Below are 57671 nucleotides of genomic sequence, written 5' to 3' on the forward strand. Positions count from 1 at the left end.
CCGCCGGGACCCCCTCCGCAGGCATCCCCGCGGATGCCATACCCGCCCAACCAGGGGCCGCCGGCGCAACGACCTCAACCCCGGTATCAGGTGCCGCCCGCACCACCTCGACAGCCACCGCAGCCGAGTCGGCCACCGCAGACAGCCCCACCGCCAACACCGGCACAGCGCCCGCCGGTCGACCCGAACCGCTACCTGCTCCGGCCGGACCAGCAGGCCGGTGGACATCGACGGCAACAGCGGACACCGGACCACCGGCGCACGATCATCATCGCCGGACTGACAGCCGTCGCCGTCTTCGGCATGGGTATCGGTATCTGGCAGTTCGGATTCGACCGCGCTCCGGTGATCAAGGTCGAAACGGCCGAGGCGGGGGTACGCGCCATCCTGTCGGACCCGATCAACGGATACGGCGCCAACTCCATCAGCGCACTGCGGTGCAACGGCGGCAAGAATCCGTCGGCCGCCAAGGGCGACAGCTTCACCTGTGACGTCGAGATCGACGGTGCCATCCGGCAGGTGTATGCCGAGTTCACCGACGACCACGGCACGTTCGCCGTGGACGGGCCGCGGTGATCAGGTACCGGGACGTTTGTGCTGCTGGCCGTGCACGCCTTCGGCATACGCCGTTTCTGCGTGCTGGGTGAAGTCGATGCCGGAAAGCTCGTCCTCGCGGGTGACCCGGAACCCCATGGTCGCGTCGATCACCTTGCCCAGCAGGAACGACACCGTGAACGCGAACGCGGCGACCACGACGATGCCCAAGGTCTGCTTGCCCAACTGAGTGATCCCGCCACCGTAGAAGAGGCCTTCGGGACCGCCCGACACAGCCTCGGCGGCCAGCAGACCGATCAGGAAGGTACCGACCACCCCGCCGACGAAATGCACTCCCACCACGTCGAGCGAATCATCGTATCCGGCAGCGAATTTCCACCCGATCGCATACGAGCACACCACGCCTGCCACCAGACCGACCAACACGGCGCCCAGCGGTGAGACGAACCCGCACGAGGGCGTGATGGCGACCAGGCCGGCAACGACGCCGGAAGCTGCGCCGAAGGTGGTCGGGTGTCCGTCACGGAAGCGCTCGACTGCGAGCCAGCCCAGCATGCCGAGGCACCCGGCGACAAGAGTGTTCAGGAAGATCACCGCGGCCTTGCCATCCACGGCGAAGGCGGAGCCCGCATTGAATCCGAACCAGCCGAACCACAACAGCCCGACGCCGAGCAGGACGAACGGAAGATTATGTGGGCGCATGGCCTCGGATTTGAACCCGATGCGCGGGCCGAGGACCAGCGCGAGCGCCAAAGCCGATGCTCCCGAGACGATCTCGACAACCAGTCCACCCGCGAAGTCGAGCGCGCCGAAGACCGAAAGCCACCCGCCCGGCCCCCAAACCCAGTGGGCGACCGGCGAATACACCGCCAATGTCCACAGCGCGACGAACAGCGTCCACGCCGAGAATTTCGCGCGGTCGGCGATCGCGCCGCTGACCAGAGCCGCGGTGAGAATGGCGAACGCCAACTGGAAGGTCACGAACAGCAACTCGGGCACATTGGAGCGCACCGCGGACACATCGATACCGGACAGCCCGAGGTGGCCGAGCCCGCCGATGAGTCCACCCCCGGCGTCGGTGCCGAAGGCCAGGCTGTAGCCGGCCACGATCCAGGTGACCGTCACAACCGGGATGGCGATGAAGCTCATCATGATCATGTTCAGCACGCCGGTGGAGCGGACCATACCGCCGTAGAAGATCGCCAGACCCGGGGTCATCAACAACACCATCGCGGTGCTGACGAGCAACCAGGCGGTGGCGGCGGGGTCGATCTGCACGCGGGCTCCTTCGTCGGGGCAAAACGCCCGGACGACTATGACACAGCGTGCGCGCCCGTGATCTCCCGATCGGCCTATTTCAGCTACTTGACAGCGACGACGGCAACCGAACGCTGCGGGGGGCTCCCGCGGGCGCCGCCCCGACTGCCGGAACACCCAGGAGCCGGCGCACGGACTTAGCCAGCGATGCAATTGTGGGCGGCAAACCTAGGTCATTCGCCGACCGCTTTCCTGCGGACGATTTGCCATAGCTGCAACTACCCGTAAAAACCGTCATTGACCAGCGGATTTAACTCAGTATTGCGTATTCTTCGGTTCGCTCAGCAATTTTTACGAGAGCGTCAAGCCAGGATCGGGGAGCAATTGATGACGGTGGACGGGACACGGGAAGCACATCCGGACTGCACGGGTGAACGCCGAGCCCAGCAAGCACGACTGTGGCTCGGCGCGGGGGCGATGACCCTCGGCATGGGGGCAGTGATGCTCGGCGGCGCGGCCATCGCCGCCGCCGACTCGGATGCACCCTCGGGTCCCACCCGCACCGGGTCGTCCGACAGTTCGGATTCGTCGTCCTCCGACGCGGGGGCGTCTTCCGCAGGACCGGTGAAAAGCAGCGGTGGATCGTCGCGCGAGACTGTCGCCTCCTCGTCGGACGATTCCGAGGACAGCGTCGGTTCGCGCGGCAAGGACGACTCCGACGAAGCCGGCGACTCCGACGACAGCTGGGGCGCGGCATCCCCCACCCGCGGCTCCGGTCTCGACGACGATGATGCAGCCTCCGAAAAGACCACGGAGACCAACGGAGGCGCCGAGGAGGCGGTCTCCGAAGAGGTCATCACCGAGGAAGTCGTCGAAGAAGTCAAGACCGTCGACGAGGGCGGCACGCTGGGTACCGGCGGCGCGCACGAGTCCACAAACACTCCGCAAGCACCCGCCACCAGTTCCCCGGTGATCTCGGACGGTTCGTCGACGTCCACGTCACCGGACCCCGACAGCACTGCCCTGGCCACTCCGGCGGTCACCGACAGCGGGTTGAGCACCATCTCCGGATCATCCGGCGCCAGTTTCTACACGCTGGCCTCCACCTCGAGCGCCGTGGGTCGCGTGGCGGCGCTCTCCCCGGCCGTCACTCCTGCCGCTGCGGTAGCGCAGGCGAGCAACCCGTTCGGCCTGCCCACTCCCGAAGAATTGCTGCGCGGGCTGCAGGAACTCGGCACCAACCTGTACTTCGCCGTGATGAACCAGCTCTACGGGTTCCAGCGCAGCCTGACGGCGCTGCGCGACGATGTGATCGGCATCCTCGGGTTCACCCAGGAGGTGATCACCCGGTCGCTGCCGTTCGGTAACCCGACAGGCAATGCGCAGTACTTCGTGCAATCCGGCGACTTCCTTTCAGCCGGACTGGCGACCGTGGCCATGGCCTACGCGCAGTTGACCCACGGCGCGGTGGACCTTCCGGGCTTCCTGGCCGCGGCGGCGAAGACCGCAAGCCTGGTCAAACCCGGCACGATGGTCTATCTCGGTCCCGACATGCGGATCGTCTATTGGACGGACAGCTATGAAGTGCTGCAGGACAAGGATGTTCGCATCATCCTGCGCAACTACGGCACCGACCAGGCGAGCAAGGCATTCAACGACCTCACCAACGGCCTGGCAGACCCGACCAAGGCCATGATCGTCCCGATCACCGGCCCGATATCAGGTGGCGCGGGCGTGCGAGAGAAGATCGTTGTCGTCATCGGTGTCGACAACGTCAACGGAACGGTCACCATCAACGACCCCACCCGGGACGACGGGCAGGGTCTGGTGCTGAGTTACGACGACTTCATGGATGCCTGGGGGTCGAAGAAGTACGAGTTGATCACCACCCAGCTCACCAGCTCACCGAACGTGGCACCGGACGCATCCGAGACCAGATGGGTCTGGTCCTTACCCTCGATTCAGCAGATCGGTTCGCGGGTCGCCGCCGCGTTCGTGCACCAGGTCCAGGTCTTCCAGGAGAACATCACCGACCTCAGCGACGATCTATCTCGCACCTTCGGCATCGCACAGCCGGAGCCCATTGGCCCGCCATCGTCCGGTGATACCGAGTACGGGAACTACCTTGCCAACTACCAATACTGGAAGTACCAGGGCAGTTTCGGCACATGTGCGCTGATGGCCACCGCGGCCGTGATCGCCCAGTTGACCGCAAACGGTATGCCGGTCGACATGGATGCGATCGCCGCCGAGGTGCAGCAGTTGGCAGAGACGCTGCCCAGCGGCATCAAGGTGGGTGAGCCGATCTATACCGAGGGAAACGGGGGAACATTCCGGGAGGACGTCATCACCCTGCTGAACAGATTCGGCATCAATGCCGACTACACCACGTATCTGAAGAACGAGGGATCGCTGGCGCTGGACAATATGACTGCCGCGCTGGACCAGGGCCAGTCGGTGATCGTCAGCGTCAACAACAAAGTGATCTACGACGCGTGGAACAAGCAGTTCTTGGGTGATCGCTTTGCGCGGTACTGGGACGGGCTGGACGTGTCCAATCACGCCGTCACCGTCCTGAGCGTCAACATGACCAAGGGCGTCGTCTACCTCAACGACAGCGCACCGGTTCACGGCCAAGGACTCGCCGTGCCACTCGATCAGTTCATGAAAGCCTGGCAGACGAGCCTTTTCGCCCTCACCACCGCCGAACGCGACAGTAGCGCCGCCGGCTGAGGCCGAGTATTTCGCAGGCGGGTGATGGGGCGGTTCACGCCGCATCACCCGCCTGATCTCGCAGCCACCCGCGCACTGCACCCCGGTCGCCCCCACTCCAGGCAAGGATCCTCATGTCTTCCCGCACAGTCCGGCTCACCGCAGCCGCCGCCATCACCGCAACCGCAACCCTTTTCGCCGTTCCGGCCGTCGCGGTGGCCGACCCGTACGACGATGACGACGGCACCGTGCAGGTCGACTCGCCACCCGCGGAGGAGCCTGCAGAAGAACCACAGCCAGAGCCGGAACAGCAACCCGAGCCCGAGCCCCAGCCCGAGCCGGAGCCCGCTCCGGAACCGGAGCCACAACCCGCACCGGAGCCCGAACCCGAACCTGCGCTGGGCTCAGCGCCGGATACCGAGCCAGACCAGGCCGGTGAGACCGGCGCCCAGCAGGACGATCCGGGCGCTCCCTCCGACGCCCCCGGCGCAGACCCCGACACCCAGCCAGGCGCCGATGATCCGGCGCCCTCCGAGCAGTCGCCCGACGCTGACACCAACCCCGATGACACCAACCCCGACATCGCCTCCCCCGATATCGCCGACATCGATGCCGGCGACCTGGAGACGGCAACACGTGCGGAGCCCGAATTCAGCGAGGCCACAGAAGCATCGGTGACGCAGATCGAGCAGCTGGAAAGCCTCGTCGAGTCGCAATACCTTTCGGAATCCAGTTCGGTCGTCACTCAATGGGACTCGTCCTGGGTTCAGTACACCCAGTGGTATCAGCCGATGCTGATCAGTCCGTACCGCACCCCGGTGACGATCGCCTACGTCGCGGACGGGCGACCCTACATCACCGAGCTCGCGCCGCTGCGGCCGACGGTGCTCACCGTGCCGCAGGCGGGGGTGCACAGCTTCACCGCGGTGGTCAACGATCCGGCCGGCCGGGTGACAAACGTGTCGGTGGGCAGCTTCTCCGGTGGCGGCTATGTCCCCGCGCCCGGTCAACCCCCGCCCGCCAAGCCCGCCGTGCCGACAACGTATGAAAACGTGTTGGTGTCTTTCAAACTCGGCGACGCGTCGTACAAGCCTGTGGTCGTCAAGAAGGTGGTCGACCTCGGTGACGATCCGGCTCGGTCACTGACCAAGGTGCTGCTCGACGAGGAGACACCGGCGTGGGGCACCTGGGGCCCCACCGACTCCGGACGGCGCAGCTTCACCGTCTCGCTCACCGATCGGCTTCCCGGACTGAGTACACCGGGAACCGACCTGCCCCCCGGCTACCGCCTGCAGGCCGAGGAGCGCAGCACCGCGGAGAAGGCCGACTCGTCGACGCCGGTGCTCGCCTGGGTCGCCGCGGGTCTCGGCGGCATCGCCGTGCTGGCCGTGATCGGCGCCGTGGTGAGCGCTCGGCGACGACGCCAGGGGTGATCGGACTACGCGCGAGTCCGATTCGCCCGCGGCGAAAAGCAATCCGCCTCGGGTAGGGCGATCCAGGACGTTGACATGCAAGTGGCTGCTTGCATAACATCTTGTGGGTGGGTGATGTCTTCAAGGCACTGGCAGATCCCACACGCCGCACGATCCTCGACGAGTTGACCGAGCGCGACGGGCAGACCCTGTTCGAGATCTGCGCGCGTCTGGCGTCCAAGCATGGACTCGGGTCCTCACGACAGGCGATCTCGCAGCATCTCGATGTCCTGGAGGACGCCGGCCTGGTGAAGACCAGACGTGCAGGCCGTTACAAACTTCATGACATCGACACCACACCGCTCAGACCGATCGTCGAGCGATGGCTCGACAAGCCCGCCACCGGTTCGACACCAGCGAAAGGATCATCGTGAGAATCACATTGGCCAGCGTCTTTGTCGACGATCAGGACAAGGCGCTGCGCTTCTACACCGAAGTCCTCGGTTTCCGACTGAAACACGATGTACCGATGGGTGACCACCGATGGATCACCGTGGTGTCGCCGGAGGATCAGGACGGCACCGAACTCGTCCTCGAACCCGACGAACACCCTGCGGTTCGGCCGTTCAAGCAGGCCCTGGCCGCCGACGGCATTCCGTTTACCGCGTTCTCCGTCGACGACGTCCATGCCGAGCATCGACGCCTGAGCGAGATCGGCGTGTTGTTCACCCAAGATCCGGTGACCATGGGACCGGTCACCACCGCCGTGCTCGATGACACCTGCGGCAACCTCATCCAGATCCAACAGACCGCCTGAACCCGTCACGGGCACACCCCTCAGTCGGGGAAATCGGCGCTACGAGAAAGTGTTTCGTTTCTGCGCAGCTCTGCCAAGGTCTGCTCCAGCTCATCGATCACCGCCTCATATCCACCGTTGCCCAGCACCAGACGCCGAGGCGGCGGGTCCTGAGCCATTGCGGCGATCACCGCACGGGCACCGCGATGTGGATCACCTGGCTGAACACCGTCCATCTCGACGAAGGTTGCACGGACCTGCTCGAGCATGTCGTGATACTCCGAAATCGGCTCGGCGACCGGCTCGTTGGCGAATCCGGAGTAGGCGTTCGTGCGAAAGGCGCCCGGTTCCACCGCCAACACCGAGATGCCCTGCCCGGCGACCTCGACACGCAGCGCATCGGTGACGGCTTCGACGGCGAACTTCGTCGCGCTGTAGTAGCCGAAACCGGGTGCCGACACCAGCCCTGCCACCGAGGAGACATTGACGATCCAGCCGTTTCCGCGGGCACGCATCCCGGGCAACACCGCGCGCGTCACGGACAGCACGGCGAAGAAGTTCAGTTCGAACATGGCCCGCAACGCCGAATCGTCCATGCCCTCGATCGATCCGTACCAGCCGCGGCCGGCATTGTTGACCAGTACGTCGATACCGCCGAACCGCTCCTCGGCGGTCAGTACCGCCCGCCGCACCTGGGCGGCATCGGTGAGTTCCAGCGGCACCACGAGAACCCGATCGCCGTACTGATCGGCCCATTCCGCCAGCTCTTGCGGGCGCCGGGAGGTGATCGTCACGCGGTCCCCCGCCTCCAGGGCCGCATCGGCGAACGCCATCCCGAAGTTGCCGGGCGTCCCGCCGGTGATGAACCATCGCCTGCTCATGCCTCACACACCAATCGGCTGATCGACGCGCCGTCCAAGGTGAAGCGGAAGTGCAGGTCGACTACCCCGCCGGGGAAGTCGCCCGCCAGATGCTGAGTCACGTCAACACCGTTGTCGGTCCTGGTCGCCCCGACGAACTCCGAGGTGTAGGTGAACTCACCGGCCGACGCGGCCAGCCAGGCACCGATCTCATCGCGGCCCGTGTAGTCGCGGCCCTCGTCGGTCACCACGGCGTCGGCGGTGAAGGTGGCGACCGCTCGGCCGTCCTCCGGGGTGGCGTGTGTGGTCATGAATGTCTTTACGGGGTCTGGGAGAGCATCCCATTCGGTTGTGGTCATGGCGCCACCGTCGGGCTTCCCCTAAGGGGAAAGTCAACACCCCGGTCGGCATCGCGCCGCGCTCTTGACCTTCCCCTAGGGGCAACCTTCAAGATGGCCTTGTCCACGACGGGGACGGCCGACGATAGTGGACGGCCAACGATAGAGGAGGACACTGTGGGCGCACAGGTCTCGATCGGTGACTTCGCGGTGATGACCAGTCTGAGCAGAAAGGCGTTACGTCACTATCACGACATCGGCATCCTCGAACCGGCCCACATCGACCCCTACACCGGCTACCGCTTCTACGACACCAGCCAGGTCGATCACGCGCACATCATCCGCCGATTCCGTTCCATGGGAATGTCTATTCCCGATATCAAGGCGCTGCTGAGCACCGAGGACGCGATCGCCCGCACCGAGATCATCACCACTCACCTCGAGCAGATGGAGGCGCAACTGCAGCAGACCCGGGACACCGTCGGTGCGCTGCGTGAGTTGCTCTCCCCCGTCAAGCCTCCGGCCGAGGTCGCTGTCCGCCAGGAGTCATCGCTCGCCGTATGGTCCGTCGGCGGCATCATCGATGTGTCCGATATCGACGATTGGTTCTCTGCAACACTGCAGAAACTGAGAACCGCCGTCGCCGCTGCCGTGGGCGCGCCGGTCGCGGTGACCCCGGGCGGGCTCTATGAACGCGCGTTGTTCCTCGAACAGCGTGGCAGCGCAACGATGTTCGTGCCCGCACCGACATCGGCAGAACCTCCCGACGGAATCGATGCCACCACCCTGGCCAGGTCGGAGTTCGCAGTGCTCACCCATCCGGGCGGTCACGACGGCATCGACCGCAGTTACGCCGCGCTGGGAATCTATGTCAACGAGCACCTGATCAGCGGCCAGGGACCGATCCGAGAGCACTACATCGGAAGCACCCTGGCAGAACCGACAGCGTTCACGGCCACCGAGATATGTTGGCCGATCTTCAGCACCACGGCGGCGGACTGACGGCAGTCACCGCAAGCCGGGCATTTCACTTCTGTGGTGCGCGAGGGGGGACTCGAACCCCCACGTCCGAAGACAATGGCACCTAAAGCCATCACGTATGCCAATTTCGTCACTCGCGCTCTGACGGTCAGACTACCGCCTCCCGTCAGAACGATGTTGTCAGAGGCCTGCCCTAGCGTCGGTGTCAACGAGGGGGGTCTCGACGATGCACACGCAGGACGACTTCACACGAGTCAGACGGCTCATCGATGCGGGCTTGAACGACTGTGCGATCTCCAGACAGACCGGCATCCCCCGTCGCACCGTATGCGACTGGCGCCGCGGCAAGAGCGCGGTGATGCCGCGGTCGACGTGCCGCTACCACGACTACAGCGTGCTTCCGTCCGATGCGTACAGCTATCTGTTGGGGTTGTATCTGGGCGACGGCTACATCAACCGTTCCCGTTACCTGTTCCGGCTGCGGGTGACCCTCGACAAAAAGTATCCGGGGATCATCGAGGGTTGCCGGGACGCGATAGACAAGATCATGCTCGGCCAGCATGCGACGGTGTTTCCTCGGGTCACCGGCTGCGTCGATGTATCGCTGTACTCGAAGCACTGGCCGTGCATCTTCCCGCAGCACGGACCCGGGCCAAAGCACCTTCGTCCGATCGTCCTGGAGCCGTGGCAACAGGCCCATGTCGACGCCGCCACCGAGGAGTTCGTCCGTGGCCTCATCCACAGCGACGGGTGTCGGGTGGTCGCCAATGATCGCGGGGTCGCCAGCATCCGCTATCACTTCACCAACCACTCGACCGATATCCGTAACCTCTTCTGCGCGGCCCTCGATCGGCTCGGCATCCCATGGACCCAGAACAGTCGCTACGTCATCGCCGTCTATCGCAAGGCGGCGACCGCACGACTCGACCAGTTCATCGGGCCAAAGACCTGAAATCTACGGGCGGTAAAGTCGACCTATGTCCACTACACGACGTAGGAGACCGGCGCTCATCGCGCTGGCCACCGTCGGCGCCACCGGCTGCATGCTGCTGGCCTGGTGGCAGTGGACCCGCTACGAATCGAACTCGGGCACTTTCCTGAATCTGGGGTACGCCCTGCAGTGGCCGATGTTCGCCGCCTTCTGCGTATACGCGTACTACAAGTTCGTCAGGCTGGAGGACGCGCCACCGACCTACGAGGAGCCCGCGGACACCAACCGCGCCACCGAGATCCCCGCCGGCCTGCTCCCCGAGCGTCCGGCCGCCGCGTCGACCGTCGATGACGACCCCACCCTGCGCGAATACAACGCCTACCTGGCCGAGTTGGCCAAAGCGGACACCCCCGAGGACAGGAACACCAGATGAGCACCCCCGAAAGCCAGGAAACCGCGACCCCCGCCGTTCCGCTGCCCTCCATCCAGAAGGCGCTGGCGAGCTACCGGGTACTGGCGTGGACGACCGGCCTGTGGCTGATCGCGTTGTGCTACGAGATGGTCATGAAGTACGGCTTCAACGACGACTCGCTGAGCTGGATCGCGGTCGTGCACGGCTGGGTGTACTTCGCCTACCTGATCGCCACGGCGAACCTGGCCGTCAAGGTGCGCTGGCCGTTGGGCCGCACGCTGGGCACCCTGATCTCCGGCACCGTGCCGGTGTTGGGCCTCATCGTCGAGCACTTCCAGACCCAAGACGTGAAGAAGCGGTTCGCTCTGTAGCCACCGTCGGGCGCACCGCGGGTATCAGCAACGCGCCGACTGCCGACACGGCCGAGACCGCGGCGGCGACGATCAGCGCAGCCCGGAAGCCGTCGAGGGTCGGCACTTCGTGACCGCCGGCCGTCATCGTCATCCCCGCCAGGATCGCCCCGATCACCGCGCTGGAGATCGAGGTACCCAACGACCGCGCCAGCGCGTTGAGACCGTTGGCGGCGGCGGTCTCCGAAAGCGGCACCGCGGCGTTGATCAAAGCGGGCATCGACGCGTAGGCGAAGCCCACCCCGATGCTCACCAGGACGTTGAGCACCAGTACTTGCGGACCGCCGCCCAGCAGCCACAACCCGGCCAGATACGAACCGGCGATCACCACGCACCCGACGCACAGCGTGAACCTCGGCCCCCGAGCACCGGCCACCCGCGCCGCGAACGGCGCCACGAGCATCATGGCGATCCCACCCGGGGCCATCCAGAGCCCGGCCTCGAGCATCGACATGCCCAGCCCGTAACCGGTCTCGGCGGGAAGTTCGAGCACCTGCGGTGCGATCAGTGAGAGCGCGAACATCGCGAAGCCGACCCCCACCGAGGCGATATTGGTGATCAGCACCGGCGGGCGCACCGAGGTGCGCAGGTCCACGACCGGCGAATCGAACCGCAGCTGCCAGGCCACGAAGATCGCGCACACCACGAGCGAGGTGCCGAACATCCCGATCGTCAACCCGGACGTCCAGCCCCAGTCGCGCCCCTTGGTGATGCCCAGCAGCAGGGTCACCAGTGCCGCCGCAAGCAAAAGCGCGCCCAGCGGGTCGAGGCGGTCGGTCGAACTGGCAGGCACCGCAGGCACCAGCGTGGCGAAGAGCACCAGCAGCACGACACCGATGGCCGCGGCGAACCAGAACAGCGCATGCCAGGAGAGGTGTTGGGCAATGGCCGCCGACAGCGGCAGCCCGAGTGCGCCGCCCACCCCCAGCGACGAACTCATCAACCCCATGGCGCTGCCGACCCGCTCGGCGGGCACAGAGGCCCGCAGGACGCTGATGCCCAGCGGGATGATGGGGATACCCAGGCCCTGCATACCGCGACCGATCACGAACGGGATGAGGGTGCTGCTCGACGCGGCGATCACCGAGCCCGCGATCAACACCATCGCGCAGGCGATCAGAATGCGCTTCGGACCGTACAGATCCCCGAGCCTGCCGAACACCGGGGTGGCCACCGCCGCGGTGAGCAGGGTGGACGTGATCGCCCATGAGGCGTCAGAAGCACTGGTGCCGAGCAGCTTTGGCAGTTCGGGTATCAACGGGATGAGCAGTGTCTGCATCAACGAGACGCTGATGCCGGCGGCACACAGCACCGCGACCAGCACACCGGGATGGGCCGCCGAGACTCTCCGGAAAGGCCGCGGCCGATCGACTGACACCACGCCCGGGAGCATTACACGTTAGCTGCGCTATACAAAATCCCGATGGTGGTCCGGCTCGGAACCGCCGGTACTCAGGCCAGCGCGCGCAACTGCGGGAGCAATAACGTCAGCGCCCGGCCACGATGGGACGCGGCATCCTTCTCGGCGGCCGACAGCTGCGCCGCCGACCGCGAGGATTCTGCGGGCACGAAGATCGGGTCATATCCGAAGCCGCCGTCACCACGCGGCTCCCGGGCGATGGTGCCCACCCATTCACCGCGCACCACGGTCTCCCCTGCCTCGGACACGAGCGCACAGGCCGAGACGAAGGCGGCCCCGCGCCGGTCGTCGGGCACATCGCGCAGCTGTCCCAGCAGCAGCTCGAGGTTGGCACGGTCATCACCGTGTGCACCGGCCCACCGCGCCGACAACACCCCGGGCATACCGTTGAGTGCCTCGACGGCCAGCCCGGAATCGTCGGCGACCGAGGGCAACCCGGTCGCGGCAAACGCATCGCGGGCCTTGGCCAGCGCGTTGTCCTCGAAGGTGGCACCGGTCTCGGGTGCCTCGTCGAACTCGGGGACCTCGGACAGCGACACCAACTCCACGCCGTCGATCCCGGCCGTGTCGAGGACCCGGCGCAGCTCGGCCAGTTTCTTGGCGTTGCGCGAGGCAACCAGTAACCGGGTCAGCTTCCGAACACCTTCTTGGACGGACCGCTGGGCTCGGGCAGCACGCCGGGATAGGGCAACTCCAGTGCCGCCCGCTGGATGGCGAACAGCTCCTCGCAACCGGCGAGCGCCACATCCAGCATCTTGTCCAGCGTCGAGCGCGGGAAGGTGGCCCCCTCACCGGTGCCCTGGATCTCCACCAGGGTGCCGGTGTCGGTGGCGACGACGTTCATGTCGACCTCGGCGCGGGAATCCTCGGTGTAGGGCAGGTCCAACCGGACCCGGCCGTCGACGACACCGACCGACACCGCGGCGATGGCACAGGACAGTGGGCGCGGATCCGACAACTTGTCGGCCGCGGCCAGGTAGGTCACGGCATCGGAGAGCGCGACATAGGCGCCGGTGATCGCGGCGGTGCGGGTACCACCGTCGGCCTGCAGCACATCGCAGTCGATGGCGATGGTGTTCTCACCGAGCGCGCCGAGGTCGATACACGCCCGCAGCGACCGGCCGACGAGCCTGCTGATCTCCTGCGTGCGACCGCCGACCTTGCCCTTGACCGACTCGCGGCCCGAGCGCTCATGGGTGGCCGCCGGCAGCATCGCGTACTCCGCGGTCAGCCAGCCCTGCCCGGAGCCCTTGCGCCAGCGCGGGACTCCCTCGGTCACCGAGGCCGTGCACATGACGCGGGTCTGGCCGAATTCGACCAATACCGAGCCCGCCGGATGGGAGGTGAAACCGCGGGTGATGACCACTGGCCTCAGCTCGTCGTCAAGCCGGCCGTCTTCTCGTCTGGACACCGTGCAACCCTAACGCGGCAGCCCGACGGGGAGCGACGGGGAGCTCAGTGGCGGGTCACGTCGATGACTTCGCCGCACACCACCGCATGGACCGGGCCGTCGAACTCGGCCTTGGCCTCGCTGATGACATCCTCGCGAGACGTCCAGGGCGGGATGTGGGTCAGCAGCAGTTTCCCGACGCCCGCACGCGCCGCGATCTGACCGGCCTCGGTGCCCGACAGGTGCAGATTGGGTGGCCGCTCGGGGGAATGGGTCCAGGATGCCTCGCACAGGAACACGTCGACTCCTCGCGCCAGCTCGACCACCGCATCGCAGATGCCGGTATCGCCGCTGTAGGCGAAGGTGACGCCGTCGCGATCGGTGAAGCGCATGCCGTAGGACTCGGTGGGGTGACACACCAGCCGCGGTTCGACCGTCAGGGCTCCGAGCCGCACCGCTTGACCGTCGACCCAGGGCTGGACGTCGAAAATATCGGAGACATCATCGATCTCGCCGCCCTCGGGCGAGGATGCCGCGCCGAGCCGCTCCCAGGTATGCGAAGGACCGAACAACATGGCCCGCCCCTTGGGCGGGGACGGGTGGTACCGGCGCCACACGAAAAGGCCGGGCAGATCCAGGCAGTGATCGGCGTGCAGATGCGACAGCAGGACGTTCACCGAGCCGGGGTCGGCGTACCGCTGCAGCGCGCCGAGCACCCCGCCGCCGAAGTCCAGGACCATCGGCGCGGTGTCGGGCTCGGTCAGCAGATATCCGGACGCGGGCGAATCGGGGCCGACAACACTGCCGGAACAACCCAGTACGGTGATTCGCACAGCACTAGCTTGCCACGTCGGTCAGCGGCACGACGAAAGCATGACCGCATTCAGCGACAAGATTCATTTTGTGTCCGCACCGTGATGCACAACATGGCCCGCGGGCCGACTCAGGAACGCAGCGAGGCCGGGCCGGTGCGCGTGGTGCGGGCCTTGCGCTCCGGGCCGGACAGCACGTAGGCCGCGATCAGCCCGGCGATCGCGCCGGACAGATGTCCCTGCCAGGACACCCCCGGCGCACCGGGCAGCACTCCGAACAGAATGCCTCCGTACACCAGCGCGACGATCACCCCGACGACGATCTCCCAGGCCTTGCGACTGAAGAATCCGAACACGATCAGAAACGTCAGCCAGCCGAAGATCAGCCCGGACGCGCCGATGTGATTTGTCGTGCACTGCACGCCCACATACGGGCAGTGCGCGCCGATATTGCCGATCAGCCAGGTGCCGAACCCGCCGAGCAGCCAGATGATGGCGGTAGCCCCGAGGAACCGCCCCATGCCTGCCAGCGTCATCAGGAACCCGAGCACCAGGGCGGGCACGGTGTTGGCGATCAGATGGGGCCACCCGCCGTGCAGCAGCGGCGCCCACAGGATGCCCCACAGCCCGTCGGTCTGCAGTGGGCGAATCCCGTCCTGGTCGAGGCGATGGCCCAGAACGGTGTCGATGATCTCCATGACGTACAGCAGCGCCACGAAACCGACGACCGTGACGCCGCCGACCACCCAGGCCGGCCGATTCTTCGGTGCTCGGGTGTCGGGGAGATTCATGCCCACTCGCTCATGCCCAGAGTTGCCCTTCCAATGCGTCTTCCGCATCGTCCAGGCTACCGGCGTAGGCACCGGTGGACAGATACTTCCACCCGGCATCACAGATGGTGAAGGCGATGTCGGCGCGCTCGCCGGCCTTGATGGCCTTGGCACCCATACCGAGCGCGGCATGCAGGATGGCGCCCGAGGAGATACCTGCGAAGATGCCCTCCACCTGGACCAGCTCACGGGTGCGCTTGACCGCGTCGAAGGCGCCCACCGAGTAGCGGGTGGTCAGGATCTCCGGGTCGTACAACTCGGGGACGAAACCCTCGTCGATGTTGCGCAGCGCGTAGACACCTTCGCCGTAGCGGGGTTCGGCGGCCACGATCTGCACCCCGGGCACCTGTTCACGCAGGAAACGGCCGGTGCCCATCAGGGTTCCGGTGGTGCCCAGTCCACCGACGAAATGGGTGATCTCGGGCAGGTCGGCAAGCAACTCCGGGCCGGTGGTCTCGTAGTGTGCGGCAGCATTGGCCGGGTTGCCGTACTGATAGAGCATCACCCACGAGGGATTCTGCGCGGCAAGCTCTTTGGCGTGCGCGACGGCGGTGTTCGAACCGCCCTCGGCGGGTGAGTAGATGATCTTCGCACCGTAGAGCTCGAGCAGTTGGCGGCGCTCGATCGAGGTGTTCTCCGGCATCACGCAGATCATCCGGTAACCCTTGAGCAACGCCGCCATGGCCAGGGAGATACCGGTGTTGCCGCTGGTGGGTTCCAGCAGCGTGTCCCCCGGCGTGATCAGGCCGTCGCGTTCGGCCTGCTCGATCATCCGCAACGCGGGTCGATCCTTGATCGACCCGGTGGGATTGCGGTCCTCCAGCTTGGCCCACAGCCGCACATGCGGCCCGTCGGCGCCGTCTTCCCACCGTGGCGACAGCCGCTGCAAGCCGACCAGCGGGGTGTTCCCGAGGGCCTGCAGCAGCGAGTCGTAACGCACGCCTAGCCGCCCGCGACGGCGGGCAGGATCGTCACCGAATCACCGTCACCGATCGCGGTGTCCAATCCACCGGAGAACCGGACGTCCTCGTCGTTGACATAGATGTTGACGAAGCGGTGCAGCTTGCCCGCGTTGTCCGAGTCGATCAGACGGTCGGATATGCCGGGATAGTTGGACTCCAGATCGGCGATGACAGCCTGCAGGGTTTCGCCGTCGGCTTGGACGCGCTTCTCCCCACCGGTGTGGGTACGCAGGATGGTCGGGATGGACACGGTTACGGACACGGTGGCCTCTCTCAGGATTCGTAGTTCTCGACGATGCTGACTGGTTCTTCGGTGACGACGCCGTCGAGGATGCGATAGCTGCGCAGTTCGTGCGCCTCCGGGTCGCGGGTGGACACCAGCACGTAGTGGGCGTCCGGTTCGGAGGCGAAGGAGATGTCGGTACGGCTCGGGTAGGCCTCGGTAGCGGTGTGCGAGTGGTAGATGACCACCGGGACCTCGTCGTTGTCATCCATCTGGCGCCACACCTTCAGCTGCTCCGTGGAGTCGAACCGGTAGAAGGTCGGGGACCGCTCGGCGTTGACCATCGGGATGAAACGCTGCGGGCGGTCCGAACCCTCCGGTCCAGCGATCACGCCGCAGGCCTCGTCGGGATGGTCGGCGCGCGCGTGGGCCACCATGGCGTCCACCAGGTCGGCGCGGATCACCAGCACGTCAGGACTCCGTCTCTTTTGCAGATGCGAACGCTCCGGGCAACAGACCGCGGTAGGTCGGTATTCCGGCGACCGATTCGGCGGCCAGCACGCCGACGAGGACGGCACGGGCCAGGCAGTCGGCCGCGGCGGCCCCCAACGCGGTCACCAGCGCGGTCTCCGGCGACATCGCGGCGGGCACCTTCTCCGAGGGCGGCACCTGCACCGAGCCGGTGGCCAGCGCAAACACGGTGTCGCCGTCGACCGGGGTGTGGGCCGGCCTGATGGCGTGCGCCAGTCCGTCCTGGGCGGCGATCGCCAGCCGCCGGCAGCCCGCGGGGCTCAGCTCGGCATCGGTGGCCACGACGGCGATGGTCGTGTTCAACGGGCTGCTCTTGGTGTTCAAGGCCGCGAACTCGGCGATCTGTTCTTCCGGCGGGGCGCTCAGGCCGAACTGCGCGGTCAGATCGGACATCCACGGCAGCCCGGTCGCCGGATCGATGACGTTGCCGCCGGAGTTGACGGCGACGATGGCTCCGACGGTCACGCCCAGTTCCGGCAGCCTGATCGAGGCGGTGCCCAGTCCACCCTTGAGCACGCCGGCGCGCGCACCGGCACCGGCGCCGACATTGCCGACCGCGACCCGGTCGCCGGAGTCGGCCGCGGATTTCACGGCGGCGTAACCGAATTCGGCGGTGGGCCGGCATCCCCAGCCGCCGACCGGCAGGTCGAAGATGACCGCGCCGGGGACGATCGGCACCACACCGCCGTCCATCGCGACACCGCGACCCTGCTCCTCCAGCCAGGTCATCACGCCGTCCGCGGCGGCCAGCCCGTAGGCGCTCCCGCCGGTGAGTACCACCGCATCGACGTGACGCACGCTGTTGGCCGGGTCGAGCAGATCGGTCTCGCGGCTCCCCGGTGCGCCGCCGCGGCAGTCGACCGCGCCGACGGTGCCCTCCGGTGCCAGCACGACGGTGCTGCCCGCGGCCCAGCCCGACCCGAGGGTGACATCGTCGTCGATGCGGTGGTGATGCCCGACGCGGATTCCCGCGATATCGGTGATGGCGCCGAACCCGGTCATCGGGTCTGCCCCATGAGACCGAGCACCAGGTACTCCTGCAACACGGTCAGCCACTGGTAGACGTCCAGGTGTCCGGCCATCGGGTGCCCAACCGGCAACTGATCCAATCCGCCGGGGCCGATCTCGAGCATCGAACCCAGCGCCAACCGCACATCGTTGACCGCCGACGCCCACGCCTGCGCATCGTCCTCGGACAGCTCGAACTTGCCGCCACCGTCGGGCAGTGTCTCCAGGAGGCGTTGTGCGGCTTGCCGTTTCGCGTCGATGATGGTCGGCTCGTGCAGGCTGCGCAGCGCGCTGTTGAGGCTGTCGGCCGCCGAAGAGCCCGCCGGGTGCTCGGTGCGGGCCCGGTAGAAGTCGGGCAACAGCCGTTTCATCGTCTCGTCCTCGGGCGGCGCCGAGTGGCCGGTCTTGATTCCGGTCAGTTCGCTGAGTTCGTCGGTCGGAGCGGCGGATTCACGGTCGTCGAGCATCCCGGTGAGCGAGGAGACCAGATTACGCAGCAGATCTGCTTCGTGCGCGGCCAGCGATGACCGGAATCGCGGGCCGTCGGCGCCCTCGAGGCGTTTCCATTTGCGCACCGGTCAGCGGTCCTGCTGCATGGTCGCCCACAGGCCCGCCGAGTGCAGCTTGGTCACGTCGACCTCCATCGATTCCCGGCTGCCGGAGGACACCACGGCCTTGCCCTCGGTGTGCACCTGCATCATCAACTTGGTGGCGTGCGGCTCGGAGTAGCCGAACAGCTTCTGGAACACATAGGTCACATACGACATCAGGTTCACCGGGTCGTCCCACACGATCGTCACCCAGGGGCTGTCGGTCGCATCGCGACTCTCGGTGGCCTCGTCCTCACGGGTACCCGGCCGAGTCCGCGCTGGGGTAACCATGCCCGACAGACTACCGGGGTGGCACTTCCCGCCCGAATCCGAACCGGACCGATACGGTTGGGGACGTGAACGACCCCGTGAGCACCGCGCTGCTGACCGACAAGTACGAGCTGACCATGCTCGCCGCGGCACTGCGCGACGGGTCGGCGCACCGCCGCTGCACGTTCGAGGTGTTTGCCCGGCGGCTGCCCGACGGCCGCCGTTACGGGGTGGTGGCCGGCACCGGACGCTTCGTGGATGCGCTGGCGCACTTCACCTTCGATGCGGAGACACTGGCCGGTGTCGCCGACTTCCTCGACGAGCAGACCCGCGAGTTCCTGGCCGGCTTCCGGTTCGGCGGCGATATCGACGGATATCCCGAGGGCGAGTTGTACTTCCCGAACTCGCCGGTGCTCTCGGTGCGGGGCAGCTTCGCCGAGTGCGTCATCCTGGAAACACTCGCGCTGTCGGTGCTCAACCACGATTGCGCGATCGCCTCGGCCGCTGCCCGGATGGTCTCGGCGGCGGCCGGCCGCCAGCTGATCGAGATGGGATCGCGGCGCACCCACGAGCAGGCCGCCGTCGCTGCGGCACGGGCGGCGTGGATCGCCGGCTTCGACGGCAGCTCCAACCTGGCAGCCCAGCAGCGCTACGGCGTACCCGCGCTGGGCACCAGCGCCCACGCTTTCACGCTGCTGCACACCGGGCCGGACGGCACCGCCGACCGCGCCGCACAGGACGCATCGGAGCGCATCGCATTCGCCGCGCAGGTCGACGCCCTCGGCGTGGGCACGACCTTGTTGGTGGACACCTATGACATCACCGCAGGCGTGGCGAATGCCATCGCCGTCGCCGGGACCGAACTGGGGGCGGTGCGCATCGACTCCGGCGACCTCGGTGTGGTCGCCGGCCAGGTCCGTCGTCAGCTCGACGAGCTGGGTGCCCGCAACACCCGCATCGTGGTGTCCGGTGACCTCGACGAGTTCGCCATCGCGGCACTGCGCGCCGAGCCGGTCGACAGCTACGGCGTCGGGACCTCGCTGGTCACCGGCTCCGGCGCACCCACCGCGGGCATGGTCTACAAGCTGGTCGAGGTCGACGGCATCCCGGTGCAGAAGCGCAGCGCGCAGAAGGGGTCCCAGGGCGGGGCCAAGGAGTCGCTGCGGGTGGCCAAACCGTCGGGGACCATCACCGAAGAGCTCGTCTTCCCGGCCGGTCACCGACCCGCCATCGAAACCGGGCTGACCGCGCGGCCGCTGAGCATCCCGCTGGTACGCGCCGGTGAGCCGGTCGGCACGCCCGATCTCGGCGCGGCGCGCACCCTGATGTCCGACGGGCTCACCAGTCTGCCCTGGGACGGGCTGAAGCTCTCGCGGGGTGAACCCGCCATCGCCACCCGCGTGGTTCCCGCCAGGTGACCGCAACCACCACCGTCACCGATCTGCTGGCCGCCGCGGTCGACGCGCTCGGCGGCACCCAGCGCGCCGGTCAGGTCGAGATGGCCCAGGCCGTCAGCGAAGCCTTCGAAACCGGTAAGCACCTCGCCGTCCAGGCGGGCACCGGGACAGGTAAATCACTGGCCTATCTGGTGCCCGCCATCGCCCGAGCGGTGTCCGCGGGCGCGCCCGTGGTGGTCTCGACCGCGACCATCGCGCTGCAGCGTCAGCTCGTCGACCGTGACCTGCCACGGCTGGCCGATGCCCTGGCGCCGCGCCTGCCCCGCAAGCCGACCTTCGCACTGCTCAAAGGCCGGGGAAATTACCTGTGCCTGAACAAGATCCACAACAGCTCCGCTTCCGAGGGTGAGGAACTGCCCCAAGAGGAACTGTTCGACGCGGTCGCCGCGACAGCGCTGGGCCGCGATGTGCAGCGGCTGACGGCCTGGGCGTCGGACACCGAGACCGGGGACCGCGACGAACTGTCCCCCGGTGTGCCGGACCGGTCCTGGAGTCAGGTCAGCGTGTCGGCCCGCGAATGTATCGGGGTATCGCGCTGCCCGTACAGCGCCGACTGTTACTCGGAGAAGGCGCGGGCCAAGGCCGGTACCGCCGACATCGTGGTCACCAACCACGCCCTGCTGGCCATCGACGCCATCGCCGACGCCTCGGTGCTGCCCGAGCACGAGATGCTGGTCGTCGACGAGGCCCACGAACTGGCCGACCGGGTGACCGGTGTGGCGACCGGTGAGCTGTCTGCCACGGCGTTGGGCGCCGCCCAGCGCCGGATCGGGCGGCTGGTCGCCGATGAGCTCGTCGAGCGTTTCGAGGCGGCCGGGGCGAATCTGGCTTCGATGATCCACGACGCCGAACCCGGGCGCATCGATCACCTCGACGACGAACTGGCCACCTATCTGACCGCACTGCGCGACGCGGCATTCGTGATCCGCTCGGCGATCGACACCACCCCGTCGGACCCACAGGCCGCCGCGGCCCGCACCGAGGCCGTCACCGCGGTCACCGAGATCGGCGATATCGCCGCGCGGATGCTGGATTCGTTCGGTCCCGCCATCCCCGACCGGTTCGATGTGGTGTGGCTGGATCACGAGGAGAACAGCAGGGTCGCCACGGGTAAGCGTGCGGTGCTGCGGGTGGCCCCGCTGTCGGTCTCGGGTCTGTTGCGCACCAGGCTGTTTGCCCGCGCCACCGCGGTACTGACGTCGGCGACCCTGACCCTAGGCGGCAGCTTCGACGGGATGGCGGCCGCCTGGGGCCTCTCCGGCGGCGACCCGCCCAGCCGATGGCGCGGGCTCGACGTCGGCTCGCCGTTCGATCACGCAAAGTCCGGAATCCTCTACGTGGCAAAACATCTGCCACCACCTGGCCGCGACGGCACCGGATCGGCGACGCAACTCGACGAGATCGAAGCGCTCATCACCGCGGCCGGCGGCCGCACGCTCGGGCTGTTCTCGTCGATGCGCGCGGCCAAGGCCACCGCCGAGGTGATGGCCGAGCGGCTGTCCACCCCGGTGCTGTGCCAGGGCCAGGACACCACAGCGGCGTTGGTCAAACAGTTCGCCGATGACGAACAGACCTCGCTGTTCGGCACGCTGTCGCTGTGGCAGGGTGTCGACGTCCCCGGCCCGACCCTCTCGCTGGTGCTGATCGACCGGATCCCCTTCCCCCGGCCCGACGATCCGCTGCTGACCGCCCGGCAGCGTGCGATCGGCGCCCGCGGCGGCAACGGATTCATGGCGGTGGCCGCCAGCCACGCCGCGTTGCTGTTGTCCCAGGGGGCGGGCCGATTGTTGCGCCGGATCGACGATCGCGGTGTGGTCGCGATTCTGGACTCCCGGATGGCGACCGCCCGCTACGGTGGATTCCTGCGGGCCTCGCTGCCACCGTTCTGGGCCACCACCGACCCGGAACGGGTGAAGGCCGCGCTGATTCGCCTGCGCAACGGCTGATTGTCACTATTCTGCTAGCCAGAAACGTGCCCCGCCCGGGCGCACCGGAAAGGCGGGCTGATGCATTTCGCGATGACGGCGACAGGACGCAGGGTCCTGCGATGGGTCCCGGCCGCGGCACTGACGCTGGGCACGGCACTGATCGTCAGCGCATGCTCCGAACCGGTGCAGGGCAGTGCGGTGTCGGTGTTCGCCGACCCGTTCCGGGTGGCGGGGATGCCTGCCACCGACGGACCCACCGGGTTGCGCGATGACGCCGCCGAACCCACCCGCCAGGTCAACAACACCGACGGCGGTGACATCGACATGCTCGCCGCCAGTTCGATCAGCGATATCGAGCAGTTCTGGGCACAGACCTACGGCGAGACGTTCGACGGCGAGTTCACCCCGGTGTCCGAGATCCTCTCCTGGGATTCAGACGGTTTCGACGGCGCGTTCTGCGGCGAGGACACCTACAACCTCGTCAATGCCGCGTATTGCGACGACGATCGCACCATCGGCTGGGACCGCGGGGTTCTGTTGCCCGCACTGCGCAGTGCCAACGGCGATATGGCCGTCACGATGGTGTTGGCCCACGAGTACGGGCACGCGATCCAGGCCCAGGCGGGCATCGTCGCCGACGACACCCCGACGCTGGTCTCCGAACAGCAGGCCGATTGTCTTGCCGGCGTGTACATGCGGTGGGTCGCCGAGGACAACTCGCCTCGTTTCACACTGTCCACCGGCGACGGCCTGAACAGCCTGATGAGCACGATGATCGGCTTCCGCGATCCGCTGATGACCATCGACGATTCCGATGCCGGTGAGGACGAACACGGTTCGGCGTTCGAGCGGGTCTCGGCATTCCAGTTCGGATTCACCGACGGTGCCGGTTCCTGCGCGGCGATGGATCCGGCCGAGATCAAGCAACGCCGGGGCGACCTTCCGGTTCTGCTCCCCGAAGATCAATCCGGCGAGCTGCAGATCACCGCCGATTCGGTGCGTTCCGTCTTCGACGCGATGAACATCCTGTTCGATCCCGCCGAGCATCCGACCCTCACCTTCGATCGGCCCGATTGCCCGGATGCCGACTCCGATGCGCCGGCGACCTTCTGCCCGGCGACCAACACCATCTCCGTGGATCTGCCCGCCATGGAGGTGTTGGGCGCCCAGTCCGAAGATGAGGACGCCGGGCTGGCCACCGGCGACAACACCGCGTACTCGGTGCTGATCTCGCGGTACATGCAGTCGGTTCAGCAGCAGCACGGTGGGGTGGCGCTGAACACCGCGCAGGCGGCGTTGCGCACCGCCTGCCTGACCGGGGTCGCGACGGCCAAACTCGTCAAGGAGGTCAACACCCCCGACGGCGACACGATTGCGCTCACCGCGGGCGATGTCGACGAGGCGGTATCGGGAATCCTGCTGAACGGACTGGTCGCCAGCGATGTCAACGGTGAGTCGGTGCCCTCCGGGTTCTCCCGTATCGACGCGTTCCGGGTCGGGGTGCTCGGCGATACCGAACGCTGTTTCAAGCGATTCGCCTAGACCTGCCGGCGCGTAACGGGTCTGGGCGCCGCGGGTGTGCCGATCAGCTCAGCGGGATCCGCAACACGCTGCCCTGCTCGAGGGCCACCCACAGGGCGGTTCCGGCGGGTCCACGGTCCTCGATCGCCAGGCCGTGCGGTTCACTGCCCGCAGGCAGGTCGATGGTTTCGTACTCACCGTCGGCATCGACCCGCGCGATCTGGTCGGCGCCCCACAGGCTGACCCACACTCCGCCGGACGGGTCGGCGACCACCGCATGGGGTTTACCGGGCAGGTCGAGTTCCTGGATCGCCTCGCCCGTCGGGATCCGGCCGATCTTGTCGGCCAGGATCTCGGTGAACCACACCGCGTCGTCATGGGTGGCGGTGATACCGACCGGACCGGCGGCGCGGGTGGGCAGTTCGCGGACGGTGAGCTCACCCGCAAGGTCGAGCCTGCCGACGGCGCTGCGTTGATTCATGGTGAACCACAACGCGCCGTCGGGCCCGGCGGTGATCATCGCCGGCATCCCGCCCACCGGATGCTCGTCGATCCGCCCGTCGACGGGATCGAGCCTGCCGATCGTGCCGGCCGTCATCGTGGTGAACCACAGCGCCCGGTCGGGTCCGACACACAGCCCGAAAGGCGCACTGCCCGAGCCGAGTTCGACGGCGCTCTGCGACCCGTCCGTCGCGATCCGGCCGATCCGGTCATCACCACCGCGGGTGAACCACACCGCTCCGTCGGGCCCGGCCACGATGATCTGGGGCCTGCTGTCGGGCGCGATGTCGAACACGGTGAGCTCACCATCGGAGGTGACTCTGGCGATCTGGCCGGTGTGGGCACACGTCACCCACATCTCCCCGTCCGGTCCCGCCGCCAACGCATACGGCCCACCGGCGACCGCGACCTCAAGGATCTTGCTCATGCCAGCGTGACGAGTCCCAGTTCGTTGGCCCCGGCCAGTAACCGGTGCTGCGGCAGCACCCGCACCGTGTAGCCGACCGGCCCGGCCACCGGCAGCGGCGTGGTGGTCGAGAAGACCTGCCGGCCGCCGTCGGCACCGCCGGTGTGCACCATCGCAACGGTGACCGGGTCACGCAGGTTGTCGCTGCCGTCGACACGCCCCAGAACCGCCTGCACCGCAACCTCGTTCGGCTGAAGACCGGCCAGGTCCACGGTGGCGGTCAGGGTCAGTTCGCTGCCGAGCAGCGGGGTGTCGGGCAACCCATAGCTGTCGACATCGGTGATCTGGATATGCGGCCACTGCTGCTGTACCCGGGTGCGGTAGGCGGCCAGCTGCCGGGCCGCCCCGAAGGGCACGTCCTCGCTATCGGGTTCCAGGGTGGCACGCAGTGATTTCGCCGCGGGCGCATAGTACTTCTCGGTGTAATCACGCACCATCCGGGAAGCCAGCACCTTGGGCCCGAGCGCCTGCAGGGTGTGGCGCACCATCTCGACCCAGCGCACCGGCACACCGTGCTGGTCGCGTTCGTAGAACCGCGGCGTCACCGAACTCTCCAGCAGGTCGTAGAGGGCGCCTGCCTCGATATCGTCGCGGCGGGTCTCATCGGCCAGTCCGTCCGCGGTGGGGATCTCCCAGCCGTTCTCGCCGTCGTACCACTCGTCCCACCACCCGTCGCGGACGGACAGGTTCAGCCCGCCGTTGAGCGCACTCTTCATGCCGGACGTGCCGCAGGCCTCCAGCGGGCGCAGCGGATTGTTCAGCCACACATCGCAACCCCAGTACAGCAGCCGGGCCATCGACATGTCGTAGTCGGGCAGGAACGCGATCCGGTGGCGTACCTCGTGCCGGTCGGCGAAGCGCACGATCTGTTGGATCAACGACTTGCCGCCGTCATCGGCGGGGTGGGATTTGCCCGCGACGATCAGCTGGACGGGTCGGTCGGCGTCGAGCAGCAACCGTTCCAGGCGCTGCGGATCGCGCAGCATCAGGGTCAGCCGCTTGTAGGTGGGCACCCGTCGGGCGAATCCGACGGTCAGCACCTCCGGATCGAATGCCGAAGCGATCCAACCCAGTTCGGCCTCCGACGCGCCGCGCTCCAGCCACGATCGGCGCAGCCGGGCCCGAACGTCGTCGATCAACTGCGAGCGCAACTGCGAACGGATCCACCACAGGTGTCCGGGATCCACCTGCTGTAGCCGCTGCCAGGTTTCGGCCTCGCTGAGCGACCCCAGGTCCTCCCCGATGAGTTCGCGCGCCAGGTCCACCCACTGCGGCGCCGCCCACGTCGGCGCATGGACACCGTTGGTGATGGAGCCGATCGGCACCTCGGCCGGGTCGAACCCGGGCCACAACCCGCTGAACATCTCCCGGCTGACCTCGCCGTGCAACAGGGAGACGCCATTGGCGCGCTGAGCCAACCGCAGGCCCATGTGGGCCATGTTGAACTTCTCCGGATCCTCCTCGGCGCCGAAGGCGATCACCCGCTCCAGCGGAACACCGGGAAGCAACCGCGAGTTCAGGTCCACCCCGCCGAAGTAGCGGCGCACCATCTCCACCGGGAACCGGTCGATACCGGCCGGGACGGGCGTGTGGGTGGTGAACACCGTGGAGGACCGCACCACCGTCAGCGCGGTGTCGAAGTCCAGCCCCGCCTCGATCAATTCCCTGATGCGCTCGACCCCGAGGAATCCGGCATGCCCCTCGTTCATGTGGAACACCTCGGGCGCCGGCAGCCCCTCCACCTCGGTGTAGGCCCGGATCGCGCGGACGCCGCCGATACCGGCGAGCAATTCCTGTTTGATCCGATGTTCCTGATCACCGCCGTACAGGCGGTCGGTGACCCCCCGCAGATCATGCTCGTTCTCGCCGATATCGGAATCGAGCAGCAGCAGCGGTACCCGGCCCACCTGGGCGATGAGCACCTGTGCGTACAACCGGGCGCCGTCGGGCATCGCCAGGTCGATCAGCACCGGCTGCCCGGCGTGGTCGGTCAGCAGCCGCAGCGGCAGGCCTTGGGGGTCCAGCGACGGATAGTTCTCGTGCTGCCAGCCATCGGCGGTCAGCGATTGCCGGAAGTACCCGGACCGGTAGTACAAGCCGACCGCGATCAGCGGAAGGCCCAGGTCCGATGCGGACTTGAGATGGTCGCCGGCCAGGATGCCCAGGCCGCCGGAATAGTTGGGCAGCACCTCGGCGACGCCGAACTCCATCGAGAAATAGGCGATCCCGTTGGGGAACTCCCGACCGTCGGCGAGCTGATTCTGGTACCACATCGGCTGGCTCAGGTAGTTGTCCAGATCGTCGGCGCAAGCGTCCACCTGTCGGGTGAAATCCTCCTCGGCGGCCAGCTCGTCCAGCCGCTGCGGGTTGACCTCTCCGAGCAGTGCCACCGGGTCGGCGCCGACCCGCTCCCACAGAGCCGGGTCGATCTCGGCGAACAACTTCTGCGTCGGCGTGTGCCAGGACCATCTCAAGTTGACCGACAACCGCTCCAGTGCCGAAAGCCGCTGCGGAAGGTGGGCTCGGACGGTGAATCGTCTCAGGGCTTTCACGTCGATTCACCTTACTGACAATCGGCCCGGTGGCAGGCAGCTTGGCCGTGCGCTGGGTCTCGACCGTACGGCCCGGAGTTTCGCCATCACGCGCAGCGATGTGTTCCTGACACTAGGTTGGGTACCCAGGAGTCGGTAACGAGCACGTCGAGTCAGATAGCGGATCGAGACGGATCGCGGTCACCGAGACGGTCGGCGGCGATCAGTGAGGAGTTGGTGGGTGACCGGTCGGATCGAGATCGACGATGTCGCGCCCGTACTGTCCGGTGGCCGATTCCCCGCGAAGGCGGTGGTCGGAGAGGTGGTGCCGATCAAGGCGACCGTCTGGCGCGAGGGACACGATGCGGTGGCCGCGACACTGGTGGTGCGTTATCACGGCACGGCATATCCGCGATTGGTCGACGATCCACCCGGCACCGCTGCGGAGCCGCCCGCGCCGGTGACACCACCGCGGATCAAGCCGTTGATGCTGCCGATGACCCCCGGCCGAACGCCCGATGTGCTGCACGGCCAGTTCACCCCCGACCAGGTCGGGATGTGGACCTTCCGCGTCGACGGCTGGGGAGATCCCGTCGCGACGTGGCGCAAGGGCATCATCGCCAAGCTCGACGCGGGTCAGGGCGAAGCGGAGCTCTCCAATGATCTGATCATCGGCGCCCAACTGCTGGAACGCGCCGCCGCGGGAATGCCGCGTGAGCACCGTCAGCCGCTGTTCGATGCCGCCGGTGCGCTGCGCCAGCCGGGTGATCCGTTCGTCCGGGCCGGAGCGGCCCTCTCCCCCGGCATCGCGGATCTGCTGCATCGTTTTCCGCTGCGCGAGCTACTGACCCGCGGTCAGCAATACGGCATCTGGGTGGACCGGCCACTGGCCCGGTTCGGCGCCTGGTACGAGTTGTTCCCGCGGTCCACCGGCGGCTGGGACGACGCGGGCAGGCCGGTGCACGGCACGTTCGCCACCGCCGCCAGGGAGTTGCCGCGGGTGGCCGGGATGGGATTCGACGTCGTCTACCTCCCGCCGATCCACCCTATCGGCGCAGTGCACCGCAAGGGCCGCAACAACACCGTCACCGCAACCGAGGGTGATGTCGGTTCGCCGTGGGCGATCGGCAGCAGCGAGGGCGGTCACGACGCCGTGCACCCCGACCTGGGCAGCATCTCCGATTTCGACGAGTTCGTCGGCGCAGCAAGGGATCAGGGCCTGGAGGTGGCGCTGGACCTGGCGCTGCAGTGCGCACCTGATCACCCGTGGGCCCAGGCTCATCCGGAATGGTTCACGGTCTTGCCCGACGGCACCATCGCCTACGCCGAGAACCCGCCCAAGAAGTACCAGGACATCTACCCGCTGAACTTCGACAACGACCCGGCCGGGTTGTACGCCGAGGTGCTGCGGGTGGTCCGCTACTGGGTGTCCCACGGCGTGAAGATCTTCCGTGTGGACAACCCGCACACCAAGCCACCGAACTTCTGGGCCTGGTTGATCGGCAAGGTCAAGAACGACGATCCCGACGTCTTGTTCCTCGCCGAGGCCTTCACCCGGCCCGCGCGATTGTTCGGTCTTGCCAAATTGGGCTTTACACAGTCCTATTCGTACTTCACCTGGCGGACTGCCAAGTGGGAGCTGGTCGAGTACGGCCAGGAGATCGCCGAGTACGCCGATGTCGCGCGGCCCAACCTGTTCGTCAACACCCCCGACATCCTGCATGAGAGCCTGCAGCACGGCGGGCCGGGCATGTTCGCCATCCGCGCGGTGCTGGCCTCGACGTTCAGTTCGGTGTGGGGGGTCTACTCGGGCTACGAGCTCTACGAACACCAAGCGGTCCGCGAGGGCAGCGAGGAGTACCTGGACTCGGAGAAGTACGAGCTGCGGCCCCGCGACTACGGGGCGGCGCTGGCCTCCGGTAACTCGCTTGAGCCGTTCCTGGCCCGGCTCAACGAGATCCGTCGGCTGCATCCGGCGCTACAGCAGTTGCGGACCATCACGTTCCACCATGTCGACAACGACGCGCTGCTGGCCTACAGCAAGTTCGATCCGGTGACCGGTGACTGCGTCTTGGTGGTCGTGACCCTCAACCCGTTCGGGCCGGAGGCCGGCACCGTGTGGTTAGACATGGCCGCGCTGGGTATGGAGGCCTACGACCGGTTCTGGGTACGCGACGAGATCACCGGCGAGGAGTACCACTGGGGACAGAGCAACTATGTCCGCCTGGAACCCGGCCGCGCCGTCGCGCACGTGCTGAACATGCCGTTGATACCGCAGGACGCCCGACTGAACCTGCTGCGTAGGGAGTGAGAACACCGTGACCCGAACCAATCCCGTCTCCGACAGCCATCTGCGGCCGTCCGATACGGACCTCGGCCGGCTCGTCGCCGGAGAGCATCACGACCCGCATTCCGTCCTCGGTGCCCACGAGTACGACGATCACACGGTCATCCGGGTGCTGCGTCCGCATGCCGAATCGGTGACCGCACTCATCGGCGGACAGCGTTATCCGCTGACCCACGTCGACGCCGGCCTGTTCGCGGTGGCGCTGCCCATCACCAAGCTGATCGACTACCGCCTTGAGGTGCAATACCCCGAGGCGCCTGCGCTGACCGTCGCCGACGCATACCGCTTCCTGCCGACGCTGGGCGAGATGGACCTGCACCTGTTCGCCGAGGGGCGTCATGAGCGGCTGTGGGAGGCGCTCGGGGCACACCCGCGGACCTACGAGACCCCCGACGGACCTGTCGAGGGTGTGTCGTTTGCCGTCTGGGCGCCAAATGCCAAGGGCGTGAGCCTGATCGGCGAGTTCAACCTCTGGGGCGGCAACGAGGCGCCGCTGCGCAGCCTGGGCTCCTCCGGGGTGTGGGAGGTCTTCTGGCCCGGCTTTCCCGCCGACGGTCTCTACAAGTTCCGGGTGCACGGGGCCGACGGATCGGTCGTCGACCGGGCCGACCCGATGGCCTTCGCCGCCGAGGTGCCGCCGCAGACCGCGTCCCAGGTGACGGTCAGTGAGTACGACTGGGCCGACCAGGACTGGATGTCCCAGCGGGCACTGCAGAACCCCGTGTTCGAGCCGATGAGCACCCTGGAGGTGCACCTGCCGTCCTGGCGGCCGGGCCTGAGCTATCGGGAGCTCGCGGTCGAACTCGTCGACTACGTCGTCGAACGGGGTTTCACCCATGTCGAGATGCTGCCGGTGGCCGCGCACCCCTTCGGTGGGTCCTGGGGCTACCAGGTCACTTCGTACTACGCCCCGATGCCCAAGCTCGGCACCCCGGATGACCTGCGGTATCTGATCGACACGCTGCACCAGAACGGGATCGGCGTCATCGTCGACTGGGTGCCCGCGCACTTCCCCAAGGACGCCTGGGCGCTGGGCCGATTCGACGGCACCCCGCTCTACGAGCACTCCGACCCCCGCCGCGGCGAGCAACTCGACTGGGGCACCTACGTTTTCGACTTCGGGCGCGCCGAGGTGCGCAATTTCCTGGTGGCCAACGCGCTGTACTGGCTGCAAGAGTTCCACGTCGACGGTCTGCGGGTCGACGCGGTGGCCTCGATGCTCTACCTGGACTACTCGCGTCCGGCGGACGGCTGGACCCCCAACATCTATGGCGGACGCGAGAACCTCGAGGCCGTGCAGTTCCTGCAGGAGATGAACGCCACCGTGCACAAGGTCTCCCCCGGCATCGTCACCATCGCCGAGGAGTCCACCTCGTGGCCCGGTGTCACCCGGCCGACCAATCTTGGCGGCCTGGGCTTTTCGATGAAGTGGAACATGGGCTGGATGAACGACACGCTGGAGTTCATCAAGCGTGACCCGATCCACCGCAGCTACCACCACCACGAGATCACCTTCTCGATGCTCTACGCGTTCAGCGAGAACTATGTGCTGCCGATCAGCCACGACGAGGTGGTGCACGGTAAGGGCACGCTGTGGGGTCGGATGCCCGGCAACGACCACAACAAGGCGGCCGGGCTGCGCAGCCTGCTGGCCTATCAGTGGGCGCACCCCGGTAAGCAATTGCTGTTCATGGGCCAGGAATTCGGCCAGCGGGCGGAGTGGTCCGAAGAACGCGGCGTGGACTGGTATCAGTTGTCCGAGAACAGCTTTTCCACCGGCATCTCCCAGCTGGTGACCGATATCAATGCGCTCTACCGCGACCGCCGGGCGCTGTGGTCGCGCGATACGGTGCCCGAGGGGTACTCCTGGATCGACGCCAACGACTCGGCCAACAATGTGCTGAGCTTCCTGCGCTTCGGCGACGACGGCTCAATGCTGGCCTGCGTATTCAACTTCTCCGGTAACGAGCACGGGCAGTATCGGCTGGGCCTGCCGAAGGCGGGCACCTGGCGCGAGGTGCTCAACACCGATGCCACGGTCTACAACGGTTCCGGGATCGGCAACCTGGGTGCGGTCGAGGCGACCGATGAGCCCTGGCACGGCCGGCCGGCCTCGGCGGTGATGGCGCTGCCGCCACTGTCGGCGCTGTGGTTCGAACCCGAATCCTGACCTGCCGGCCTGAGCTCCCCCGCGAGCAGACGGGTGTGCCCCCTATTTCCGGAGAAATAGGGGGCACACCCGTCTGCTCGGCACGCTAGTAGAGCGCGTTGGCCAGCTTGCGACGAGCGTCGATCACCTCGGGATCCGCTGCGTCGAAAAGGTCGAACAGCTCGATGAGCCGGGTGCGGGCGGCCGTGCGCTCATCACCGGCGGTGCGTTTGATCAGTGCGATCAGCCGGTCGAACGCCGCGGTGACATTCTGCTGCAGGATCTCGACATCGGCAGCGGCGAACACGGCCTCGACGTCACCGGGCGCGGCATCGGCCACGGCAGGCGAGTCCGGCGCGCGGGTGGTGGCGCGCTGCAGGAAGGTGATCTGGCGGACGGCTCCGGCGGCCTCCGGATCCTGCGGCTTGGCGGCGAGGATGTCCTGGTAGGCAGCCAACGCGGCGTCGAACTCGCCGGCGTCGAGGTAGGCGCGCGCCTGATCCAGCGCCGGGTCCACCTCCTCGGCCTGTTCGGGCACCCCGCTGAGCTTTCCGGCGACGGCACTGAGCAGGGAATCGATCCACTGGCGCAGTTGGTCGGCGGGCTGCGGCCCCTGGAAGCTCGAGATCGGTTGGCCGCCGGCCAATGCCACGACCGTCGGCACGGCCTGCACGCCGAACATCTGCGCCACCCGCGGGGTGGTGTCGACGTTGACCGTCGCCAGCGACCACATGCCCGCATCGGCCTGGGCCAGCGCTGCCAGGGTATCGGCGAGCTGCACGCTGGTATCGCTGCGCGGTGTCCACAGCAGCACCACCACCGGGATCTCACCGGAGCGGACCAGCACCTCGGCTTCCAGGTTGGCTTCGGTCACCTCGATCGCGCCGACCGGGGTGCCTGCGGCATCCTCGCGACCCGGCGGGGGCGCCTTGAGTGCGGACAGATCGAATGCGCCGGCGAGCGCCGGTCCGATATTGGGGCGAGGTCGTGTCACGTCCCCAATTTTGTCACGCCGCCGAATGGGGCGTGACTGCGCTATCGGTGAGCTCGGTGGGACCGCTGACGCTGCCATCGAGGCGACCCAGCTTGTCGGCCCAGATGACGAAGATCACACTACCCAGCGGCACGATCGAGCCCAGCAACGCCAGCGCCCACGTGATGACGTTCCACTTCCGGTTGATCCCGACCAGCACAGCCGCCGCGACGAACGCCACGAAGATGCCGCCATGGATGGGTCCGAAGACCTTCACGCCGACCTCGGTGGTCGTCCCGGCCAGGTACTTGAAGTACATCCCGACCAGCAGGCCCGCCCAGCTGAGCGCTTCGGCGACGGCGACGATCCGGAACAGGCCCGCTGCGCTGCGGACGTCATACTTGTTTGCCATGCCGGCCATTCTGCCCGACCGGCACGCCAGCTACTACGTAGCGTCGTTGATCATGCTGAGGGCATTCTCAGCGGTCAGGGCCTCCGCAGCACCAGGGCGTCACCCTGACCGCCTGCACCACAGAGCGCCGCCACCGCGTAGCCGGAGCCCTTGCGGGCGAGTTCGAGCGCGGCGTGCAGCGTGATCCGCGCCCCCGACGCACCGATCGGGTGACCGATCGCGATGGCCCCGCCATGAATATTCACGCGTTCACTCGCTACACCCAGTTCCTTGGTGGACGCCAGCGAGACCGCGGCGAAGGCCTCGTTGATCTCGACGACATCGAGCTGATCGACGGTGATGCCTTCCCGCGCGATGGCCTTCTTGATGGCGTTGGCGGGCTGGCTCTGCAGCGTCGAGTCCGGGCCGGCAACCACACCGTGCGCACCGATCTCCACCAGCCACTCCAGCCCGAGCTCCTCGGCCTTGGCCTTGCTCATCACGACCACCGCGGCCGCACCGTCGGAGATCTGGGAAGCGGATCCGGCGGTGATGGTGCCGTCCTTGCGGAAGGCCGGGCGCAGCCCCCCAAGGGACTCGGCGGTGGTGTTGGCCCGGATTCCCTCGTCCTCGGCGAACTCGATCGGGTCACCCTTGCGCTGCGGAATCTGCACCGGCACAACCTCGTCGGCGAAGACGCCGTCCTTCCACGCCGCGGCGGCCTTCTGGTGCGACTGGGCGGCGAGCTCATCCTGCTCGGCGCGGGTGAACTGGTCGACGTCGTTGCGCTGTTCGGTCAGCGCACCCATCGGCTGGTCGGTGAACACATCGTGCAGACCGTCGTAGGCCATGTGGTCGACCAGGGTGGTGTCGCCGTATTTGAAGCCCTCGCGGCTCTTGGGCAGCAGATGCGGAGCCTGGCTCATCGACTCCTGGCCGCCCGCGACGACGACCTCGAACTCACCGGCGCGGATCAGCTGATCGGCCAGCGCGATGGCGTCGATACCCGACAGGCACATCTTGTTGATGGTCAGGGCGGGCACATCCCAGCCGATGCCGGCCGCAACGGCGGACTGACGGGCCGGCATCTGGCCGGCACCCGCGGTCAGCACCTGGCCCATGATCACGTAGTCGACGATCCCGGCATCGATACCGGCCTTCTCCAGCGCTCCCTTGATGGCGAAGGCGCCGAGGTCACTACCCGAGAAATCCTTGAGCGACCCCATGAGCTTGCCTACCGGGGTGCGTGCTCCGGCAACGATCACCGAGGTCGTCATGTCATCCTCCAAAGGGTTCTGCAATAGAAGTATGTGGCCTATCCCACAGGCTTAAAAACCGTGGAATCAGGTTACCTTTACCCTATGACCACTGATCACGCCGATGCCCGTCCGGCGCTTGCCAGCGCACTGGTGACCGCCGTGGATCACGTCGGGATCGCCGTCCCGGATCTGGACGCCGCGGCCAAGTGGTACCACGACCACCTCGGCATGATCGTGCTGCACGAAGAGGTCAACGAGGAACAGGGCGTGCGCGAGGCCATGCTCTCGGTCCGCGGCGCCCCCAAGGGCAGCGCGCAGATCCAGTTGCTCGCCCCGCTGGACGAGAAGTCCACGATCGCCAAGTTCATCGATCGCAACGGCCCGGGACTGCAGCAGTTGGCCTACCGCACCAGCGATATCGAAGCACTCTCCGAGCGGTTGCGCGCAGAAGGCATCCGCCTGCTCTACGACGCACCGCGGCGCGGCACCGCCGACTCCAGGATCAACTTCATCCACCCCAAGGACGCCGGTGGCGTCCTCATCGAATTGGTGGAGCCCAGCACCACCGCCGATCACTAGGACCAGCGTCTGGTGGGTCCGCGGTTAGCCCGATTGGCCCAGCACGCCGTATGCCAGTGCCTGCGGTCCTCCACGTCCTCCAGCGGGATCGCCACCACATGCGCGGTACCCGGCCTGATCTCGTGATCGCAGCCCGGGCAACGGTAGGTCTTGTCGGCGCGCGAGGCCGCCACGGGACGCACCTCGTGGTCCATGCCGCCCGGGCCCACCTCCACCCGCCTGGTCACCACGGCCGGCGGCTGCCGGTCCGGGTCGCGGCGGGATCTGTTTCGGCGTGCCATCACGAGCAGCGCGCCATCAGAACAGCCGGAACTCGTCGCTATCGAGCCCGCGCATCTTGTCGTAATCCAGTATCACGCAGCGAATTCCACGATCCTCGGCAAGCGTGCGCGCCTGCGGCTTGATCTGCTGGGCGGCGAAAACGCCGCTCACCGGGGCGATCAGGGTGTCGCGGTTGAGCAACTCCAGATATCGGGTCAGCTGCTCGACACCGTCGATCTCACCCCGACGTTTGATCTCGACGGCCACCGACCGGCCGGTCTCGTCCCGGCACATCAGATCCACCGGACCGATCGCCGTCATGTACTCGCGGCGCACCAGGGTGAACCCGGCTCCCAACAGCTCGACGTGCTCGGCCAACAACGCCTGCAGGTGTGCCTCGACACCGTCCTTGACCAGACCCGGATCCACGCCGAGTTCATGGCTGGAATCGTGCTCGATCTCCTCAAGGGTGATGCGCAGCTGCTCACCGGCCTTGTTTTCCACCACCCACAGCGCGGCGCCGGTGTCATCGGACCGTTCCTCGGTCCAGCACGGCGGGCTCATCCAGTTCAGCGGCTTGTAGGCACGGTCGTCGGCATGCACGCTGACCGAACCGTCGGCCTTGAACAACAGCAGCCTGCGGGCCGACGGCAGATGGGCGGTGAGACGGCCGACGTAATCGACGGTGCACTGGGCGATGACGAGGCGCACCGAACCACCATAGATGCCCGCCGACGTCACTAGGCTTGCGCCACGATGACGGCGAAGAAGAACCGTGCCCGGAAACTCGGCCAGATGCTGGAAAAGGTCACCGAGCAGAGCGGCCGGGTACCGGACACCCCGGAATACGGCTCCTGGATCCTCGGCCGTGTCTCGGAGACCCAGCGCCGCCGGCGGGTGCGGATCCAGGCGATCCTCACCACCTTCGCTCTCGGCGCCAACCTCGTCGGCGTCGGCGTGGCCATCCTGGTCGTCACGGTGACCTTCCCGGTGCCCAGCGTGTTCGACGACAAGGTGCTGTGGATCACCTTCGCGGTCGCACCGGCCTACATCGTGCTGGCCTTCGTCGTCGGTGTCGTCTGGGCGACCAACCGGGTCATCAGGACCGTCCGGTGGGCCATCGAAGAGCGGGTGCCCACCGCCGAGGACCAGAGCAACACGTTCTTCGCCCCGTGGCGGCTGACCCGCGTGCTGCTCGCGCTGTGGGGTGGCGGCACGGTGCTGCTGACACTGCTCTACGGGCTCCAGGACTCCAACTACGTGCCCAAGGTGCTGCTCGGCATCAGCTTCCCCGGCATCGTGGTCTCGGCCAGCTGCTATCTGTTCACCGAGTTCGCCCTGCGCCCGGTGGCCGCCCAGGCCCTCGAGGTCGGCCCACCGCCGCGCCGCTTCGCCCCGGGCATCATGGGCCGCACCCTGACTGTCTGGGCGCTCGGCTCCGGGGTACCGGTGCTCGGCATCCTGCTGGCCGCGATCATCACGCTCTCCATCCAGATCGTCTCGCCGACGCAGTTCGCCGTCGCGGTGATGATCCTGGCGTTGTTCGCGCTGGTGTTCGGCTTCATCCTGATGTGGATCCTGGCGTGGCTGACGGCGACGCCGGTCCGTGTGGTGCGCTCGGCGCTCAACCGCGTCGAGCGTGGTGATCTGGAGACCAATCTGGTGGTGTTCGACGGCACCGAGCTGGGACAGTTGCAGCGCGGATTCAACTCGATGGTCGGCGGGCTGCGTGAACGCGAACGGGTGCGCGATCTTTTCGGCAGACATGTGGGGCGCGAGGTCGCGCTGCTCGCCGAGAAGGAACGACCCGAGCTCGGCGGCGAGGAACGCCATGCCGCAGTCATTTTCATCGACATCATCGGTTCGACACGGCTGGTTGCCAGCCGTCCCGCCGTCGAGGTCGTCGAGGTGCTCAACAGGTTCTTCGCGGTCGTGGTCGACGAGGTCGACAACCATCACGGGCTGGTGAACAAGTTCGAGGGCGATGCCGTGCTGGCGGTGTTCGGGGCGCCGGTGTCACTGGACAACGCCGAAGACGAAGCGCTCGCGGCCGCCCGCGCGATGGCCGACCGGCTGCGCTCGGAGGTACCCGAGGTGGATGCCGGTATCGGTGTGGCCGCCGGTCAGGTGGTGGCAGGCAACGTCGGCGCCAAGCAGAGATTCGAGTACACCGTGATCGGCGGTCCCGTCAACGAGGCCGCCCGACTGTGCGAGTACTCCAAGTCGGTGCCCGGACATCTGGTTGCCAGCTCGGCCACCGTCGAAGGCGCCTCCGAATCAGAGCGTGCGCACTGGGCATTGGGCGAGCAGATCACCCTGCGCGGCATGGAGGAGCCGACCCGGCTGGCCACGCCGCACCAACATTGCGACTAGCGGGACCGCAGTCCCGCGGTGGCGGCCTCGACGGCGTCCTCGACGGTCCGGAAACGGATCGCCTCGTACCCCACGCGGAGCGCCGCGTCGTCGGGGGCCACGATGCCATCGGGATCGACGAGGTAGCTCAGCTTTCCCTGCGCCCGAAGCTCGGCACCCATCCCCGCGAAGATCCGACGGGCGGCGGAGTCGATATCGTCGATGCGCGAAACGTCCAGGATGGCGACCTCGAGATCGCTGCACGCCCGCTCGATGGTCCGCACCACCTGTTCGGCCCCCGGGAACAACAGGTCACCATGGGTCTCGAAAACCCGCACGCCCGGACACGGTTCATAGCTGGCCCGCATGGTGGCCCGCGAGTCACGCGACACCGTCAGGAAGTGCAGGCCCAGCTCCTCGGAAAGCCTGCGGCACAACATCATCGAGCGGACGCTGTTGCCCTTGGGGTCCAACAGTGGTGAATACGTCCCGATGCCGAGTTGGCCGGGCAGCACCGCGAGCACTCCACCGCCCACGCCGCTCTTCGCGGGTAGGCCCACCTCCGAGACCCAGTCCCCCGCCCCGTCATACATGCCACAGGTCACCATCACCGACAGCGTGCGCCGGACCACCGTGGCGTCGGTGACCCGCCGCCCGGTCAGCGGGTTCACCCCGCTGCGGGCCAATGTGGCCGCCATCCGGGCCAGGTCGACCGCGGTGACCTTCAACGAACACTGCCGGTAGTAGACATCCAGCACCTGGTCGGGATCATCGTCGAGCACACCGAAACTGGCCAGCATGTAGGCGATCGCCCGGTTTCGATTTCCGGTGGCCTTCTCCGAGGCGTAGACGTCATGGTCGAGTTCGAGGCGACGCCCGGCGAAGGCAGAATAGTAGTCCTGGATCAGGGCGAAACGCTCGTCGGCCGAATCGGCAGGCACCAGCGACACCGCGGCGATGGCGCCGGCGTTGATCATCGGGTTCTTCGGCCGCTTGGTGTCCGAGTCGACGCTGATCTGGTTGAACGCCTCACCCGAGGGTTCCACGCCGATCCTCGCGTCGACGGCCGCCGCTCCCGATCGGTCCAGCGCCAACGCGTAGGTGAAGGGTTTCGATATCGACTGGATGGTGAATTCACTTGCCGCATCGCCAGATTGGTAGACATAGCCGTCAGCAGATGACAGTGCGAGACCGAAACCGGCCGGGTCCACCTGGGCGAGCTCGGGAATGTAGTCGGCCAGTTCGCCATCGTCGACGGCCTGGTACTCGAGGCGGACGCGGTCGAGATAGTTCTGCACCAGGTGGGACACACCTGGATTCTAGGGGGGCGCGTCAGGGCTGCGGGTAGGGCGCGAAACGCAGGTCATAGGCCGCTTTGCGGCCGGCCAGCTGGGCCGCGCGTTCACCGGCGGCGAGCCACCTTGTGCCGGGCGGCATTTCGGCGGGCAGATCCTCCAAACGCACCAATCGCGCGTCCACCGAAGGCAGGATCGCAGCGTCGGGGTCCAGGTCCTGGAAGCGGATGGAGATCGTTCCCTGGTTCAGCCCACCGGTGGACACCCAGTTAGCCACGCCGGGATCGGTCGGCGACAGCACCAGCGTATAGGTCGTCCCGTCCGCGTCGTCGGCGACGGCCAGTGCGTTGTTCAGGCTGGTCTGCACATTCCAGTAATCTTCGGTGACCGTCCAGTCGTCGGTGACCGGGACGACGAAATACCCTGCACCACCGGGGCGCACGGTGATCACCAGGGCCTGGTCATCGGCAAGTTGGAAGTATCCCGCGCTCTGCAGTTGGGTCGCGAGGAACTCGGCGTTGCGGGCCGGATCCTTCAGGACATTGGGATCGATGCGCTCACCGGTTCCCGGGTCGGTGGTGGCGACCCTCATGTAGGTCTCTTCCCGCTGCACCCCCAGCAACATGATCACCGCAGCCACGGTCCCGCGCAGCAGGGTGGGCACGTACGGGAGGGGCGGTATCAGCGACACCAGCGTCGTCAGCGCGGGGTTTCGCACCACCGCGGGTCCGATGCCCGGGATGGCGAATCCTCCGAGTTGGCTGAACAGACTGTTCGGCGGACCGCCGACCCGGGTGATCTCCAGACTCATCGGAGCCTGACGCGCCCAGTCCGACAGAGTGTTCCGGGTGGCGATGAGGGTGGTGTCGGCGGTCAACTGCAGATGGTTGGTGCGTCCGCCTGCCGGCGTCGCATCGGCGGTGATGGTGAAGCTGCCGTCGGGTTCGATCACCAACTGGTCCTTGGTCAAAACCGCAGCGGTGTTGCCGGTCAGGCCGGTGAGCACGCTGAAGCTCGTGTCGGCAGGCAGGTTGTCCACGTCGGCGAACGTTCCTCGGATGACATAGGACGAGGCCCCGTTGACGCCCATGAAGCGGTAGATCGTGTCCGGATTGTCGTACAGGATGCGCGATGCGCCGACGCTCTGGCCGTACCAAGTGTGCGGCGGCGCGACCTGCATGACCACCGTCGGTTCGGCGGAATTGAGGAGTTGCTGCTGGAAGGCCGCACCCATGGCGTACGCGTCGACCGCGGCGTCCAGGCGGCGGAGGTTCTCCGGGTCGGGTCCACCGACACGGTCGAACTGGCGCTGCGCCGCGAAGTAGAAACCTGCCTTCAGGAACAGTCTGGCCAGCTGCACCGGAAGCGATCCGGAGATGCGCTGGGCCAGCTGTTCGGCAGCCAGTTGCTGCGGCGTGCCCAGGGGGCTGGCCGCAGCGACCGCCACCGTCTGTGGGGTCGGGCGATCGGTCATCTGCGGGGATGCCGCCGACGGTCCCGACGATGCCGATCCGACCTCGCGCCGGGCCGCACCGAGGGCCGTCAGGGCGGCCACATCGGCCGGCGACGGTCCTGGATCGGGCTCGTCGGAGCCAGCATCACGGTCGTCACGGTCGTCGCGGTCGTCACGGTCGTCGCGGTCGTCATGGTCGTCGCGGTCGTCATGGTCGTCATCGTCATCGGCGGGCTCGCGAAGATCGGCCGTGCGCACCGTGAGTGTGCGCGGCAGGCGTCCCGAGGATGTCCTGGCGGGCGCGGCATCGTCACCACCACCTGTACCGGCAGCCGGTGCCGAATCGGTGTCGGCCGCGGCGCTTTCCAGCTCGGTATCACGTGGACTCGAGTCCCCGAGATCCGCGTTGCCGGACGCGGCCGATTCACGTTCCGGCCGAGACTCGGTCTGGGTGCCACCACCCCCGGATTCGGTCGTGTCCGCCGCGGCAGTCCCCGCCGTGCCGGCGATAGCCACCCCGACGCCGAGGGCCACCGCGAGGGCGCCTACCCGCCCGATCAGTACCGCGTTACCAGGCATCGCCGCACCTCCGTGGCCTCAGACCTCGGTTATAGCAGCGGGCGGGCGGTCGGCGGGTCCAAAACCCTCAGCACGATCCGGATGGGCCAGAATGTGTCCATGCGCGTGGTCACGGCGGCTCTGTTGGCGACGGCACTCGTCGCGTCGGCCTCGGGTTGCGCCCGCGGGCTTCCGGAGGTGGGCGAGGTCGAACCCGCCCCCATGCACGCGCCGCCGACGGTGCTCTTGCCGCCCTCCTCGGCGACGTTCTCCCCGCCGCTGCCCCAAGAACCCGACGATCTGCGATCAGACCGCTGATTCGACCGCGAGTTCGCGACGGTTGCGCAACCGCTTCCAGATGAACCAGCCGACCGCCGCGCAGGCGGCACCGAGCACGATGTACTGCAGGGTGGCGGCGTAGGGGTCGATCAGATGCCAGTTGGCACCCAGCAGATAGCCCGCCAGCACGAACACCGAGTTCCAGATGAAGCTTCCCAATGCCGTCAGCATCGTGAAGACGGCGAAATTCATCCGCTCGATCCCCGCGGGGATCGAGATGAAGCTGCGGAACAACGGCAGCATGCGACCGAAGAACACCGCCTTGTGCCCGTGCTGTGCGAACCAGTCCCGGGTCTTGTCCACGTCCTGTGCGTCCATCAGCGGCATCCGGGCGACGATGCGACGGATCCGGTCATGCCCCAGCCAGGCTCCGAGTCCGTAGAGCATCCACGCTCCCAACACCGAGCCAAGGGTGGTCCAGAAGATCGCCCCCACCAGGGACAGTTCACCGAGGCGGGCGGCGAATCCTGCCATCGGCAGGATGACCTCACTGGGAATCGGGGGGAACAGGTTCTCGACGAAGATCGCCAGGCCGGCGCCGGGACCGCCGAGTGCCTCCATCATGTCCACGGACCATCCGGCCACGCCGTCGAGTTCAATGGCCTCTTCGGAGGAGGTCATGGGTGTGCTGCTCCTTGGTCTGATGCGATGGTGGCCGGTGGACTTCCGAACCGGTCCCGGCCGGCGGGCGGCGGCGACCGCGGCAACTGGGACCAGTCCAGTGTGCCGACGCGGCGCTGAGGAGGCGCTCAGGAACGGGTCCGACACCAGGACTGCGATGTCGCTTTTCCGCCAGTGATGTCGGCGCCCGGGTGTAAGGCTGAAGGAGTGCACGAGGATTTCGAGAGCTGCTATCGGGCAGTGCAGTCCAAGGACGCCCGGTTCGACGGCTGGTTCGTGACCGCGGTGCGCTCGACCGGCATCTACTGCCGTCCCAGTTGTCCCGCGCGCGCCCCGTTGGCCCGCAATCTGCAGTTCCACCCGACCGCGGCGGCTGCGCAGCGAGCCGGCTTCCGGGCCTGCAAGCGATGCCGTCCGGACGCCTCCCCGGGTTCGCCGGAATGGAATGTCCGCGGCGATGTGGTGGCCCGCGCGATGCGCCTGATCGCCGACGGCACCGTCGACCGTGCCGGGGTGACCGGGCTCGCCGAGCGGCTCGGTTATACGACCCGGCAGCTGGAGAGAATGCTGCTCGCCGAGGTGGGCGCCAGCCCGCTGGCACTGGCACGAGCGCAGCGAACCCAGACCGCCCGCGTCCTGATCGAGACCACCGAGCTGCCGTTCAGCGATGTCGCCTTCGCCGCAGGGTTCAGCAGCATCCGGCAGTTCAACGACACGATCCGCGAGATCTGTGCACTGCCGCCCACCGCGCTACGCCGGCGAGCTCATGTGCGCGACACGGGCGACCGTGCCGGGAGTCAGACATTGTCGCTGCGGCTGCCGGTACGCGGACCATTCGCCTACGAGGGCCTCTTCGGCCACCTGGCCGCCAGCGGGGTCGCCGGTGTCGAGGAGGTGCGCGACGGTGCCTATCGCCGCACCCTGCGGCTGCCCTCCGGCGCAGGCATCGTGGAGTTGACCCCGCACCCCGACCATGTGCAGTGCCGGCTCGTCGTCGATGATTTCCGCGATCTGTCCGCGGCGATCGCACGGTGTCGCCGCATGCTCGACCTGGACGCCGATCCGGCCGCCGTCGTGGACGCGCTGAGCGCAGACCCGTCGCTGGCCGCAGTGGTGGCCAAGGCACCGGGGCAACGGATCCCGCGCACACCCGACGAAGAGGAGTTGGCCGTCCGCGTGGTGCTCGGCCAGCAGGTATCGGTGAAGGCTGCCCGCACGCACGCCGCACGTCTGGTCCACGCACACGGGACGCCGGTGACCGATCCGACGGGTGGTCTCACCCACGTCTTCCCCACCACCGCCCAGCTGACGGAGATCGACTCCGAGTCTCTGGCGATGCCCATGTCCCGGCGCCGCACCCTGACGACGCTGATCGCGGCGATGGCCGACGGCTCGGTCGTCCTCGACAGCGGTGCCGACTGGAACCGCGCCCGAGCGCAGCTGGCCGCGCTGCCCGGTATCGGCCCATGGACCACTGAGCTGATCGCCATGCGCGGACTCGGTGACCCCGACGCCTTCCCGGTGACGGATCTGGGTGTCAAACTCGCGGCCAGAGCACTGGGGCTGCCCGAGAAGCCGGATGCTCTGACACACTTCAGTTCCCGATGGCGCCCGTGGCGGGCCTACGCGACCCAACATCTGTGGACGACGCTGGACCATGCGGTGAATGTGTGGCCACCTCAGCAGCAGGAGAAGCGATGACAGCGATCCGCGCACGAGTGATCGAGAGCCCGGTCGGACCACTCACCCTGGCCGGTGTCGACGGGCGGCTCCGACACCTGCGGATGCAGGACCAGACCTATGAACCATCAAGGGAAGGGTGGGAGGTCGATGACGACGCGTTCGGAGATGCCGCCGCGCAGCTGGGTGCCTATTTCGCCGGCACGTTGACCGAATTCGACCTCGATCTCGACCTCGTGGGCACCGCTTTTCAGCAACGCGTGTGGAACGCCTTGCTGACCATCCCCTACGGCCAGACCAGAACATACGCCGAAATAGCGCGGCAGGTTGGTTCACCGACCGCATTTCGGGCCGTCGGATTGGCGAATGGGCACAATCCCATCGGGATCATCGTGCCGTGTCATCGCGTCATCGGTACGAATGGAAGTCTCACCGGTTACGGCGGCGGATTAGACCGGAAAAGGTCATTACTAGATATGGAAAGGCGCCGAACCGAATTGTCATTGTTCGACTGAATGGCATTTGAATTCGGAACGTATCCGATGGTCATAGATGCACAAATGCCTCGGCCCTCCAATTGTTGGTTGGAGGGCCGAGGACCAATTTGTGTTCGGCGGTGTCCTACTTTTCCACCCTGTTGGGTAGTATCATTGGCGCTGGTAGGCTTAGCTTCCGGGTTCGGGATGGGACCGGGCGTTTCCCTGCCGCTATGGCCGCCGTAACTTTATTCACCCTTTTCTGGGCGTCCCACTGTGTGTCGTGGGAAATCTTTGTGTTTTGGTGGTGGGGTGTGGAAACCATTGCTGGTTTCTACGTATCCGATGTGGATGTGTGTGGTTGCGGGCGTCACGTTTGAGGTGCGTCATCTTTTCTTACACATGGTGTGTTTGCTACCCACCCGGGGGTGGGTGTGTGTAAGTTTTCGGCCGGTTAGTGCCAGTTCCCTGCGACTATTACTAGTCTTCTAGGTCTGGTCTATCGATCCCGTGGTCTGCGGGGGGCCTTATCCCTCTAAAAGGGTGAGAAGCCTGGTCTTGGAAGAGGTTTCCCGCTTAGATGCTTTCAGCGGTTATCCTGTCCGAACGTAGCTATCCAGCAGTGCCCCTGGTGGGACAACTGGTAGACCAGAGGTTCGTCCGTCCCGGTCCTCTCGTACTAGGGACAGGTTTCCTCAAGCTTCTGACGCGCGCGGCGGATAGAGACCGAACTGTCTCACGACGTTCTAAACCCAGCTCGCGTGCCGCTTTAATGGGCGAACAGCCCAACCCTTGGGACCTGCTCCAGCCCCAGGATGCGACGAGCCGACATCGAGGTGCCAAACCATCCCGTCGATATGGACTCTTGGGGAAGATCAGCCTGTTATCCCCGGGGTACCTTTTATCCGTTGAGCGACACCCCTTCCACTCAGAGGTGCCGGATCACTAGTCCCGACTTTCGTCCCTGCTCGACATGTACGTCTCGCAGTCAAGCTCCCTTGTGCACTTACACTCAACACCTGATTGCCGTCCAGGTTGAGGGAACCTTTGGGCGCCTCCGTTACATTTTAGGAGGCAACCGCCCCAGTTAAACTACCCACCAGGCACTGTCCCTGAACCGGATATACGGTTCGAAGTTAGAGGCCCAATACGATCAGAGTGGTATTTCAACAACGACTCCACACACACTGGCGTGCATGCTTCACAGTCTCCCACCTATCCTACACAAACCGTATCGAGCACCAATACCAAGTTGTAGTGAAGGTCCCGGGGTCTTTTCGTCCTGCCGCGCGTAACGAGCATCTTTACTCGTAGTGCAATTTCGCCGAGTCTATGGTTGAGACAGTTGAGAAGTCGTTACGCCATTCGTGCAGGTCGGAACTTACCCGACAAGGAATTTCGCTACCTTAGGATGGTTATAGTTACCACCGCCGTTTACTGGGGCTTAAATTCTCCGCTTCACCCCGAAGGATTAACGGGTCCTCTTAACCTTCCAGCACCGGGCAGGCGTCAGTCCGTATACATCGTCTTGCGACTTCGCACGGACCTGTGTTTTTAGTAAACAGTCGCTTCTCACTGGTTTGTGCCACCCCCTCCCGCTACCCACCGCAAAGGTGTTGACGGTATGGAGGTCCCCCTTCTCCCGAAGTTACGGGGGCATTTTGCCGAGTTCCTTAACCATAGTTAACTCGTACGCCTTAGTATTCTCTACCTGACCACCTGTGTTGGTTTGGGGTACGGGCCGTGTGTGAGCTCGCTAGAGGCTTTTCTCGGCAGCATAGGATCACCGAATTCGCCTCACTCGGCTATGCATCACCTCTCAGACATATGAGCGACGGATTTGCCTATCACTCGTCCTACAGGTTTGCCCCAGTATTACCACTGACTGGTACGGCTACCTTCCTGCGTCACCCCATCGCTTGACTACTACCAGAGAAGGTCCCACGCAGCCGGCGACTTTCCGCTCCCGAAGGATTGGATAGGCCACCATTTGGGCGGTTAGTACCTCTGATTCATCATGGGCGCGCACACACGGGTACGGGAATATCAACCCGTTGTCCATCGACTACGCCTGTCGGCCTCGCCTTAGGTCCCGACTCACCCTGGGCGGACTGGCCTGCCCCAGGAACCCTTGGTCTTTCGGCGGGCAAGGTTCTCACTTGCCTTATCGCTACTCATGCCTGCATTCTCACTCCCACACCCTCCACAGCTCCATTACCAGGCTGCTTCACTGGGTGCAGGACGCTCCCCTACCCATCAAAAACAAGTTTTGATGCCGCGGCTTCGGCGGTGTGCTTGAGCCCCGCTACATTATCGGCGCACAATCACTTGACCAGTGAGCTATTACGCACTCTTTCAAGGGTGGCTGCTTCTAAGCCAACCTCCTGGTTGTCTTCGCGACTGCACATCCTTTTCCACTTAGCACACGCTTAGGGGCCTTAGCCGGCGATCTGGGCTGTTTCCCTCTCGACGCACGGAGCTTATCCCCCGCCGTCTCACTGCCACGCTTTCACTTACCGGCATTCGGAGTTTGGCTGACGTCAGTAACCTTGTGAGGCCCATCGGCCATCCAGTAGCTCTACCTCCGGTAAGAAACACGCAACGCTGCACCTAAATGCATTTCGGGGAGAACCAGCTATCACGGAGTTTGATTGGCCTTTCACCCCTACCCACAACTCATCCCCTCAGTCTTCAACCTAAGTGGGTTCGGTCCTCCACAACATCTTACTGCTGCTTCAACCTGGCCATGGGTAGATCACTCCGCTTCGGGTCCAGAACACACCACTACACCAACCCCTCTGGATTGGATACGCCCTATTCAGACTCGCTTTCGCTGCGGCTACCCCACACGGGTTAACCTCGCGACATGTCCCTGACTCGCAGGCTCATTCTTCAAAAGGCACGCCATCACCCCACCACGAAGGAGGGCTCTGACGGATTGTAGGCACACGGTTTCAGGTACTATTTCACTCCCCTCCCGGGGTACTTTTCACCATTCCCTCACGGTACTAATCCGCTATCGGTCATTAGGAAGTATTCAGGCTTACCGGGTGGTCCCGGCAGATTCACAGCAGATTTCACGGGCCCGCTGCTACTCGGGGAACAGTCTCACAACAGAGTGCATGTTTTCGCCTACGGGACTCTCACCCTCTACGACAGACCATCCCAGGCCCTTCGACTAACACACACTTTTCTCACTGTCGCCCAGCACGGCGGTGCTGAGAAGAAACGCCCCACAACCCCGCACACACAACCCCCGCCGGGTATCACATGCATACGGTTTAGCCATCCTCCGCTTTCGCTCGCCACTACTCACGGAATCACTGTTGTTTTCTCTTCCTACGGGTACTGAGATGTTTCACTTCCCCGCGTTCCCCCCCAACGCCTATATATTCAGCGTTGGGTAACACGACATCACTCGTGCTGGGTTTCCCCATTCGGACATCCTCGGATCCACGCTCGGTTGGCAGCTCCCCGAGGCATATCGCAGCCTCCCACGTCCTTCATCGGCTCCTAATGCCAAGGCATCCACCATGCGCCCTTAAACACTTACAACACAAAAAACCAGATCAAAAAAAGAAATTGCACATCAAACACACACAACAACACCCCAACCAACAACACCAGCCAAAAGCCAGCGCCCCAGTCAGGGTCTCCTTGCGTGCTAGATGCTCGCAACCACTATCCACAAATCAAACACCACACCCCACCACCAAAGCAGGGCAACAACAAACACCGTCCGAACACCAGAACAACGCCTGGTCCCTCGCGGCCGACCCACACACTCCAACGAGCATGCGATCGCAGGGCCTGTTGTCTCAAAGCCCAATAGTGTGTCCGGCAGTTTCATAAAAGTTTGTTGTCGCACCAGACCCCCACCCACTACAGGCGAAGGCCATCCAACGAATCGACCAAAGGTCACCGAACTCCCACACGATGTGGGCGGGCCTGGTTCTCGTGGTGCTCCTTAGAAAGGAGGTGATCCAGCCGCACCTTCCGGTACGGCTACCTTGTTACGACTTCGTCCCAATCGCCGATCCCACCTTCGACGGCTCCCTCCCACAAGGGGTTAGGCCACCGGCTTCGGGTGTTACCGACTTTCATGACGTGACGGGCGGTGTGTACAAGGCCCGGGAACGTATTCACCGCAGCGTTGCTGATCTGCGATTACTAGCGACTCCGACTTCACGGGGTCGAGTTGCAGACCCCGATCCGAACTGAGACCGGCTTTGAAAGGATTCGCTCCACCTCACGGCATCGCAGCCCTTTGTACCGGCCATTGTAGCATGTGTGAAGCCCTGGACATAAGGGGCATGATGACTTGACGTCATCCCCACCTTCCTCCGAGTTGACCCCGGCAGTCTCCTACGAGTCCCCGGCATAACCCGCTGGCAACATAGGACAAGGGTTGCGCTCGTTGCGGGACTTAACCCAACATCTCACGACACGAGCTGACGACAGCCATGCACCACCTGCACACAGGCCACAAGGGAAACCACATCTCTGCAGTCGTCCTGTGCATGTCAAACCCAGGTAAGGTTCTTCGCGTTGCATCGAATTAATCCACATGCTCCGCCGCTTGTGCGGGCCCCCGTCAATTCCTTTGAGTTTTAGCCTTGCGGCCGTACTCCCCAGGCGGGGTACTTAATGCGTTAGCTACGGCACGGATCCCAAGGAAGGAAACCCACACCTAGTACCCACCGTTTACGGCGTGGACTACCAGGGTATCTAATCCTGTTCGCTCCCCACGCTTTCGCTCCTCAGCGTCAGTTACTGCCCAGAGACCCGCCTTCGCCACCGGTGTTCCTCCTGATATCTGCGCATTCCACCGCTACACCAGGAATTCCAGTCTCCCCTGCAGTACTCTAGTCTGCCCGTATCGCCCGCACGCCCACAGTTAAGCTGTGAGTTTTCACGAACAACGCGACAAACCACCTACGAGCTCTTTACGCCCAGTAATTCCGGACAACGCTCGGACCCTACGTATTACCGCGGCTGCTGGCACGTAGTTGGCCGGTCCTTCTTCTGCACATACCGTCACTTGCGCTTCGTCTGTGCTGAAAGAGGTTTACAACCCGAAGGCCGTCATCCCTCACGCGGCGTCGCTGCATCAGGCTTGCGCCCATTGTGCAATATTCCCCACTGCTGCCTCCCGTAGGAGTCTGGGCCGTATCTCAGTCCCAGTGTGGCCGGTCACCCTCTCAGGCCGGCTACCCGTCGTCGCCTTGGTAGGCCATTACCCCACCAACAAGCTGATAGGCCGCGGGCCCATCCCACACCGCAAAAGCTTTCCACCACCGACCATGAAGCCGATGATCATATTCGGTATTAGACCCAGTTTCCCAGGCTTATCCCAAAGTGCAGGGCAGATCACCCACGTGTTACTCACCCGTTCGCCACTCGAGTACCCCGAAGGGCCTTTCCGTTCGACTTGCATGTGTTAAGCACGCCGCCAGCGTTCGTCCTGAGCCAGGATCAAACTCTCCAAACAAAAACCCCTCGAACAAATCGAGGCAGAATTCGAATCAGAAAAATCCGATCACAAACAAAAGACACCAAAAACTGGCATCAAAAAAACAAACCATCCCACGTGGCAGGAAGACGGGGAGTCCCCCACCAAGATGGCAAAAAACAACAAACAAAAACCACCAAACACACTATTGAGTTCTCAAACAACAGACCAGATTGTATCGAAGCCATCCGTTTCGGGGCAACCCTGCCAGCTTAAACTATCTTGTCTGGCGAGTCAAGCTTCTCTGTCTCGCGTCTCCGCGGCGACTTCAAAAGATTAGAACTTTGTGCCTTCGGAAGTCAAATCCGCTGGTCAGAGCCATAATGTTGCGCTCGACCGGTCTCTCACGAGTGTACGCGCTCGATCCCGGCGCCCAAGCTGACCAGGTTCTCGACGAACATCGGGTACCCGCGATCGATGTGATAGACGTCGTGCACCTCGGTCTCGCCGTCGGCAACCAGGCCGGCGAGAACCAATCCGGCTCCCGCCCGGATATCCGATGCCCAGACCGGGGCGCTGGACAACTGCGGAATCCCCCGCACCACCGCATGGTGGCCGTCGGTCCGTGCGTCGGCCCCGAGCCGGATCATCTCCTCCACGAATCGGAACCTCGCTTCGAAAACGTTCTCGGTGATCATCGAGGTGCCGTCGGCGATACACGCCAGTCCGATCGCCATCGGCTGCAGATCGGTCGGAAATCCTGGGAACGGCAAGGTCGCCACGTTGACCGCCTTGGGCCGTTCGTACTGCACGACCCGGAAGCCGTTGTCGTTCTGCGTGACCGTCGCCCCAGCATCATGCAGCTTGTGCAACACGAGCTGCAGGTGCGCGGGATCGACCCCCGTCACCGAGATGTCCCCCCGGGTCATCGCCGCGGCAATCCCCCACGTGGCGGCGACGATGCGATCACCGATCACGCGATGTTCGGTCGGATAGAGCCGGTCCACCCCGGTGATCGTCAAGGTCGATGACCCCGCACCCGAGACCTGCGCACCCATCTGGTTGAGCATCATGCAGATATCGGCGATATCGGGTTCGCGCGCCGCGTTGTGGATGGTGGTCACCCCTTCGGCGAGCACCGCCGCCATCAGGATGTTCTCGGTCGCCCCCACCGAGGGGAACTCGAGCTGTATCTCGGCGCCCCGGAGATGGTCGGCTTCGGCGACGACGCAGCCGTGCTCGATATTGCACCGGGCGCCCAGTTGACGCAGGCCGGCCTGGTGCATGTCCAGGGGCCGCGATCCGATGGCATCGCCACCGGGGAGGGCGACCTTGGCCCGCCGGGCCCGCCCCACCAGCGGCCCGAGCACACAGACCGACGCACGGAACTGCCGCACCGCCGCGAAGTCGGCGTCGTACTTGACCTCATCGGGTGAGGTGATCCGCACGGTCGAACCGTCCAACTCCACGGTGGCGCCCAGTCCCCTGAGCACCTCCGCCATCAACGGCACATCCAGGATGTCCGGACAGTTGGTGATCGTGCTGGTGCCCTCGGCCAACAACGCGGCCGCCATCAGTTTCAGGACACTGTTCTTTGCTCCCCCGACGGCGACCTCGCCAGATAACCGGCTTCCGCCCGTCACCACGAAACGATCGCTCACGCGGTCAGTGTAAGCAGATGGTGACCCAGTTTCAGAACGCTGCGGCCATGACCGGCCGGTACCGTTTAGCCATGGCTGTGCACCTCACCCGCATCTACACCCGGACCGGAGACGACGGCACCACCGGGTTGAGTGATTTCAGCCGCGTGTCGAAGACCGACGCCCGGCTGGAGGCCTACGCCGACTGTGACGAGGCCAACGCGGCGATCGGTGTCGCCGTGTCGATGGGCGATCCGGACGACCGCATCCGGCACGTCCTGCTGCAGATTCAGAATGACCTGTTCGACGCCGGCGCGGACCTCTCCACCCCTGTCGTCGAGGATCCGGAATATCCCCCGCTGCGGGTGCGCCAGGACTACATCGACCGGCTCGAGGGCTGGTGCGACGAATTCAACGAGGGCCTGCCGAACCTGAACTCGTTCATCCTGCCCGGCGGAACACCGCTGTCCGCACTGCTGCACGTGGCGCGGACGGTCACTCGTCGGGCCGAGCGTGCTGCCTGGCGTGCGGTCGACGAGCATGGCGATTCGGTCAACGTCTTGCCGGCGAAGTACCTCAACCGGCTCTCTGACCTGCTGTTCATCCTGTCGCGGGTGGCCAATCCGGCCGGCGACGTCAAGTGGCAGCCGGGCGGTCAACGCACCCGGGCGTGACGGCGGGCTCGGCTCAGTTCCGGCGCCGCGCGCGTGGCGACGGTCGTGACTCCAGCCACGAGGTGAACGCCGTCAACGCTCCGCGATCCAGCGCGATCTCGAAACTGCGGTCGCTGTCACGCAGTTGCAGCACCGCGATCTCGTCGCTCATGATGTCGAACTCGTCGCCACGCGGGGCTCGGCGGGAGACCACTTCCAGGCCCAGCCGGCTCAGCCGCCGGTCCGGCCACCAGCGGGCACTGGAGAGTTGATAGAACTCGGCCTCGGCCTCCCGGTAGCGCAGCACCCCGTGGCGCCAACCGTGGCCGCCATCGGCCGGGAAGTCCCGAAGGATCGCGGCGGTGCCGCCGACTTGCCGCAGCTTCCACAGCCGATATCCCAGCGCGGCGACGGCAAGCAGCAAAACGCCGACGAGCGCGACCATGAACAACATGGACGCGCTCATCGGCGTTGCCTACTAGTCGATCTGGCCGACAGCGCGTAGCCGGGCACGGCCCCACGCCGCGGTGGCTTCGTCGTCGGACTCGGAATCCCGCTTGGCGGCGTCGGCGTCGATCTCCGACTCGAACTGCGCGTTCTCCACAAGCAGGCTGACCCCGCCCTCGGTCACCGACAGGAATCCGCCGTCGACCGCGATCCGCAGGTCATCCTCGCCCTCACGCTCGACGCGCACCATCGCGTCGTCGACGAGCTGCGCCACCAGCGGAATGTGCCGCGGCAGGATGCCGATCTCGCCCGCGGTGGTGCGGGTGAAGACGAACGTCGCCTTGCCGGACCACAGCTTGCGCTCGACGGCGACGATCTCGACGTCAAGTTCAGCCATTGGACACCACCTTTCGGATCAGCCGTACCTGCATCACAGCTTGGCGCCGAGGGTTTCTGCCTTCTTCGCCAGGTCGTCTAGACCACCGATGAGGAAGAACGCCTGCTCGGGCAGGTGGTCGAACTCGCCCTTGGCCAGCTTGTCGAAGGCCTCGATGGTCTCCTTGAGCGGAACGGTCGAACCGGGCTGACCGGTGAACTGCTCGGCCGCCATCATGTTCTGGCTCAGGAAGCGCTCGATCTTACGGGCGCGGTACACCAGCACCTTGTCCTCTTCGGACAGCTCGTCGATACCGAGGATGGCGATGATGTCCTGGAGATCCTTGTAGCGCTGCAGGATCCGGATGACTTCCTGGGCGACGCGGTAGTGCTCGTCGCCGACCACGCTGGGGTGCAGGATCGTCGAAGACGAGGCCAGCGGATCCACCGCGGGGAAGATGCCCTTGGAGAACACCGCACGCGAGAGCTCGGTGGTCGCATCGAGGTGGGCGAACGTGGTGGCCGGCGCCGGGTCGGTGTAGTCGTCGGCGGGCACGTACACGGCCTGCATCGAGGTGATCGAGCGACCACGGGTCGAGGTGATGCGCTCCTGGAGCTCACCCATCTCGTCGGCCAGCGTCGGCTGGTAACCCACGGCCGAAGGCATACGACCCAGCAGGGTCGAGACCTCGGAACCGGCCTGGGTGAACCGGAAGATGTTGTCGATGAACAACAGCACGTCCTGGCCCTGCTCATCGCGGAAGAACTCCGCCATGGTCAGCGCGGACAGGGCGACGCGCATACGGGTGCCCGGCGGCTCGTCCATCTGGCCGAACACCAAGGCGGTGTCCTTGAGCACGTTGGCGTCCGCGAGCTCGACCCAGAGGTCGTTACCCTCACGGGTGCGCTCCCCCACGCCGGCGAACACCGAGGTGCCACCGAAGTTGCGGGCGATGCGGTTGATCATCTCCTGGATCAACACGGTCTTGCCGACGCCGGCGCCACCGAACAGGGCGATCTTTCCACCTCGCACGTACGGGGTGAGCAGGTCGACGACCTTCAGCCCGGTCTCCAGCATCTCGGTGCGGGGCTCCAGGTCGGCGAAGGCCGGCGGCTTGCGGTGGATGGACCAGTGCTCGAAGTCCTTGCCGTAGCCCGGCTCGTCGAGGCAGTCACCGAGGGCGTTGAACACATGGCCCTTGACGCCGTCGCCGACGGGCACCGAGATCGACGCACCGGTGTCGGTGACCTCCTGGCCACGGACCAGGCCGTCGGTGGGCTGCATGGAGATGCAGCGGACCAGGCTCTCGCCGAGGTGCTGGGCGACCTCGAGGGTCAGGGTCTTGGCCAGCGCGCCGAAGGTGATCTCGGCGTGCAGGGCGTTGAGCAGTTCGGGCACGGCGCCACGCGGGAACTCGACGTCGACCACGGGGCCCGTGATGCGGACAACGCGACCCGTCGTGGTCTTGGTCTCTACGGCAGTCATATCTCTTCTTCGCTTTCGCTCTTACGTCGGCCTATTTGGCGTCGGCCAGCGCGTTGGCGCCACCGACGATCTCGCTGATTTCCTGGGTGATCTGCGCCTGACGCTCGCGGTTGGCCGCCAACGTGAGTGCCTTGATCAGATCGTCGGCGTTGTCGGTGGCCGACTTCATGGCGCGCCGGCGCGAGGCCGACTCCGAGGCAGCCGCCTCCAGCAGTGCGGCGTACACGCGGGTGGCTATATAACGAGGGAGTAGCGCGTCAAATAGCGTCTCGGCGTTCGGTTCGAAGGAGAACAGCGTGCGCGGGCCGTCCTCGGGCTCCTCGTCCCCCACGTACTCGACGACCATCGGGGCGACCCGCAATGCCACCGCGGTCTGCGACAGCATCGAGCGGAACTCGGTCGACACGATGTGGATCTCGTCGACGCCGAGAACACCGTCAGCGCCGGCGCCTTCATCGTCATCGTCGGCGCCCGACATGAACGCCGTCACCAGGGTGTCGGCGATCTCCTTCGCGTGCTCATAGGTCGGACGCTCGGAGAAGCCGGTCCACGACTCGGCGACATTGCGCTGGCGGAAGTTGTAGTAGCCCAGCGCCTTCCGCCCGATGACGTAGAGCACCGGATCCTTGCCCTCGTCACGCAGCAGCGAGAACAGTTCCTCGGCGCGACGCAGCACGTTGGCGTTGTACCCACCGCACAGACCGCGATCCGAGGACACCACCAGCACGGCGGCCCGCTTCGGGTTGTCCCGCGGCACGAGCAGCGGGTGGTCCAGCGCGCTGGCACTGGCCAGCTCGGTGAGCATGTTGGTGATCTCGGTGCTGTAGGGCCGGGCCGCGTCGACCCGGGCCTGCGCCTTGGCGATCCGCGACGTGGCGATCAGTTCCTGGGCCTTCGTGATCTTCTTGATCGACGAAGCGGATTTGATACGTCCGCGTAGCTCGCGCAGTGTGGCTGCCATTGGTTACCTAGGCCTTCTTGGGAGCAGGCTTACGGACCTTGACCGATTCCTTCTCCAGGTCCTCGGGATCCAGAGCTTCGGAGTCGGCCTCGTTGACGACGACGGAGCTACCGTCGGTCGCCGAGAAGCCCTTCTTGAAGTCGTTGATGACGCTGACCAGCTTCTGCTCGGCCTCCTCGGAGAGCTTCTTGGTCTCCCGAATGCCGTCGAGGATGTCGGAGTGGCTGGCCTTCACGTGCTCGAGCAGCTCGTCGACGAAGCGCGAAACGTCCTCGGCGGGAACCGAATCGAGGTGGCCCTGAGTACCGAGGAAGATGGCGACAACCTGGTCTTCAACGGCCAGCGGGCTGTACTGGGGCTGCTTGAGCAGCTCGACCAGGCGCACACCGCGGTCCAGCTGCGCCTTGGAGGCCGCATCCAGATCGGAGGCGAAGGCCGCGAAGGCCTCCAGCTCGCGGTACTGCGACAGGTCCAGACGCAGCGACCCCGCAACCTCTTTCATCGCCTTGATCTGCGCGGCGCCACCGACGCGGGAGACCGACACACCGACGTTGACGGCCGGTCGCACGCCCTGGTTGAACAGGTCGGACTCCAGGAAGCACTGACCGTCGGTGATCGAGATGACGTTGGTCGGGATGAACGCCGAGATGTCGTTGGCCTTGGTCTCGATGATCGGCAGCCCGGTCATCGAACCACCACCGAGCTCATCGGACAGCTTGGCGCAACGCTCCAGCAGGCGAGAGTGCAGGTAGAACACGTCACCGGGGAATGCCTCGCGGCCCGGCGGGCGACGCAGCAGCAGCGAGATGGCGCGGTAGGCGTCGGCCTGCTTGGACAGATCGTCGAACACGATCAGGACGTGCTTGCCGTCGTACATCCAGTGCTGACCGATGGCCGAACCGGTGTAGGGCGCCAGCCACTTGAAGCCGGCGGGGTCGGAGGCCGGGGCCGCGACGATGGTGGTGTACTCCATCGCGCCGCCCTCTTCCAGCGCACGCTTGACCGAAGCGATCGTGGTGCCCTTCTGGCCGATCGCGACGTACACGCAACGCACCTGCTGGTTCGGGTCACCGGTCTCCCACGCCTGACGCTGGTTCAGGATCGTGTCGACGCAGACCGCGGTCTTGCCGGTCTTGCGGTCGCCGATGATCAGCTGACGCTGGCCGCGGCCGATCGGGGTCATGGCGTCGATGGCCTTGATACCGGTCTGCAGCGGCTCGCCGACGCCCTGGCGCTGAACCACCGAAGGGGCCTGCAGTTCCAGTTCGCGACGGGTGTCCGAGGCGATATCGCCCTGGCCGTCGATCGGCTGTCCGAGCGGGTTGACCACGCGGCCGAGGAAGGCGTCGCCGACCGGGACCGAGAGGACCTCGCCGGTCCGCTTGACCTGCTGGCCCTCTTGGATCTTGTTGAACTCGCCCAGGATCACGGCGCCGACGCTGTGCTCGTCGAGGTTGAGCGCCACGCCCAGCACGCCGCCCTCGAACTCGAGCAGTTCCTGGGTCATGACCGAGGGCAGGCCCTCGACGTGGGCGATGCCGTCACCGGCATCGACGACGGTGCCGACCTCTTCCCGCTCGGTGTCGGCGGAAAACGAGGATACGTAGCCCTCGATGGCACCTTCGATATCAGAAGCGGAGATTGTCAACTCTGCCATGGTTTTTCGTCTTCCTACCTTTGATCTGGGTGATAAGTCTTCTGGATCAGTCCGGCAGCTGGGTCTGCGCTGCAGCCAAGCGGGACGCGATGGAACCGTCGATCACCTCGTCACCGACGGTGATCGAGAGACCACCGAGCAGTTCCGGATCGACATGCAGTTGCACGGACACCGGATGTCCGTAGATGCGGGTCAGCACGGACGTGAGCCGTTCTTGCTGGGCATCGGTCAGGTCCGCCGCGGCACTGACATGCGCGACGATCTCACCGCGACGGGCGACTGCCAGCTCGGCGAGGTCGATGACGGCCTCGTCGGCACGCTCACCACGCAGCAGGGTGACCGTCTGCGCCAGCAGCGCAGCCGCAGTGGAGTTGGTCGCGTCTCCGACGACCTTGTCCAACAGCGCGACTCGACCGTCGGCAGGAGCCGTGTAGTCGCTGAGCAGCGCGCTCAAGCGCGGCTCGGTGTCCAGAACGCGACCGAAGCGGAACAGGTGATCTTCGACCTCGTCGACCTCACCGGTGACGCCGGCGCGCTGGAGCAGGGCCAGCCGAGCGGTGTGCTCGATACCGTCGATCAGGTTGGCCTCGGTGGACCAGCGCTGTGCGACTGCGGTGCGGACGAGCTTGAGAGCCGGGTCGCCGATCTTGCCGGCCAACAGCCTGTCGGCGAGTGCCAGCTTGGCCGTCGGGTTGTCGGTCGGTTCGGCCAGATGCTTCTTCAACGTCGACTCGCCGAGCAGCAACTTGGCGACCGCGGTCAGATCATCGGCCAGTGTTGTCAGACCGTTGGCATCCAGACCGCTTGCCACCGAATCGAATTCGGAGACCAGCTCGGCCAGGGCCGCACGGCTGGCGGCCCGCAGACCCACCGTCACGCCGGTCTCGAAGTTGGCTTCCGAGGGAGCCATCTGATCGAGATCGTCGAGGAAGCGGTCGACCGTGGCTGCCTGCGCGGCCGGGTCGGCGACATGGGCGCGAACCAGTTCGGCTGCCTTGGTCACGGCTTCCTCACCGAGGCCCATCCGCAGCTCGCGGACGACCTGCTGGCGCAGCAAGTGCACCTGCTGGCCGCCCTGGGCCTTGATGCGCTCGGCATCCTGGACGGCCTGTTCGGCCAGCTGCGCCTTGATCCGCTCGGAGTCGTGGCGTGCCTCGTCGGTG

At 65.9% G+C, this 57671-nt stretch carries 51 protein-coding genes, 1 tRNA gene, 3 rRNA genes and 1 pseudogene (1 of these 56 cut by a window edge); 21 read left to right on the top strand and 35 right to left on the bottom strand.

All coding sequences use genetic code 11. From position 1 onward, the window contains the following. The first annotated feature begins 33 nt into the window (after window positions 1-33). The gene (locus FBY28_RS05970; protein ID WP_216847523.1) at window positions 34-576 is read left to right on the top strand and encodes a DUF4333 domain-containing protein; all 543 of its coding nucleotides are present in this window, start codon (window positions 34-36) and stop codon (window positions 574-576) included. Here the strand turns inward: FBY28_RS05970 and FBY28_RS05975 are convergent, their stop codons facing one another. Then, window positions 577-1833, bottom strand: a complete 1257-nt coding sequence (locus FBY28_RS05975; protein ID WP_141865104.1) for an ammonium transporter — start codon at window positions 1831-1833, stop codon at window positions 577-579. It lies immediately after the preceding gene. 366 nt (window positions 1834-2199) lie between these two features. Here FBY28_RS05975 and FBY28_RS05980 point away from each other — a divergent pair, with 366 nt between their 5' ends. The 4 genes from FBY28_RS05980 to FBY28_RS05995 all read left to right on the top strand — a co-directional run bounded on the left by FBY28_RS05980 (window position 2200) and on the right by FBY28_RS05995 (window position 6753). Then, window positions 2200-4545 carry a C39 family peptidase gene (locus tag FBY28_RS05980; protein ID WP_141865106.1) on the top strand — a complete coding sequence of 782 codons (2346 nt, stop codon included), beginning with the start codon at window positions 2200-2202 and terminating at the stop codon, window positions 4543-4545. A gap of 113 nt (window positions 4546-4658) precedes the next feature. Continuing rightward, window positions 4659-5957 (top strand): hypothetical protein, encoded by a 1299-nt coding sequence (locus FBY28_RS25970; protein WP_216847524.1) that lies wholly within the window; start codon window positions 4659-4661, stop codon window positions 5955-5957. Window positions 5958-6064: 107 nt separating this feature from the next. Next, the gene (locus FBY28_RS05990) at window positions 6065-6370 is read left to right on the top strand and encodes an ArsR/SmtB family transcription factor (RefSeq protein WP_141865108.1); all 306 of its coding nucleotides are present in this window, start codon (window positions 6065-6067) and stop codon (window positions 6368-6370) included. Beyond that, window positions 6367-6753, top strand: coding sequence for a VOC family protein (locus tag FBY28_RS05995; RefSeq protein ID WP_141865110.1), 387 nt, complete (start codon window positions 6367-6369; stop codon window positions 6751-6753). The genes FBY28_RS05990 and FBY28_RS05995 overlap by 4 nt, the downstream gene beginning before the upstream one ends. A 20-nt stretch (window positions 6754-6773) precedes the next feature. Here the strand turns inward: FBY28_RS05995 and FBY28_RS06000 are convergent, their stop codons facing one another. Both FBY28_RS06000 and FBY28_RS06005 read right to left on the bottom strand, forming a co-directional pair. Then, the gene (locus FBY28_RS06000) at window positions 6774-7613 is read right to left on the bottom strand and encodes an SDR family NAD(P)-dependent oxidoreductase (RefSeq protein WP_141865112.1); all 840 of its coding nucleotides are present in this window, start codon (window positions 7611-7613) and stop codon (window positions 6774-6776) included. Beyond that, window positions 7610-7951 (bottom strand): hypothetical protein, encoded by a 342-nt coding sequence (locus tag FBY28_RS06005; RefSeq protein ID WP_216847525.1) that lies wholly within the window; start codon window positions 7949-7951, stop codon window positions 7610-7612. The genes FBY28_RS06000 and FBY28_RS06005 overlap by 4 nt, the downstream gene beginning before the upstream one ends. 156 nt (window positions 7952-8107) lie before the next feature. Between FBY28_RS06005 and FBY28_RS06010 the strand changes: the two genes are divergently transcribed. Further along, complete coding sequence (locus tag FBY28_RS06010; RefSeq protein WP_141865114.1) at window positions 8108-8932, top strand: MerR family transcriptional regulator; 825 nt, start codon at window positions 8108-8110, stop codon at window positions 8930-8932. A gap of 34 nt (window positions 8933-8966) precedes the next feature. Here FBY28_RS06010 and FBY28_RS06015 read toward each other — a convergent pair. After that, a tRNA-Leu gene (locus tag FBY28_RS06015) sits at window positions 8967-9051 on the bottom strand. Between the two features lie 218 nt (window positions 9052-9269). Between FBY28_RS06015 and FBY28_RS06020 the strand changes: the two genes are divergently transcribed. The 3 genes from FBY28_RS06020 to FBY28_RS06030 are packed head-to-tail and all read left to right on the top strand — an operon-like array spanning window position 9270 to window position 10625. Further along, the gene (locus tag FBY28_RS06020; RefSeq protein WP_216847526.1) at window positions 9270-9863 is read left to right on the top strand and encodes a hypothetical protein; all 594 of its coding nucleotides are present in this window, start codon (window positions 9270-9272) and stop codon (window positions 9861-9863) included. A gap of 25 nt (window positions 9864-9888) precedes the next feature. Then, complete coding sequence (locus FBY28_RS06025) at window positions 9889-10275, top strand: hypothetical protein (protein WP_141865118.1); 387 nt, start codon at window positions 9889-9891, stop codon at window positions 10273-10275. Beyond that, complete coding sequence (locus FBY28_RS06030; RefSeq protein WP_141865120.1) at window positions 10272-10625, top strand: DUF3817 domain-containing protein; 354 nt, start codon at window positions 10272-10274, stop codon at window positions 10623-10625. The genes FBY28_RS06025 and FBY28_RS06030 overlap by 4 nt, the downstream gene beginning before the upstream one ends. Here the strand turns inward: FBY28_RS06030 and FBY28_RS06035 are convergent. The 11 genes from FBY28_RS06035 to clpS all read right to left on the bottom strand — a co-directional run bounded on the left by FBY28_RS06035 (window position 10573) and on the right by clpS (window position 18721). Beyond that, entirely contained in the window at window positions 10573-12045 is a 1473-nt protein-coding gene (locus FBY28_RS06035) for an MFS transporter (protein WP_286177791.1), read from the bottom strand. The genes FBY28_RS06030 and FBY28_RS06035 overlap by 53 nt on opposite strands. Before the next feature lie 71 nt (window positions 12046-12116). Further along, the gene (gene rdgB, locus FBY28_RS06040; RefSeq protein WP_141870077.1) at window positions 12117-12716 is read right to left on the bottom strand and encodes an RdgB/HAM1 family non-canonical purine NTP pyrophosphatase; all 600 of its coding nucleotides are present in this window, start codon (window positions 12714-12716) and stop codon (window positions 12117-12119) included. Next, window positions 12713-13495, bottom strand: a complete 783-nt coding sequence (gene rph / locus FBY28_RS06045; protein ID WP_023986087.1) for a ribonuclease PH — start codon at window positions 13493-13495, stop codon at window positions 12713-12715. The genes rdgB and rph overlap by 4 nt, the downstream gene beginning before the upstream one ends. A gap of 44 nt (window positions 13496-13539) precedes the next feature. Then, a complete protein-coding gene (locus FBY28_RS06050) occupies window positions 13540-14307 on the bottom strand; it encodes a cyclic nucleotide-degrading phosphodiesterase (RefSeq protein ID WP_030137276.1) in 768 nt (255 codons plus the stop codon). Between the two features lie 110 nt (window positions 14308-14417). After that, window positions 14418-15077, bottom strand: a complete 660-nt coding sequence (locus tag FBY28_RS06055; protein ID WP_141865122.1) for a rhomboid family intramembrane serine protease — start codon at window positions 15075-15077, stop codon at window positions 14418-14420. Between the two features lie 10 nt (window positions 15078-15087). Continuing rightward, window positions 15088-16056, bottom strand: a complete 969-nt coding sequence (locus FBY28_RS06060; RefSeq protein ID WP_141865124.1) for a cysteine synthase — start codon at window positions 16054-16056, stop codon at window positions 15088-15090. Window positions 16057-16058: 2 nt separating this feature from the next. After that, entirely contained in the window at window positions 16059-16340 is a 282-nt protein-coding gene (locus tag FBY28_RS06065) for a MoaD/ThiS family protein (RefSeq protein ID WP_141865126.1), read from the bottom strand. Window positions 16341-16351: 11 nt separating this feature from the next. After that, window positions 16352-16771, bottom strand: a complete 420-nt coding sequence (locus FBY28_RS06070; RefSeq protein WP_141865128.1) for a M67 family metallopeptidase — start codon at window positions 16769-16771, stop codon at window positions 16352-16354. A gap of 1 nt (window position 16772) precedes the next feature. Continuing rightward, complete coding sequence (locus FBY28_RS06075; RefSeq protein ID WP_141865130.1) at window positions 16773-17834, bottom strand: P1 family peptidase; 1062 nt, start codon at window positions 17832-17834, stop codon at window positions 16773-16775. Beyond that, window positions 17831-18415, bottom strand: a complete 585-nt coding sequence (gene aosR / locus FBY28_RS06080) for an oxidative stress transcriptional regulator AosR (protein ID WP_141865132.1) — start codon at window positions 18413-18415, stop codon at window positions 17831-17833. Before aosR ends, FBY28_RS06075 begins: the two co-directional genes overlap by 4 nt. 3 nt (window positions 18416-18418) lie before the next feature. Next, window positions 18419-18721 carry an ATP-dependent Clp protease adapter ClpS gene (gene clpS / locus FBY28_RS06085; protein WP_023986089.1) on the bottom strand — a complete coding sequence of 101 codons (303 nt, stop codon included), beginning with the start codon at window positions 18719-18721 and terminating at the stop codon, window positions 18419-18421. Between the two features lie 65 nt (window positions 18722-18786). On the opposite strand from clpS, the gene FBY28_RS06090 reads away from it, so the two are divergent. The 3 genes from FBY28_RS06090 (at window position 18787) to FBY28_RS06100 (ending at window position 23627) form a co-directional block, all read left to right on the top strand. Beyond that, a complete protein-coding gene (locus FBY28_RS06090; protein ID WP_286177793.1) occupies window positions 18787-20118 on the top strand; it encodes a nicotinate phosphoribosyltransferase in 1332 nt (443 codons plus the stop codon). Continuing rightward, window positions 20115-22103 (top strand): ATP-dependent DNA helicase, encoded by a 1989-nt coding sequence (locus tag FBY28_RS06095; protein WP_141865134.1) that lies wholly within the window; start codon window positions 20115-20117, stop codon window positions 22101-22103. Before FBY28_RS06090 ends, FBY28_RS06095 begins: the two co-directional genes overlap by 4 nt. A gap of 72 nt (window positions 22104-22175) precedes the next feature. Continuing rightward, entirely contained in the window at window positions 22176-23627 is a 1452-nt protein-coding gene (locus FBY28_RS06100) for a neutral zinc metallopeptidase (RefSeq protein WP_216847528.1), read from the top strand. Window positions 23628-23670: 43 nt separating this feature from the next. On the opposite strand, the gene FBY28_RS06105 is transcribed toward FBY28_RS06100, so the two are convergent. Together FBY28_RS06105 and FBY28_RS06110 are read right to left on the bottom strand one after the other, a co-directional pair. Beyond that, window positions 23671-24534, bottom strand: coding sequence for a Vgb family protein (locus FBY28_RS06105; protein WP_141865138.1), 864 nt, complete (start codon window positions 24532-24534; stop codon window positions 23671-23673). Next, entirely contained in the window at window positions 24531-27125 is a 2595-nt protein-coding gene (locus FBY28_RS06110) for a glycosyltransferase family 1 protein (RefSeq protein ID WP_141865140.1), read from the bottom strand. The genes FBY28_RS06105 and FBY28_RS06110 overlap by 4 nt, the downstream gene beginning before the upstream one ends. A 220-nt stretch (window positions 27126-27345) precedes the next feature. On the opposite strand from FBY28_RS06110, the gene FBY28_RS06115 reads away from it, so the two are divergent. The 3 genes and pseudogenes from FBY28_RS06115 to glgB all read left to right on the top strand — a co-directional run bounded on the left by FBY28_RS06115 (window position 27346) and on the right by glgB (window position 31621). Then, the gene (locus FBY28_RS06115; protein WP_141865141.1) at window positions 27346-29415 is read left to right on the top strand and encodes an alpha-1,4-glucan--maltose-1-phosphate maltosyltransferase; all 2070 of its coding nucleotides are present in this window, start codon (window positions 27346-27348) and stop codon (window positions 29413-29415) included. 7 nt (window positions 29416-29422) lie between these two features. Then, window positions 29423-29722: pseudogene (locus FBY28_RS26475) on the top strand (GlgB N-terminal domain-containing protein); the annotation flags it as partial. Between the two features lie 36 nt (window positions 29723-29758). Next, window positions 29759-31621 (top strand): 1,4-alpha-glucan branching protein GlgB, encoded by a 1863-nt coding sequence (glgB, locus tag FBY28_RS06120; RefSeq protein WP_524912041.1) that lies wholly within the window; start codon window positions 29759-29761, stop codon window positions 31619-31621. Between the two features lie 85 nt (window positions 31622-31706). Here the strand turns inward: glgB and FBY28_RS06125 are convergent, their stop codons facing one another. From FBY28_RS06125 to FBY28_RS06135, 3 genes are all read right to left on the bottom strand, one after another. After that, window positions 31707-32594, bottom strand: coding sequence for a tetratricopeptide repeat protein (locus FBY28_RS06125; protein ID WP_141865146.1), 888 nt, complete (start codon window positions 32592-32594; stop codon window positions 31707-31709). A gap of 13 nt (window positions 32595-32607) precedes the next feature. After that, the gene (locus FBY28_RS06130) at window positions 32608-32985 is read right to left on the bottom strand and encodes a DUF3817 domain-containing protein (RefSeq protein WP_216847529.1); all 378 of its coding nucleotides are present in this window, start codon (window positions 32983-32985) and stop codon (window positions 32608-32610) included. Window positions 32986-33059: 74 nt separating this feature from the next. Beyond that, the gene (locus tag FBY28_RS06135; RefSeq protein ID WP_141865150.1) at window positions 33060-34241 is read right to left on the bottom strand and encodes an acetyl-CoA C-acetyltransferase; all 1182 of its coding nucleotides are present in this window, start codon (window positions 34239-34241) and stop codon (window positions 33060-33062) included. 84 nt (window positions 34242-34325) lie between these two features. Here FBY28_RS06135 and mce point away from each other — a divergent pair, with 84 nt between their 5' ends. After that, a complete protein-coding gene (mce, locus tag FBY28_RS06140) occupies window positions 34326-34802 on the top strand; it encodes a methylmalonyl-CoA epimerase (RefSeq protein WP_141865152.1) in 477 nt (158 codons plus the stop codon). Here mce and FBY28_RS06145 read toward each other — a convergent pair. Together FBY28_RS06145 and nucS are read right to left on the bottom strand one after the other, a co-directional pair. After that, complete coding sequence (locus FBY28_RS06145; protein ID WP_141865154.1) at window positions 34799-35083, bottom strand: Rv1322 family protein; 285 nt, start codon at window positions 35081-35083, stop codon at window positions 34799-34801. The two genes, mce and FBY28_RS06145, sit on opposite strands and share 4 nt — an antisense overlap. Before the next feature lie 16 nt (window positions 35084-35099). Further along, window positions 35100-35774 carry an endonuclease NucS gene (gene nucS, locus FBY28_RS06150; protein ID WP_023986092.1) on the bottom strand — a complete coding sequence of 225 codons (675 nt, stop codon included), beginning with the start codon at window positions 35772-35774 and terminating at the stop codon, window positions 35100-35102. 45 nt (window positions 35775-35819) lie between these two features. Between nucS and FBY28_RS06155 the strand changes: the two genes are divergently transcribed. Continuing rightward, the gene (locus tag FBY28_RS06155; protein WP_141865156.1) at window positions 35820-37436 is read left to right on the top strand and encodes an adenylate/guanylate cyclase domain-containing protein; all 1617 of its coding nucleotides are present in this window, start codon (window positions 35820-35822) and stop codon (window positions 37434-37436) included. On the opposite strand, the gene glsA is transcribed toward FBY28_RS06155, so the two are convergent. Together glsA and FBY28_RS06165 are read right to left on the bottom strand one after the other, a co-directional pair. Further along, window positions 37433-38725, bottom strand: a complete 1293-nt coding sequence (glsA, locus tag FBY28_RS06160; protein ID WP_141865158.1) for a glutaminase A — start codon at window positions 38723-38725, stop codon at window positions 37433-37435. The two genes, FBY28_RS06155 and glsA, sit on opposite strands and share 4 nt — an antisense overlap. Before the next feature lie 22 nt (window positions 38726-38747). After that, window positions 38748-40742 (bottom strand): hypothetical protein, encoded by a 1995-nt coding sequence (locus FBY28_RS06165; protein ID WP_141865160.1) that lies wholly within the window; start codon window positions 40740-40742, stop codon window positions 38748-38750. A 99-nt stretch (window positions 40743-40841) separates the two neighbouring features. Between FBY28_RS06165 and FBY28_RS06170 the strand changes: the two genes are divergently transcribed. Continuing rightward, the gene (locus tag FBY28_RS06170; protein ID WP_141865162.1) at window positions 40842-41039 is read left to right on the top strand and encodes a hypothetical protein; all 198 of its coding nucleotides are present in this window, start codon (window positions 40842-40844) and stop codon (window positions 41037-41039) included. Here the strand turns inward: FBY28_RS06170 and FBY28_RS06175 are convergent. Beyond that, window positions 41028-41681, bottom strand: a complete 654-nt coding sequence (locus FBY28_RS06175) for a DedA family protein (protein WP_141865164.1) — start codon at window positions 41679-41681, stop codon at window positions 41028-41030. The genes FBY28_RS06170 and FBY28_RS06175 overlap by 12 nt on opposite strands. Window positions 41682-41888: 207 nt before the next feature. On the opposite strand from FBY28_RS06175, the gene FBY28_RS06180 reads away from it, so the two are divergent. Further along, complete coding sequence (locus FBY28_RS06180; protein WP_141865166.1) at window positions 41889-43382, top strand: DNA-3-methyladenine glycosylase 2 family protein; 1494 nt, start codon at window positions 41889-41891, stop codon at window positions 43380-43382. Further along, window positions 43352-43876, top strand: coding sequence for a methylated-DNA--[protein]-cysteine S-methyltransferase (locus FBY28_RS06185; RefSeq protein WP_286177794.1), 525 nt, complete (start codon window positions 43352-43354; stop codon window positions 43874-43876). The genes FBY28_RS06180 and FBY28_RS06185 overlap by 31 nt, the downstream gene beginning before the upstream one ends. 93 nt (window positions 43877-43969) lie before the next feature. Here the strand turns inward: FBY28_RS06185 and rrf are convergent. The 4 genes from rrf to murA form a co-directional block, all read right to left on the bottom strand. Beyond that, a 5S ribosomal RNA gene (gene rrf, locus FBY28_RS06190) occupies window positions 43970-44082 on the bottom strand. A gap of 189 nt (window positions 44083-44271) precedes the next feature. Beyond that, window positions 44272-47392: ribosomal RNA gene (locus FBY28_RS06195) — 23S ribosomal RNA — on the bottom strand. Window positions 47393-47808: 416 nt separating this feature from the next. Continuing rightward, window positions 47809-49328 (bottom strand): 16S ribosomal RNA (locus FBY28_RS06200). Together the 16S, 23S and 5S rRNA genes form the textbook arrangement of a ribosomal RNA operon. Before the next feature lie 365 nt (window positions 49329-49693). After that, entirely contained in the window at window positions 49694-50950 is a 1257-nt protein-coding gene (murA, locus tag FBY28_RS06205; protein ID WP_019512438.1) for a UDP-N-acetylglucosamine 1-carboxyvinyltransferase, read from the bottom strand. Between the two features lie 47 nt (window positions 50951-50997). Here murA and FBY28_RS06210 point away from each other — a divergent pair, with 47 nt between their 5' ends. After that, the gene (locus FBY28_RS06210) at window positions 50998-51603 is read left to right on the top strand and encodes a cob(I)yrinic acid a,c-diamide adenosyltransferase (protein ID WP_286177796.1); all 606 of its coding nucleotides are present in this window, start codon (window positions 50998-51000) and stop codon (window positions 51601-51603) included. A gap of 13 nt (window positions 51604-51616) precedes the next feature. On the opposite strand, the gene FBY28_RS06215 is transcribed toward FBY28_RS06210, so the two are convergent. The 6 genes in view from FBY28_RS06215 to FBY28_RS06240 are tightly spaced (at most 46 nt apart) and all read right to left on the bottom strand, a layout consistent with a single transcriptional unit that may run on beyond the window. Further along, window positions 51617-52048, bottom strand: coding sequence for a DUF2550 domain-containing protein (locus FBY28_RS06215; protein ID WP_141865168.1), 432 nt, complete (start codon window positions 52046-52048; stop codon window positions 51617-51619). A 12-nt stretch (window positions 52049-52060) separates the two neighbouring features. After that, window positions 52061-52426 (bottom strand): F0F1 ATP synthase subunit epsilon, encoded by a 366-nt coding sequence (locus FBY28_RS06220; RefSeq protein ID WP_030136029.1) that lies wholly within the window; start codon window positions 52424-52426, stop codon window positions 52061-52063. 33 nt (window positions 52427-52459) lie between these two features. After that, window positions 52460-53890: a F0F1 ATP synthase subunit beta gene (gene atpD, locus FBY28_RS06225; RefSeq protein ID WP_141865170.1), complete on the bottom strand. Its 1431-nt coding sequence runs from the start codon at window positions 53888-53890 to the stop codon at window positions 52460-52462. Window positions 53891-53921: 31 nt separating this feature from the next. Next, complete coding sequence (locus FBY28_RS06230) at window positions 53922-54851, bottom strand: F0F1 ATP synthase subunit gamma (RefSeq protein WP_141865172.1); 930 nt, start codon at window positions 54849-54851, stop codon at window positions 53922-53924. A gap of 7 nt (window positions 54852-54858) precedes the next feature. After that, window positions 54859-56508: a F0F1 ATP synthase subunit alpha gene (gene atpA / locus FBY28_RS06235; protein WP_141865174.1), complete on the bottom strand. Its 1650-nt coding sequence runs from the start codon at window positions 56506-56508 to the stop codon at window positions 54859-54861. A gap of 46 nt (window positions 56509-56554) precedes the next feature. Next, window positions 56555-57671, bottom strand: partial view of a F0F1 ATP synthase subunit B/delta gene (locus FBY28_RS06240; protein ID WP_141865176.1) — the 3' portion only. 215 nt of this gene lie beyond the right edge of the window; only the last 1117 of its 1332 coding nucleotides appear in the window; its start codon lies off the right edge, out of view; it ends in the stop codon at window positions 56555-56557.

It is taken from the genome of Arthrobacter sp. SLBN-53, from assembly GCF_006715585.1.
In the GTDB taxonomy this organism is placed as follows: domain Bacteria; phylum Actinomycetota; class Actinomycetes; order Mycobacteriales; family Mycobacteriaceae; genus Mycobacterium; species Mycobacterium neoaurum_A.

What these genes read in the sequence shown, in the direction of transcription:
- FBY28_RS05970 (WP_216847523.1), top strand. Translation starts at nt 34, where the DNA reads ATGCCATACCCGCCCAACCAGGGGCCGCCGGCGCAACGACCTCAACCC.
- FBY28_RS05980 (WP_141865106.1), top strand. Translation starts at nt 2,200, where the DNA reads ATGACGGTGGACGGGACACGGGAAGCACATCCGGACTGCACGGGTGAA.
- FBY28_RS25970 (WP_216847524.1), top strand. Translation starts at nt 4,659, where the DNA reads ATGTCTTCCCGCACAGTCCGGCTCACCGCAGCCGCCGCCATCACCGCA.
- FBY28_RS06000 (WP_141865112.1), bottom strand. Translation starts at nt 7,613, where the DNA reads ATGAGCAGGCGATGGTTCATCACCGGCGGGACGCCCGGCAACTTCGGG.
- FBY28_RS06005 (WP_216847525.1), bottom strand. Translation starts at nt 7,951, where the DNA reads ATGACCACAACCGAATGGGATGCTCTCCCAGACCCCGTAAAGACATTC.
- FBY28_RS06020 (WP_216847526.1), top strand. Translation starts at nt 9,270, where the DNA reads ATGCCGCGGTCGACGTGCCGCTACCACGACTACAGCGTGCTTCCGTCC.
- FBY28_RS06025 (WP_141865118.1), top strand. Translation starts at nt 9,889, where the DNA reads ATGTCCACTACACGACGTAGGAGACCGGCGCTCATCGCGCTGGCCACC.
- FBY28_RS06030 (WP_141865120.1), top strand. Translation starts at nt 10,272, where the DNA reads ATGAGCACCCCCGAAAGCCAGGAAACCGCGACCCCCGCCGTTCCGCTG.
- FBY28_RS06055 (WP_141865122.1), bottom strand. Translation starts at nt 15,077, where the DNA reads ATGAATCTCCCCGACACCCGAGCACCGAAGAATCGGCCGGCCTGGGTG.
- FBY28_RS06075 (WP_141865130.1), bottom strand. Translation starts at nt 17,834, where the DNA reads ATGACCGGGTTCGGCGCCATCACCGATATCGCGGGAATCCGCGTCGGG.
- clpS (WP_023986089.1), bottom strand. Translation starts at nt 18,721, where the DNA reads ATGGTTACCCCAGCGCGGACTCGGCCGGGTACCCGTGAGGACGAGGCC.
- FBY28_RS06100 (WP_216847528.1), top strand. Translation starts at nt 22,176, where the DNA reads ATGACGGCGACAGGACGCAGGGTCCTGCGATGGGTCCCGGCCGCGGCA.
- FBY28_RS06105 (WP_141865138.1), bottom strand. Translation starts at nt 24,534, where the DNA reads ATGAGCAAGATCCTTGAGGTCGCGGTCGCCGGTGGGCCGTATGCGTTG.
- glgB (WP_524912041.1), top strand. Translation starts at nt 29,759, where the DNA reads ATGGACCTGCACCTGTTCGCCGAGGGGCGTCATGAGCGGCTGTGGGAG.
- FBY28_RS06130 (WP_216847529.1), bottom strand. Translation starts at nt 32,985, where the DNA reads ATGGCAAACAAGTATGACGTCCGCAGCGCAGCGGGCCTGTTCCGGATC.
- FBY28_RS06135 (WP_141865150.1), bottom strand. Translation starts at nt 34,241, where the DNA reads ATGACGACCTCGGTGATCGTTGCCGGAGCACGCACCCCGGTAGGCAAG.
- mce (WP_141865152.1), top strand. Translation starts at nt 34,326, where the DNA reads ATGACCACTGATCACGCCGATGCCCGTCCGGCGCTTGCCAGCGCACTG.
- FBY28_RS06145 (WP_141865154.1), bottom strand. Translation starts at nt 35,083, where the DNA reads ATGGCACGCCGAAACAGATCCCGCCGCGACCCGGACCGGCAGCCGCCG.
- FBY28_RS06155 (WP_141865156.1), top strand. Translation starts at nt 35,820, where the DNA reads ATGACGGCGAAGAAGAACCGTGCCCGGAAACTCGGCCAGATGCTGGAA.
- FBY28_RS06165 (WP_141865160.1), bottom strand. Translation starts at nt 40,742, where the DNA reads ATGCCTGGTAACGCGGTACTGATCGGGCGGGTAGGCGCCCTCGCGGTG.
- FBY28_RS06170 (WP_141865162.1), top strand. Translation starts at nt 40,842, where the DNA reads ATGCGCGTGGTCACGGCGGCTCTGTTGGCGACGGCACTCGTCGCGTCG.
- FBY28_RS06175 (WP_141865164.1), bottom strand. Translation starts at nt 41,681, where the DNA reads ATGACCTCCTCCGAAGAGGCCATTGAACTCGACGGCGTGGCCGGATGG.
- FBY28_RS06210 (WP_286177796.1), top strand. Translation starts at nt 50,998, where the DNA reads ATGACCGGCCGGTACCGTTTAGCCATGGCTGTGCACCTCACCCGCATC.
- FBY28_RS06215 (WP_141865168.1), bottom strand. Translation starts at nt 52,048, where the DNA reads ATGAGCGCGTCCATGTTGTTCATGGTCGCGCTCGTCGGCGTTTTGCTG.
- FBY28_RS06220 (WP_030136029.1), bottom strand. Translation starts at nt 52,426, where the DNA reads ATGGCTGAACTTGACGTCGAGATCGTCGCCGTCGAGCGCAAGCTGTGG.
- atpD (WP_141865170.1), bottom strand. Translation starts at nt 53,890, where the DNA reads ATGACTGCCGTAGAGACCAAGACCACGACGGGTCGCGTTGTCCGCATC.
- FBY28_RS06230 (WP_141865172.1), bottom strand. Translation starts at nt 54,851, where the DNA reads ATGGCAGCCACACTGCGCGAGCTACGCGGACGTATCAAATCCGCTTCG.
- atpA (WP_141865174.1), bottom strand. Translation starts at nt 56,508, where the DNA reads ATGGCAGAGTTGACAATCTCCGCTTCTGATATCGAAGGTGCCATCGAG.